Annotated in this window: 53 protein-coding genes (2 of these 53 only partly in view); 28 read left to right on the top strand and 25 right to left on the bottom strand. The window is 69.3% G+C overall.

What is annotated here, in order from left to right; translation table 11 throughout:
- Positions 1-117: the 3' portion of a 50S ribosomal protein L33 gene (gene rpmG / locus JI739_RS11295; RefSeq protein WP_201683995.1), read on the top strand. The gene continues 54 nt to the left of window position 1, outside the view; only the last 117 of its 171 coding nucleotides appear in the window; its start codon lies off the left edge, out of view; it ends in the stop codon at positions 115-117.
- A 112-nt stretch (positions 118-229) separates the two neighbouring features.
- Here rpmG and JI739_RS11290 read toward each other — a convergent pair whose 3' ends face one another.
- The 4 genes from JI739_RS11290 to JI739_RS11275 all read right to left on the bottom strand — a co-directional run bounded on the left by JI739_RS11290 (position 230) and on the right by JI739_RS11275 (position 3,997).
- Positions 230-1,444 (bottom strand): DesA family fatty acid desaturase, encoded by a 1,215-nt coding sequence (locus JI739_RS11290; protein WP_201683994.1) that lies wholly within the window; start codon positions 1,442-1,444, stop codon positions 230-232.
- 101 nt (positions 1,445-1,545) lie between these two features.
- Positions 1,546-2,811, bottom strand: coding sequence for an RsmB/NOP family class I SAM-dependent RNA methyltransferase (locus tag JI739_RS11285; protein WP_201683993.1), 1,266 nt, complete (start codon positions 2,809-2,811; stop codon positions 1,546-1,548).
- 3 nt (positions 2,812-2,814) lie between these two features.
- Positions 2,815-3,396 (bottom strand): phosphoribosylglycinamide formyltransferase, encoded by a 582-nt coding sequence (purN, locus tag JI739_RS11280; RefSeq protein WP_201683992.1) that lies wholly within the window; start codon positions 3,394-3,396, stop codon positions 2,815-2,817.
- A 43-nt stretch (positions 3,397-3,439) separates the two neighbouring features.
- A complete protein-coding gene (locus JI739_RS11275; protein WP_201683991.1) occupies positions 3,440-3,997 on the bottom strand; it encodes an HNH endonuclease in 558 nt (185 codons plus the stop codon).
- 136 nt (positions 3,998-4,133) lie between these two features.
- Between JI739_RS11275 and JI739_RS11270 the strand changes: the two genes are divergently transcribed.
- The 4 genes from JI739_RS11270 (at position 4,134) to JI739_RS11255 (ending at position 10,376) form a co-directional block, all read left to right on the top strand.
- A complete protein-coding gene (locus tag JI739_RS11270; protein WP_201683990.1) occupies positions 4,134-5,132 on the top strand; it encodes a bifunctional riboflavin kinase/FAD synthetase in 999 nt (332 codons plus the stop codon).
- Between the two features lie 117 nt (positions 5,133-5,249).
- Positions 5,250-8,102, top strand: coding sequence for an isoleucine--tRNA ligase (gene ileS, locus JI739_RS11265; RefSeq protein ID WP_201683989.1), 2,853 nt, complete (start codon positions 5,250-5,252; stop codon positions 8,100-8,102).
- Positions 8,102-8,617 carry a signal peptidase II gene (lspA, locus tag JI739_RS11260; protein ID WP_201683988.1) on the top strand — a complete coding sequence of 172 codons (516 nt, stop codon included), beginning with the start codon at positions 8,102-8,104 and terminating at the stop codon, positions 8,615-8,617. Before ileS ends, lspA begins: the two co-directional genes overlap by 1 nt.
- Before the next feature lie 67 nt (positions 8,618-8,684).
- Positions 8,685-10,376 (top strand): Na/Pi cotransporter family protein, encoded by a 1,692-nt coding sequence (locus tag JI739_RS11255; RefSeq protein WP_201683987.1) that lies wholly within the window; start codon positions 8,685-8,687, stop codon positions 10,374-10,376.
- Between the two features lie 132 nt (positions 10,377-10,508).
- On the opposite strand, the gene JI739_RS11250 is transcribed toward JI739_RS11255, so the two are convergent.
- Together JI739_RS11250 and JI739_RS11245 are read right to left on the bottom strand one after the other, a co-directional pair.
- Positions 10,509-10,871: a response regulator gene (locus JI739_RS11250; RefSeq protein WP_201683986.1), complete on the bottom strand. Its 363-nt coding sequence runs from the start codon at positions 10,869-10,871 to the stop codon at positions 10,509-10,511.
- A 202-nt stretch (positions 10,872-11,073) separates the two neighbouring features.
- The gene (locus tag JI739_RS11245) at positions 11,074-12,057 is read right to left on the bottom strand and encodes a quinone oxidoreductase family protein (protein ID WP_201683985.1); all 984 of its coding nucleotides are present in this window, start codon (positions 12,055-12,057) and stop codon (positions 11,074-11,076) included.
- A gap of 95 nt (positions 12,058-12,152) precedes the next feature.
- On the opposite strand from JI739_RS11245, the gene JI739_RS11240 reads away from it, so the two are divergent.
- The 6 genes from JI739_RS11240 to JI739_RS11215 all read left to right on the top strand — a co-directional run bounded on the left by JI739_RS11240 (position 12,153) and on the right by JI739_RS11215 (position 19,262).
- Positions 12,153-13,055: a DMT family transporter gene (locus tag JI739_RS11240; protein WP_201683984.1), complete on the top strand. Its 903-nt coding sequence runs from the start codon at positions 12,153-12,155 to the stop codon at positions 13,053-13,055.
- Between the two features lie 218 nt (positions 13,056-13,273).
- On the top strand, positions 13,274-14,632 hold the full coding sequence (locus JI739_RS11235; protein ID WP_201683983.1) for a glutamine synthetase family protein: 1,359 nt from the start codon (positions 13,274-13,276) through the stop codon (positions 14,630-14,632).
- Positions 14,633-14,645: 13 nt separating this feature from the next.
- Positions 14,646-15,779, top strand: coding sequence for an iron-containing alcohol dehydrogenase (locus JI739_RS11230; RefSeq protein ID WP_201683982.1), 1,134 nt, complete (start codon positions 14,646-14,648; stop codon positions 15,777-15,779).
- The gene (locus JI739_RS11225; RefSeq protein WP_354003712.1) at positions 15,776-16,558 is read left to right on the top strand and encodes a gamma-glutamyl-gamma-aminobutyrate hydrolase family protein; all 783 of its coding nucleotides are present in this window, start codon (positions 15,776-15,778) and stop codon (positions 16,556-16,558) included. Before JI739_RS11230 ends, JI739_RS11225 begins: the two co-directional genes overlap by 4 nt.
- Positions 16,555-17,925, top strand: a complete 1,371-nt coding sequence (locus tag JI739_RS11220; protein WP_201683981.1) for an aldehyde dehydrogenase family protein — start codon at positions 16,555-16,557, stop codon at positions 17,923-17,925. Before JI739_RS11225 ends, JI739_RS11220 begins: the two co-directional genes overlap by 4 nt.
- A gap of 116 nt (positions 17,926-18,041) precedes the next feature.
- Positions 18,042-19,262, top strand: a complete 1,221-nt coding sequence (locus JI739_RS11215) for an ABC transporter substrate-binding protein (RefSeq protein WP_201683980.1) — start codon at positions 18,042-18,044, stop codon at positions 19,260-19,262.
- A gap of 22 nt (positions 19,263-19,284) precedes the next feature.
- Here the strand turns inward: JI739_RS11215 and JI739_RS11210 are convergent, their stop codons facing one another.
- The 5 genes from JI739_RS11210 to JI739_RS11190 form a co-directional block, all read right to left on the bottom strand.
- The gene (locus JI739_RS11210) at positions 19,285-20,082 is read right to left on the bottom strand and encodes an SDR family oxidoreductase (RefSeq protein WP_201683979.1); all 798 of its coding nucleotides are present in this window, start codon (positions 20,080-20,082) and stop codon (positions 19,285-19,287) included.
- A gap of 139 nt (positions 20,083-20,221) precedes the next feature.
- Positions 20,222-21,736 (bottom strand): tripartite tricarboxylate transporter permease, encoded by a 1,515-nt coding sequence (locus JI739_RS11205; protein ID WP_201683978.1) that lies wholly within the window; start codon positions 21,734-21,736, stop codon positions 20,222-20,224.
- Positions 21,737-21,753: 17 nt separating this feature from the next.
- Complete coding sequence (locus JI739_RS11200) at positions 21,754-22,242, bottom strand: tripartite tricarboxylate transporter TctB family protein (protein ID WP_201683977.1); 489 nt, start codon at positions 22,240-22,242, stop codon at positions 21,754-21,756.
- A gap of 120 nt (positions 22,243-22,362) precedes the next feature.
- The gene (locus JI739_RS11195; protein WP_201683976.1) at positions 22,363-23,127 is read right to left on the bottom strand and encodes a class I SAM-dependent methyltransferase; all 765 of its coding nucleotides are present in this window, start codon (positions 23,125-23,127) and stop codon (positions 22,363-22,365) included.
- A gap of 11 nt (positions 23,128-23,138) precedes the next feature.
- Positions 23,139-23,969 carry a TatD family hydrolase gene (locus JI739_RS11190; protein WP_201683975.1) on the bottom strand — a complete coding sequence of 277 codons (831 nt, stop codon included), beginning with the start codon at positions 23,967-23,969 and terminating at the stop codon, positions 23,139-23,141.
- 99 nt (positions 23,970-24,068) lie between these two features.
- On the opposite strand from JI739_RS11190, the gene JI739_RS11185 reads away from it, so the two are divergent.
- The 5 genes from JI739_RS11185 (at position 24,069) to JI739_RS11165 (ending at position 30,165) form a co-directional block, all read left to right on the top strand.
- Positions 24,069-25,073, top strand: coding sequence for a S1C family serine protease (locus JI739_RS11185; RefSeq protein WP_201683974.1), 1,005 nt, complete (start codon positions 24,069-24,071; stop codon positions 25,071-25,073).
- Positions 25,074-25,095: 22 nt separating this feature from the next.
- Positions 25,096-26,115, top strand: coding sequence for an AAA family ATPase (locus JI739_RS11180; RefSeq protein ID WP_201683973.1), 1,020 nt, complete (start codon positions 25,096-25,098; stop codon positions 26,113-26,115).
- 157 nt (positions 26,116-26,272) lie between these two features.
- Positions 26,273-27,178, top strand: a complete 906-nt coding sequence (locus tag JI739_RS11175; protein WP_354003711.1) for a DUF58 domain-containing protein — start codon at positions 26,273-26,275, stop codon at positions 27,176-27,178.
- 16 nt (positions 27,179-27,194) lie between these two features.
- Positions 27,195-28,238, top strand: a complete 1,044-nt coding sequence (locus tag JI739_RS11170; RefSeq protein ID WP_201683971.1) for a VWA domain-containing protein — start codon at positions 27,195-27,197, stop codon at positions 28,236-28,238.
- Between the two features lie 127 nt (positions 28,239-28,365).
- A complete protein-coding gene (locus tag JI739_RS11165; RefSeq protein WP_201683970.1) occupies positions 28,366-30,165 on the top strand; it encodes a thiamine pyrophosphate-requiring protein in 1,800 nt (599 codons plus the stop codon).
- A 7-nt stretch (positions 30,166-30,172) separates the two neighbouring features.
- Here JI739_RS11165 and greB read toward each other — a convergent pair whose 3' ends face one another.
- On the bottom strand, positions 30,173-30,730 hold the full coding sequence (greB, locus tag JI739_RS11160; protein WP_201683969.1) for a transcription elongation factor GreB: 558 nt from the start codon (positions 30,728-30,730) through the stop codon (positions 30,173-30,175).
- Between the two features lie 114 nt (positions 30,731-30,844).
- Here greB and JI739_RS11155 point away from each other — a divergent pair, with 114 nt between their 5' ends.
- Positions 30,845-31,606, top strand: a complete 762-nt coding sequence (locus JI739_RS11155; RefSeq protein ID WP_201683968.1) for a hypothetical protein — start codon at positions 30,845-30,847, stop codon at positions 31,604-31,606.
- Here the strand turns inward: JI739_RS11155 and JI739_RS11150 are convergent.
- The gene (locus JI739_RS11150) at positions 31,601-34,096 is read right to left on the bottom strand and encodes a sensor domain-containing protein (RefSeq protein ID WP_201683967.1); all 2,496 of its coding nucleotides are present in this window, start codon (positions 34,094-34,096) and stop codon (positions 31,601-31,603) included. The genes JI739_RS11155 and JI739_RS11150 overlap by 6 nt on opposite strands.
- Positions 34,097-34,277: 181 nt before the next feature.
- Here JI739_RS11150 and JI739_RS11145 point away from each other — a divergent pair, with 181 nt between their 5' ends.
- Complete coding sequence (locus JI739_RS11145; protein WP_201683966.1) at positions 34,278-34,712, top strand: response regulator; 435 nt, start codon at positions 34,278-34,280, stop codon at positions 34,710-34,712.
- An 89-nt stretch (positions 34,713-34,801) separates the two neighbouring features.
- On the opposite strand, the gene JI739_RS11140 is transcribed toward JI739_RS11145, so the two are convergent.
- The 8 genes from JI739_RS11140 to JI739_RS11105 all read right to left on the bottom strand — a co-directional run bounded on the left by JI739_RS11140 (position 34,802) and on the right by JI739_RS11105 (position 41,421).
- Complete coding sequence (locus JI739_RS11140; protein WP_201683965.1) at positions 34,802-35,020, bottom strand: hypothetical protein; 219 nt, start codon at positions 35,018-35,020, stop codon at positions 34,802-34,804.
- 312 nt (positions 35,021-35,332) lie between these two features.
- Positions 35,333-35,926: an NAD(P)H-dependent oxidoreductase gene (locus JI739_RS11135; RefSeq protein WP_201683964.1), complete on the bottom strand. Its 594-nt coding sequence runs from the start codon at positions 35,924-35,926 to the stop codon at positions 35,333-35,335.
- Positions 35,927-36,385: 459 nt separating this feature from the next.
- The gene (locus tag JI739_RS11130; protein WP_201683963.1) at positions 36,386-37,120 is read right to left on the bottom strand and encodes a lysozyme inhibitor LprI family protein; all 735 of its coding nucleotides are present in this window, start codon (positions 37,118-37,120) and stop codon (positions 36,386-36,388) included.
- A gap of 162 nt (positions 37,121-37,282) precedes the next feature.
- A complete protein-coding gene (locus tag JI739_RS11125; RefSeq protein ID WP_201683962.1) occupies positions 37,283-37,603 on the bottom strand; it encodes a hypothetical protein in 321 nt (106 codons plus the stop codon).
- A gap of 167 nt (positions 37,604-37,770) precedes the next feature.
- On the bottom strand, positions 37,771-38,106 hold the full coding sequence (locus tag JI739_RS11120; protein WP_201683961.1) for a hypothetical protein: 336 nt from the start codon (positions 38,104-38,106) through the stop codon (positions 37,771-37,773).
- Positions 38,093-38,917: a hypothetical protein gene (locus JI739_RS11115; protein WP_236589487.1), complete on the bottom strand. Its 825-nt coding sequence runs from the start codon at positions 38,915-38,917 to the stop codon at positions 38,093-38,095. Before JI739_RS11115 ends, JI739_RS11120 begins: the two co-directional genes overlap by 14 nt.
- Before the next feature lie 116 nt (positions 38,918-39,033).
- Positions 39,034-40,353, bottom strand: a complete 1,320-nt coding sequence (locus tag JI739_RS11110; protein ID WP_201683960.1) for a sulfatase family protein — start codon at positions 40,351-40,353, stop codon at positions 39,034-39,036.
- 78 nt (positions 40,354-40,431) lie between these two features.
- Positions 40,432-41,421, bottom strand: a complete 990-nt coding sequence (locus JI739_RS11105; protein WP_201683959.1) for a Bug family tripartite tricarboxylate transporter substrate binding protein — start codon at positions 41,419-41,421, stop codon at positions 40,432-40,434.
- A gap of 166 nt (positions 41,422-41,587) precedes the next feature.
- Between JI739_RS11105 and JI739_RS11100 the strand changes: the two genes are divergently transcribed.
- The 9 genes from JI739_RS11100 (at position 41,588) to JI739_RS11060 (ending at position 51,034) form a co-directional block, all read left to right on the top strand.
- Positions 41,588-42,526: a LysR substrate-binding domain-containing protein gene (locus tag JI739_RS11100; RefSeq protein WP_201683958.1), complete on the top strand. Its 939-nt coding sequence runs from the start codon at positions 41,588-41,590 to the stop codon at positions 42,524-42,526.
- Between the two features lie 30 nt (positions 42,527-42,556).
- Entirely contained in the window at positions 42,557-43,078 is a 522-nt protein-coding gene (locus JI739_RS11095) for a C40 family peptidase (RefSeq protein ID WP_236589486.1), read from the top strand.
- A gap of 229 nt (positions 43,079-43,307) precedes the next feature.
- Positions 43,308-44,129, top strand: a complete 822-nt coding sequence (locus tag JI739_RS11090) for an ABC transporter ATP-binding protein (protein ID WP_201683957.1) — start codon at positions 43,308-43,310, stop codon at positions 44,127-44,129.
- Positions 44,126-44,911, top strand: a complete 786-nt coding sequence (locus JI739_RS11085; RefSeq protein ID WP_201683956.1) for an ABC transporter permease — start codon at positions 44,126-44,128, stop codon at positions 44,909-44,911. Before JI739_RS11090 ends, JI739_RS11085 begins: the two co-directional genes overlap by 4 nt.
- 181 nt (positions 44,912-45,092) lie before the next feature.
- Positions 45,093-46,049, top strand: a complete 957-nt coding sequence (locus JI739_RS11080; protein ID WP_201683955.1) for an ABC transporter substrate-binding protein — start codon at positions 45,093-45,095, stop codon at positions 46,047-46,049.
- Positions 46,050-46,070: 21 nt separating this feature from the next.
- Positions 46,071-47,120, top strand: a complete 1,050-nt coding sequence (locus JI739_RS11075) for a Rieske 2Fe-2S domain-containing protein (RefSeq protein ID WP_201683954.1) — start codon at positions 46,071-46,073, stop codon at positions 47,118-47,120.
- Positions 47,114-48,163, top strand: a complete 1,050-nt coding sequence (locus JI739_RS11070; RefSeq protein ID WP_201683953.1) for an aromatic ring-hydroxylating dioxygenase subunit alpha — start codon at positions 47,114-47,116, stop codon at positions 48,161-48,163. Before JI739_RS11075 ends, JI739_RS11070 begins: the two co-directional genes overlap by 7 nt.
- Entirely contained in the window at positions 48,160-49,581 is a 1,422-nt protein-coding gene (locus tag JI739_RS11065) for an amidohydrolase family protein (RefSeq protein ID WP_201683952.1), read from the top strand. The genes JI739_RS11070 and JI739_RS11065 overlap by 4 nt, the downstream gene beginning before the upstream one ends.
- Position 49,582: 1 nt before the next feature.
- Entirely contained in the window at positions 49,583-51,034 is a 1,452-nt protein-coding gene (locus JI739_RS11060; RefSeq protein WP_201683951.1) for an FAD-binding oxidoreductase, read from the top strand.
- A gap of 16 nt (positions 51,035-51,050) precedes the next feature.
- On the opposite strand, the gene JI739_RS11055 is transcribed toward JI739_RS11060, so the two are convergent.
- From JI739_RS11055 to JI739_RS11040, 4 genes are all read right to left on the bottom strand, one after another.
- Positions 51,051-51,251 carry a hypothetical protein gene (locus JI739_RS11055; RefSeq protein WP_201683950.1) on the bottom strand — a complete coding sequence of 67 codons (201 nt, stop codon included), beginning with the start codon at positions 51,249-51,251 and terminating at the stop codon, positions 51,051-51,053.
- A gap of 225 nt (positions 51,252-51,476) precedes the next feature.
- Complete coding sequence (locus JI739_RS11050) at positions 51,477-52,937, bottom strand: NAD-dependent succinate-semialdehyde dehydrogenase (protein ID WP_201683949.1); 1,461 nt, start codon at positions 52,935-52,937, stop codon at positions 51,477-51,479.
- Between the two features lie 28 nt (positions 52,938-52,965).
- Positions 52,966-54,195 (bottom strand): iron-containing alcohol dehydrogenase, encoded by a 1,230-nt coding sequence (locus JI739_RS11045; protein WP_201683948.1) that lies wholly within the window; start codon positions 54,193-54,195, stop codon positions 52,966-52,968.
- 12 nt (positions 54,196-54,207) lie between these two features.
- A complete protein-coding gene (locus tag JI739_RS11040) occupies positions 54,208-55,227 on the bottom strand; it encodes an Ldh family oxidoreductase (protein ID WP_354003710.1) in 1,020 nt (339 codons plus the stop codon).
- Between the two features lie 96 nt (positions 55,228-55,323).
- On the opposite strand from JI739_RS11040, the gene JI739_RS11035 reads away from it, so the two are divergent.
- On the top strand, positions 55,324-55,898 hold the 5' portion of the coding sequence (locus JI739_RS11035) for a GntR family transcriptional regulator (protein WP_354003709.1). It continues 190 nt past the right edge of the window; the window shows 575 of its 765 coding nt (coding positions 1-575); its start codon is at positions 55,324-55,326; its stop codon lies off the right edge, out of view.

Below are 55,898 nucleotides of genomic sequence, written 5' to 3'. Positions count from 1 at the left end.
GGCCACTTCTACACCACGGACAAGAACAAGAAGACCATGCCCGAAAAGATGGCCATCATGAAGTTCGACCCGAAGGCCAAGAAGCACGTCGAGTACAAGGAAGTCAAGCTCAAGTAACCGGACTCGACCGCTGACGGCGGCCGAGCCCCATGAAAAAGCCCCGCCATGCGGGGCTTCTTCATTTCTCGACGGCCCCACCCTCGACTGTGGGGCCCCTCACACGACTCGATCAGGCGTGCACCGCGCGCAGGCCTACGGCGAACTGCTGCAGCCGTGCAATGCCGCTTTCCTCGGCGCGGCGGCACCAGGCCTGCAAGTCGGCTGCGAGCTGCTCGCGCGATACCGACGTATTCAGCCACATCTGGCGCAGCTCTTCGCGCATGGTGAGCATCTTGTCGAGCACCGGGTGCGCCTGCCGAGCCTGCGCTAGTTGGGTACGCGCATCGGCGGGCACGCGCTCCGTGTCACGGTGCAGCCAGCGCTTGGCGCTCTTCAGCACAGTGCCATCGGCCCCACGCAACTTCAGCAGGGCCAGCTCGTCCTTGCAGGCGCGACGCAGTTCGCGGCCGTAACGGGCCATGACTTCGTAGCGGTGGTTGATCAGCGCCTCGAGCGTGTTCTCGTCCGCAACCGGCCGCACGGCACCCACGCGCAGTTTGGGCGGCACCTTCTTGACCTTGGCCCAGCCGATCTTTTGCATCAGGCTGATGTAGACCCAGCCGATGTCGAACTCGTACGGCTTGACCGAGAACTTGGCCGCGGTCGGATAGGTGTGGTGGTTGTTGTGCAGCTCTTCGCCACCGATGAGCACGCCCCAGGGCGAGACGTTGGTGCTGGCATCGGGCGCCTCGAAATTGCGATAGCCCCAGTAATGTCCGATGCCGTTGATGATGCCGGCCGCCGTGATGGGGATCCAGAGCATCTGCACCGCCCAGACCGTGAGCCCGATGGCGCCGAACAGCGACAGGTTCAGCAGCAGCATCAGGCCCACGCCTTGCCAGCTGAAGCGCGAGTACAGGTTGCGCTCGATCCAGTCATCAGGCGTGCCGTGGCCGAACTTGGCCAGGGTTTCCTTGTTCTTGGCCTCGGCGCGATACAACTCGGCGCCTTTCCACAGCACGGTCTCGATGCCGCGGGTCTGCGGGCTATGGGGATCGTCTTCCGTCTCGCATTTGGCATGGTGCTTGCGGTGGATGGCCACCCACTCCTTGGTCACCATGCCGGTGCCGATCCAGAGCCAGAAGCGGAAGAAATGAGAGGGAATCTTGCCCAGGTCCATCGCGCGGTGCGCTTGGGTCCGGTGCAGGAAGATGGTGACGCTGGCGATGGTGATATGCGTGGTCACCAGGGTGTACAGGACGATCTGCCACCAGCTCAGGTCCCAGAGGCCATGGGCGAGGAGTTCGAGCGCCGCGTGCAGGGCGGGCCAGTCGGGAAGGAGCATAGAGGTGGCTAGGTCGAAAGGGTGAATAGACGTAGGAGCGATTCTAGGGCCGAGGGTTCAATAACGCGGCCTCATCGGATGTTGCACCCATGAGCCATGGCTCATGAGCGCACCCAGGCCGCGGCGAAGAACCCGTCGGTTTCGTGCCGGTGCGGCCAAAGCCGCAACCAGCGCGCTTCTGGGCCGGCACACAGCGCGCCCGGGTCCGCGAGTTTCAACGGGGCCAGGGCTTCCACCGCCTTCAAGGGCAGGAACCCCGCCTCGGCCTGCTCGAACTGCTCCGCCACCTGCTCGTTTTCCTCGCGCACCAGGCTGCAGGTGGCGTAGACCAGCCGTCCGCCCGGCTTGAGCAGACGGGCTGCGCTGCGCAGGATCGACAACTGTTTGGCCTGCATCTCCTGGATCGATTCGAGCGACTGGCGCCATTTCAGGTCGGGATTGCGCCGCAGCGTTCCGAGACCCGAACAGGGCGCATCGACGATGACCCGGTCGATCTTGCCGGCTAGACGCTTGACGCGCTCATCTCGCTCATGCGCGATCGCCGCCGGGTGCACGTTGGACAGGCCACTGCGGGCAAGCCGTGGCTTGAGGGCGTCCAGCCGGTGGGCCGCCACGTCGAAGGCATACAGCCGGCCGGTATTGCGCATGGCCGCACCCAGGGCCAGGGTCTTGCCGCCGGCGCCGGCGCAGAAATCGACCACCATCTCGCCGCGCTTGGCGTCGACCATCGCGCACAGCAGTTGCGATCCTTCGTCCTGCACTTCGATGGCGCCTCGGGCGAACGCATCGAGCCGGGTGAGCGGAGGCTTGTCGGCCAGCCGCAGACCCCACGGCGAATAGGGGGTGGGCTCACTGGCGATACCGTGGCGCCTGAGCTCCTCGCGCAGTTCATCGCGCCGGCCCTGGAATGTGTTCACGCGCAGATCAAGCGGTGCCGGACGGTTGAGGCTGTCGGCCAGCGCCATGAACTCGCTGCCCACCTGGGCCTTCAGGGCCGTGGCCAGCCACTCCGGCAGGTTGTGCCGGTGGCGCTCCATCAGGTCCTGCGGCTGGACCGCATCGCACGTATCGCGCCAGCGACGCTCGGTCTCCGCCAAGGCGCTCTGGAGGAAGTCTCGCGGCCCCGCGAAGCCGAGGATGGACATGCGCCGCTCGCGTGGTCCGCTGCCGCTGCGCGCGAGGTGCTCGAACAGCAGTTTCTTGCGCAGCACCGTGTAGGCGGTCTCGGCCAGCGTCGCGCGCTCGCGCGGGCCGAGTTGCCGGTGGTCGCGGAAATAACGTGACACGACTGCGTCGGCCGGGTGCTCCAGCCTGAGTACCAGGGCCACCAACTCGGCGCAGGCATCCAGAAGTGCTTTGGGATGCATGTTTCAGCCCTCGCGTAGCAGACGGGCAATGGCCCGGGGATAGATGCGGTGTTCCTGGGTCAGCACGCGCGCAGCCAGCGTGTCGGCCGTGTCGTCTGGCATGACCGGCACCACCGCCTGCTCCAGGATCGGCCCATGATCGAGTTCCGCCGTCACCTGGTGGACCGTCGCGCCGGCCACCCGGCAACCCGCCTCGATGGCGCGCTGGTGCGTGTGCAGGCCGGGGAAGGCCGGCAGCAGCGACGGATGGATGTTCAGCAGCCGCCCCGCGTAGTGCTCGACGAAAGCCGGCGTGAGGATGCGCATGAACCCCGCCAGCACCACCAGTGCCGGGGCGTGCACGTCGACCGCGCGGCGCAACGCGTCCTCGAATGCTTCGCGGCTCGGGAACTCCTTGTGATCCACGACGGCGGTGGCGATGCCGTTCTCGCGTGCGAATGCCAGGCCGCCCGCATCCGGCCGGTTGCTGATCACGGCCGCGACCCGTGCACCGAGCGCGGCGTCCCAGGCACCGCGCTGGGCGGACCGGACGATGGCCGCCATGTTGGAGCCGCCTCCGGAGATAAGGATCACGATGTTCTTCATGGAACCCGGGATTATCCCGAGGTCGGCGCCGGCGCAACGGCCGCTACGAATGCAGCCGGGACGACTTGGGCAGGTGCGCCATCAGGAACTCCATCTGGTCGGCCAGGATGCGCCGGTTGCGCAGGATGAAGTCTTCCCACAAGCTGGGCACGTAAGGTGTGTACAGCAGGGGCATGCGCGCCTGTTCGGGGGTGCGGTTGCTCTTGCGGTGGTTGCACGCGCGGCAGGCCGTGACGACGTTCATCCAGTGGTCACGTCCGTTCTGGGCAAACGGAATGATGTGTTCGCGGGTCAGGAAGCTGTCCTCGAACCGGGCGCCACAGTAGGCGCAGATGTTGCGGTCACGCGCGAACAGCTTGCTGTTGGTGAGGCCCGGGCGCAGGTCGAAGGGATTGATGTTGGGCACGCCCTTGGTGCCGATGATGCTGCTCACGCCGATGATCGACTGCTCGCCCGTCATCGCGTTGTGGCCGCCCCGGAAGATCGCGATCTGCGCGCCCACTTCCCACCGCACTTCGTCCGCCGCGTAGTGCAGCACCGCTTGCTCGAGCGAAATCCAGGACTGGGGCAGCCCCTGGGCGGACAGCTTCAAGACCTTCAAGCAACGCCTCCTTCCGGTTCGGCAAAGCACTGACAGCGATAGCGAGGACAATATAACTCCTTTCAACATCCACGGATGTGATGGCGGGCCCCGCCACACGGGCACGCAGCGCTATCAAAAACATATCGAGCAAGCGATGCAGATCTTCCGCGGCTTCCATCACCCCGGCGTGGCCCCGGCGTGTGCGCTGACCATCGGCAACTTCGATGGCGTGCACCGCGGGCACCAGGCCATGCTGGCCTTGCTGAACAGCGAGGCGCGGCACCGGGGAGTGACCAGCTGCGTGCTCACCTTCGAGCCTCATCCGCGCGACTATTTCGCCGCCGCCCTGCGCAAGCCGGATCTTGCGCCGGCACGCATCGCCACCCTGCGGGACAAGCTCTGCGAGCTGGCTGCCTGCGGCGTCGAGCAGTGCGTGGTGCTGCCGTTCGACGCGCGACTGTCCAGCCTGAGCCCCCAGGCCTTCATCGACCAGGTGCTGGTGCAGGGCCTGGGGGCCCGCTATGTGCTCGTGGGCGACGACTTTCGTTTCGGGTCCAGGCGTGCCGGCGACTATTCCCTGCTCGATGCCTGCGGCGCCGCGCTGGGCTTCGATGTCGCCCGCATGAACAGCTACGAGGTGCACAAGCTGCGCGTCTCCAGTTCGGCTGTCCGCGACGCGCTCTCGCGAGGGGACCTCGACGGGACGGCCGCCTTGCTGGGCCGGTCCTACAGCATCAGCGGCCACGTGGTGCATGGGCGAAAGCTCGGCCGCGAGCTGGGTTTTCGCACGCTGAACCTGCGGTTCTCCCACTGGAAGCCTGCTGCCAGCGGCATTTTCGCGGTGCACGTGCACGGCCTTTCGGCGCAGCCGCTACCGGGGGTGGCCAATCTGGGCATCCGGCCCTCGCTGGACCCGGACGACGTCAACGGCGGACGGGTGCTGCTGGAGACGCACTGCCTCGAGTGGCCGGCGCAGCTCGGCTCCCAGGAGGCCTACGGTAAAATCATCCGGGTGGATCTGCTGCACAAACTGCACGACGAGCTGAAGTACGACGGGCTCGACCAGCTCAAGGCGGGCATCGCGCGCGACTGCGATGACGCACGCGCGTTCTTCGCATCCACGCGCCGCCAGACCACCCGCGACCGAATTTAGGCAAGCGCCCTCGTTCGCCGCCCTTCGACAGGCTCAGGGCGAACGATCCGCCGCACATCCCGCCCGCCTCCCCCTCCCGGGCTGAGCTTGTCGAAGCCTTGCCACGCCTGCCCTGCCATGTCCGAATCCAAGACTGATTACCGCGCCACGCTCAACCTGCCCGACACCCCCTTCCCCATGCGCGGCGACCTGCCCAAGCGCGAGCCCGGTTGGGTGGCCGAGTGGGAGGACAAGGGCCTGTACAAGCGCCTGCGCGAGGCGCGCTGCGGCCGCGAGAAGTTCGTGCTGCACGACGGCCCGCCCTATGCCAATGGACAGATCCACATGGGGCACGCGGTCAACAAGATCCTCAAGGACATGATCGTCAAGTCGCGCCAGCTCAAGGGCCTCGACGCCGCCTACATCCCGGGCTGGGACTGCCACGGGCTGCCCATCGAGAACGCCATCGAGAAAAAGCATGGCCGCAACCTGCCGCGCGACGAGATGCAGGCCAGGAGCCGCGCATTCGCCAGCGAGCAGATCCAGCTGCAGATGGCCGACTTCAAGCGCCTGGGCGTCCTGGGCGACTGGGATCACCCGTACCGAACCATGGACCCGGTGAACGAGGCGGACGAAATCCGCGCGTTCAAGCGGGTGATCGAGCGCGGCTTCGTCTACCGCGGCTTGAAGCCGGTCTACTGGTGCTTCGACTGCGGCTCCTCCCTGGCCGAATTCGAGATCGAGTACGCCGACAAGAAGTCGCAGACGCTGGACGTGGCCTTCGAGGCCGACCAGCCGGCGCGGGTGCTCGATGCCTTCGGCCTGTCCGGTGATGCGGCTGGCAGCGGGCCGGTCTTCATGCTGATCTGGACCACCACGGCCTGGACCATCCCTGCCAACCAGGCGCTGAACCTCAACCCCGAGATCGTCTACGCGCTGGTCGAAACCCCGCGCGGCCGCCTGGTCGTGGCCGAGTCGCTGGTCGAGAAGTGCCTGGCGCGCTACCAGCTCGAAGGCCGCGTGCTGGCGACCGTGCCCGGCGAGAAGCTGGCGGGCCTGGAGTTCCGCCATCCCTTGTACGACGTGGATCCCGGCTATCGCCGCCTGGCCCCGGTGTACCTGGCCGACTACGCCACCGCCGAAGACGGCACCGGCATCGTCCATGCCGCTCCGGCCTACGGCGTGGACGACTTCAACAGCTGCGTGGCGCACGGCCTGCCGTACGACGGCATCCTCAACCCGGTGCAAGGCAACGGCAGCTACGCACCGGACTTCCCCCTCTTCGGCGGCCAGAACATCTGGAAGGCCGTGCCCGTGATCATCGAGCAGTTGCGCCAGGCCGGGCGGCTCTTCGCCACGGAGGGCATCACCCACAGCTACCCGAACTGCTGGCGCCACAAGACCCCCGTCATCTACCGTGCGGCGGCGCAGTGGTTCATCCGGATGGACGAAGGCGAAGGCGTCTTCACCCGCGACAAGGCGCCCGAGCCGCTGCGCCAGACCGCGCTCGCGGCGATCGAGCAGACCCGCTTCTTCCCCGAGAACGGCAAGGCCCGCCTGCGCGACATGATCGCCAACCGGCCCGACTGGTGCATCTCGCGCCAGCGCAGCTGGGGCGTGCCCATTCCGTTCCTGCTGCACAGGGACAGCGGTGAGCTGCATCCGCTCACGCTGGAAATCCTGGACCTGGCCGCCGAGATGGTCCAGGCCGGCGGCATCGAGGCCTGGAGCAAGGCCGGCGCCGAGGAGATCCTCTCGCGGGTGGGCGCCGGCGCCGATGCGCCCGACTACACCAAGAGCACCGACATCCTCGAAGTCTGGTTCGATTCCGGCACCACCCACACCACGGTGCTGCGCGGCTCGCATGCCGGGGCCGGCCACGCCAACGGCCCCGAGGCCGACCTTTACCTCGAAGGTCACGACCAGCACCGCGGCTGGTTCCACTCGTCCCTGCTCACCGCCTGCGCCATGTATGGGCGAGCCCCGTACCGCGGCCTGCTCACGCACGGCTTCACCGTCGACAGCCAGGGCCGCAAGATGAGCAAGTCGCTGGGCAACGGGGTCGATCCGCAGGAGACCAGCAAGAAGCTCGGCGCCGAGATCATCCGGCTGTGGGTGGCGGCGTCCGACTACTCCGGCGACATCGCCGGCGACGACAAGATCCTGGCCCGGGTGGTGGACGGTTATCGCCGCATCCGCAACACGCTTCGATTCCTGCTGGCCAATGTGAGCGACTTCGATCCGGCGCGCGATGCCGTGCCGCTGGCCGAGATGCTGGAGATCGACCGCTACGCCATGAGCCGGGCGGCGCGGTTCCAGCTCGACGTGCTCTCGCACTACGAGCTGTACGAGTTCCACCCCGTCGTGGCCAAGCTGCAGGTGTACTGCTCGGAAGACCTGGGTGCGTTCTACCTCGACGTGCTCAAGGACCGGCTCTACACCACCGCGCCCAAGTCGCACGCTCGCCGCAGTGCACAAACCGCCCTGTGGAACATCACGCACGCCATGCTGCGCTGGATGGCCCCCTTCCTCAGCTTCACCGCCGAGGAGGCCTGGAAGCTGTTCGGCAACTCCGACTCCATCTTCTTCGAGACCTACGCCGAGATCGGCGCCCCCGACGATGCCCTGCTGGCCCGCTGGGAACGGTTGCGCGGGATCCGCGACGTCGCCAACAAGGAGGTCGAGGCGTTGCGCGAACAAGGCGCGGTCGGCTCCTCGCTGCAGGCGCGGCTCGTGATCACCGCCGGCCCCGACGACCATGCGCTGCTGGCCAGCCTGGGCGATGACCTGAAGTTCATCTTCATCACCTCGGCGGTGGAGCTGCGCGCCGGCGACGCGCTGGCGGTGCGGGCCGAAGCATCGCCCGACACCAAGTGCGAACGCTGCTGGCACTGGCGCCCCGACGTCGGCCGCGATGCCGCCCACCCCACCCTGTGCGGCCGCTGCGTCAGCAACCTGTTCGGCGCCGGTGAAGACCGGAGGCACGCCTGATGGCCGGCAAGACCATGAAGCTGGGCGCGAGCTCCCACGCCGGCTCCAGCATGCTGCCCTGGCTGGGACTGGCCGTGCTGCTGTTCATCGCCGACCAGCTGACCAAGGCGCTGATCCTCGGCTCCTACCGCCTGGGCGACTCCACCACCATCACCTCGTTCTTCAACATCGTGCGGGTGCACAACACCGGCGCCGCCTTCTCCTTCCTGGCCTCGGCCTCGGGCTGGCAGCGCTGGTTCTTCACCGGCCTCGGGCTGGCGGCAGCGGTGTTCATCATCTGGTTGCTGCGCTCGCACAGCGGACAGCGCCTGTTCTCGTTCTCGCTGGCCTGCCTGCTGGGGGGCGCCATCGGCAACGTGGTCGACCGGCTGGTGCACGGCTACGTGGTCGACTTCGTGCAGTTGCACTATGGCGGGTGGTACTTCCCGGCCTTCAACATCGCCGACGCGGCCATCACCGCCGGCGCCATCGGCCTGATCCTCGACGAGCTGTTGCGGGTTCGACGCAGCCGCTGAAGCAGGCCCCCTTCCGGGGCCGCACGGGCCCCATGGCAGCTCAGCGCGGCGTATCATGTTTTCGAACATGAAGCATTTGCTGAACCTGCTGGCAGCGGTGGCATTGCTGGTCTGGGGCACCTACCTGGTTCGCACCGGCATCCTTCGCGTCTTCGGCGCCAACATCCGCCGTGTGCTGGCCCGCAGCATGGGCTCGCGGCCCACGGCGGCCCTGGCGGGCACCGGCGTCACCGCCCTGGTGCAGTCCAGCACCGCCACGGGTCTGATCGTCGCTTCGTTCGTTGGCCAGGGCCTGGTCACCCTGCCCAACGCCCTGGCCGTGATGCTGGGCGCCGACGTCGGCAGCAGCCTGGTGGCCGTGCTGTTCTCGCTGGACCTGTCGTGGCTGTCGCCGCTCCTGATCTTCGTCGGCGTGGTGCTGTTCCTGCCGCGCCAGGACTCCCAGGCGGGGCGCATCGGGCGGGTGCTGATCGGACTGGGCTTGATGCTGCTGGCCCTGCGCCTGGTGGCCGAGTCAACCGCCGTCATGGTGCAGTCGGAAGCCGTACGCACGCTACTGGGCTCGCTCTCCAGCGACATCCTGCTCGAGATCACCGTGGGCGCCCTGCTGGCGATCGCCGCCTATTCCAGCCTGGCCATCGTCCTGCTCACCGCCACGCTCGCGGCCAGCGGCGTGATCCCGGTGGATGTCGCGCTGGGCCTGGTCCTCGGCGCCAACATCGGCAGCGGCCTGCTGGGCGTGCTGGTCATGGCCCGCTCGTCATTCGAGGTGCGCCACGTGCCGGTCGGCAACCTGGCGTTCAAGACCCTGGGCGCGCTCCTCGCCATTCCGTTCGTCGGGTTGTGGCTGCGCTGGGTGCAGCCGCACCTGGATGGCGCTGCCACCGTGGTGCTGTTCCACCTGGCCTTCAACCTGGCCATGGCCATCGTGTTCATGGGCTTCACGCCGGCCCTCGCCCGGCGCATCGAAGCCTGGATGCCCAAGCCCGATCCCAGCCTCATCGCCGGGCGGCCCTACCACCTCGACCCCACGGCATTGAGCACGCCCTCGCTGGCCATCTCCTGCGCGGCGCGCGAGGCGCTGCACCAGGCCGACGTGGTCGAGACGATGATGCGCGGCATGCTGCGGGTCATCGAGACCAACGACCTGCGGCTGGCCGGCGAGTTGCGCCGGATGGACGACACGGTGGACCAGCTCTACTCGGCCATCAAGTACTACCTGACCCAGATCTCGCGCGAGGCGCTGGGCGATGCGGAGAGCCGGCGCTGGACCGACATCATCAGCTTCACCATCAACATGGAGCAGATCGGCGACATCATCGAGCGCGTCCTCATCGACGTGGAGGATCGCAAGATCAAGCAGGGCCGCAGCTTCTCGGACGCCGGCGTGGGCGAGATCCGCGAATTGCATGCGCGGCTGGTCGACAACCTGCGCCTGGGCATGAGCGTGTTCCTCAACGGCTCCGTGCGTGACGCGCAGAAGCTGCTGGAGGAAAAAGCCCGCTTCCGCGACCTGGAGCGCGCCTACGCCTCCACCCACCTGGGGCGGCTGACCGAGAAGACCATGCAGAGCATCGAAACCAGCTCGCTGCACCTGGACCTGATCAGCGACATGAAGCGGATCAATTCGCACATCTGCTCCATCGCCTACCCCATCCTCGACTCGGTCGGCGCCCTCGCACCCAGCCGCCTGAAACCCGTCCCCCCGCAAGAGTCCAAGCCGACGCTCACCGAGCGCACAGCCCAACAAAACCCGTAAGCACACCGCAGCAGGCGAACCTCCTGGCCACCGCGCAGCGGTAGGCGGTCCCAGTGCCACCGCCGAACCGGCTCTGCCGGGCCGCTGGTGGCGCCTCCCGGGGGGAGGCGGCCGACCGGCCGCGTCGGGGGGCTAATGCTTCAAGCAATAGTCCACCAGCGCATCGATCTCGGTGGACTTGTCGAAAACGGCGTCGGCACCGAGTTGCGCACAACGCTGCCGGATGTCTCGCGTCGCATGGTTGCTCAGCACCACCAGCTTCTGGTCGGCCCGGCGCTCCCGGCAGGCAGCGACGATGTTCAGCCCATTGCCCTGGCGCAGGAACAGGTCGACGATCGCCACGTCCCAACTCTCGTGCTCGGTCAGCCACTCACGTCCGTCGCGCTCGCTGTCGGCCACCCCGACGGGCTCCACATAGGCCAGTTCCTGCAGAGTCTCGATCAAGTTGTCGCGGATCGTCGGGCTGTCTTCGACGATGAAGGCGCGCAAGCCCATGCGTTCTCCTTCGCTGCTGCCTTGCGGCAGCCGCGGCTGTTTGCTCTCGTTTTCGTGTTGCTCTGGCTTGCTACGGTAGGGCAGGACGGCCGCGCCGGATGCAAGCCATCCTAGCGGGCGCCTGTAGGAGGATGAGCAGCAATCGTCGGCATGCATCTCCGACGGCGCGTGAGCCCGACCAGGCCGGAAGCCCTGTGCGGGCTCAGGGCAGCAGGATGGTCGACCCGGTGGTCCTGCGCGCTTCCAGTTCGCGGTGGGCCTGCTGCACCTCGGCCAGGGCGAAGCGCTGGTCGATGCGGATCTTCACCTGGCCACTGCCGACCACTTCGAACAGCTCATCGGCCATCGCCTGCGTGCTTTCGCGGGTGGCGATGTGGGTGAAGATGGTCTGGCGGGTGAGGTAGAGCGAGCCCTTGGCGCCCAGCAGGGCTGGGGCCATGGGCGGGACCGGCCCGGACGAATTGCCGAAGCAGGCCATGAGTCCGAACGGCCGCAGGCATTCGAGCGACCGCTCCCAGGTGTCCTTGCCGACCGAGTCGTACACCACCTTGACTCCCTGGCCGCCGGTGATCTCGCGTACCCGGGCCGCGAAGTCCTCACGCTTGTAGTTGATGGTGTGGGCCGCGCCCATGGAGCGGGCCAGCTCGCACTTCTCGTCACTGCCGGCCGTGCCGATCAGCTGAAGCCCCAGCAGCCGGGCCCACTGCGCCGCGATCAGGCCGACCCCGCCGGCGATCGCATGGAACAAAACGAAGTCCCCCGGCTGCAGCCCCCCCTGGGGCAGCGTGCGCCGCAGCAGGTACTGCGCCGTGAGCCCCTTGAGCATCATGGCCGCCCCGGTCTCGAAATCGATGGCGTCGGGGAGGCGACAGACGCAGCGTGCCGGCATCACCCGTTGCTCGCAGTAGGCCCCCGGCGGCTGGCCCGCATAGGCGGCGCGGTCTCCGGGCCGCAGGTGCGTGACGCCCTCGCCCACCGCTTCCACCACGCCGGCACCTTCCATGCCCAGGCCGCCCGGCAGGTCCTGCGGGTACAGGCCGGTGCGGTAGTACACGTCGATGTAGTTCAGCCCGATGGCCGCGTGCCGGATGCGGATCTCGCCCGGCCCAGGCTCGCCCACCGGCACGTCGTCCATCACCATCTGCTCGGGCCCGCCGGTTTGGTGGATGCGAACCGCCTTGCTCATCTGCTCTCCTGGTCGTTGTCGGCACGCGCCGGCGCCGGATGTTGCCACGGAAGCGCCCAGGTCCGCTCCGACCCCTCGGCTACAGTTCGCCTCCCATGAATGCCGCCCTGACCCCCACCAACATCGTCGTGATGTCCCTGCCTGCGCTGCTGTGGGCCGGCAACGCCGTGGTGGGCCGCATGGTGGCCCCGCTGGTGCCACCGCTCACCCTGAACATGCTGCGCTGGGCGCTGTCGCTGCTGGTGCTGCTGCCCATGGCCTCCTGGGTGCTGCGCCGCGACAGCAGCATCTGGACGCGCTGGCGCCGCTATGCGCTGCTGGGACTGCTGAGTGTCGGGCTCTACAACTCGATGCAGTACCTGGCCCTGCACACCTCGACGCCAATCAACGTCACCCTGGTCGGCTCGAGCATGCCCATCTTCACGGTCGCGGTCGGCGCGCTGTTCTTCAAGCACCACCCGACGCGCAAGCAGCTGGTGGGGGCCGCGCTCTCGACGCTGGGTGTGCTGCTGGTGCTGTCCCACGGTGACCTGCGCCGCCTGGCCGAGGTGCGCTTCGTGCCCGGCGACCTCTACATGTTGCTGGCCACGGCCGCCTTTGCCCTTTACAGCTGGATGCTGACCCGCACCGACCAGGACGATCCGGCGCTGCGCAAGGACTGGGCCGCCTTCCTGCTGGTGCAGGTGATGGCGGGCTCGGTGTGGTCGCTGCTGTTGACGGTGGGTGAATGGACGCTGGGCTCGCCCGCGCCCATCCAATGGGGCTGGCCCCTCGCCATGGCGCTGGTGTTCATCGTGCTCGGCCCCTCGGTGCTGGCTTATCGGCTGTGGGGATTGGGGGTGCAGCGGGTCGGGCCGAACATCGCGAGCCTCTTCATCAACCTCACGCCCGTGTTCGCGGCCCTCATGTCGGCGGCTTTCCTGGGCGAACTGCCCCGCCTGCACCACGCGCTGGCCTTCCTGCTGATGGCCTCGGGCATCCTCATCGCGTCGCGGTGATTCCCCCCCCGAAGCGCCTGCGGCGCCTCCCCCCTGGAAGGGGGCGGCATCAGCGGCCCGTCCAAGCCGGTTCCGCGATGGCCCTGGAACGGCCTGCCGCTGCGCGGACGGCCTTGGAAACACTTTGCTTGGCGGTGGATTGTCGAGCTCGCGGACCAGTGCCCCACCTCGGCGCCATGCCGCGCTAGGATGCGTCGACCAGCCACGGGAGGACGTTCTTGGACACGACACCGCATCCCGCTCTCGCGGACCTTCGCCAGTCCGGCGCCGGCAAGGTCAAGGTCGCGGTCAGCGACATCGACGGCATCCTGCGCGGCAAGTACCTGCATATCGACAAGTTCGAATCCGCCCTGGACGGCGGCTTCGGTTTCTGCGACGTGGTGTTCGGCTGGGACAGCCAGGACCAGTGCTACGACAACACGCAGGTCACCGGCTGGCACCAGGGCTATCCCGACGCGCTGGTCCGCATCGATCCGGCCACCGCCCGGCGCGTGCCCTGGGATGCCGACGTGCCCTTCTTCCTCGGCGAGTTCGTGCAGCCCGACGGCGGCCCTTCGCCGCTGTGCCCGCGGCAGGTGCTCAAGCGGGTGCTCGCGCGAGCCGAGAAGCTGGGCTTCCAGGTCATGACCGGCTTCGAGTTCGAGTGGTTCAACTTCCGCGAGACGCCGCACACCTGGGCCGCCAAGAAGGGCGTGGACCCCGAGCCCATCACGCCGGGCATGTTCGGCTACTCGGTGCTGCGCATGGCCGACAACCCCGGCTTCTTCCACGCGTTGTTCGACGAGATGGCGCGCTTCGGCGTCCCCATCGAGGGCCTGCACACCGAAACCGGGCCGGGCGTGCTGGAGGTCGCGATCGCGTTTTCGGCGGCGCTGGAGCAGGCCGACCGCGCCATCCTGTTCAAGACCGGCGCGCGCGAGATCGGCAAGCGCTTCGGCGTGATGCCCAGCTTCATGGCCAAGTGGAACGCTCAGTATCCCGGCTGCAGCGGCCACATCCACCAGAGCCTGTCCGACGGGCACCGCAACCTGTTCCACGACCCCGGCGGCGCCCGGCGCATGAGTCCCCTTTTTGAAAGCTACCTGGCCGGCCAGGTCGCCTGCATGATGGATTTCGGTCCCCTGCTGTGGCCCACCATCAACAGCTACAAACGCCTGGTCGACGGCTTCTGGGCACCCGTCAAGCCGACCTGGGGGATCGACAACCGGACGGCCAGCTTCCGCGTGCTGGCCGGCTCGCCCAAGTCGACCCGCCTGGAAACCCGCTGCCCCGGCTCCGACGTGAACCCCTACCTGGCCATGGCCGCCGTGGTCGCGGCCGGGCTGCACGGGGTCGAGCAGGGGCTCAAGCTCACCACGGCGCCGATCACCGGCACCAACCAGGGCGCCGAGAACGTGCCGCGTGCCCCGCGTACGTTGATCGAGACCACGCGGGTCTTCCGGCAAAGCGAGGTCGCCCGCTCCTTCCTGGGCGACACCTTCGTCGACCACTTCGCCGCCACCCGCGAATGGGAGTGGCGCCAGTGGCAGGACGCGGTGACCGACTGGGAGCGCCAGCGTTATTTCGAGATCATCTGACCCAGGCAGCGACATGGCCCTCGCCCAGTTCTCCTTTCCCACCGCGATCACCTTCGGCCCCGGCGCCCGCGCCGAGGTGGCCGCGCACTTGAGCCAGCGGGGGCTGCGGCGTCCGCTGCTGGTGACCGACCGTGCGCTGTCGGCGCTGCCCGTGCTCGGCGAGTTCAGGGACCGCCTGCGGGGGCTGGAGGTGGCCCTCTTCGCCGGCGTCGCCGGCAACCCCACGGCCTCGCAGGTGATGGAAGGCGCCCGCGCTTTCCAGGCGCACGGAGCCGACTGCGTGATCGGCTTCGGCGGCGGCGCCACGCTCGATGTCGCCAAGGTGGTGGCCCTGCCGGCGACTCGCGGCGGCCACATCCTCGAATACGCCTGGGACCATCCGGGCGCCCGCCCCATCGAGGGCGAACTGCCCTGGTTCGTGGCCCTGCCCACCACCGCCGGCACCGGCTCGGAGGTCGGCCGCTCCTCGGTGGTCAGCGAGGACGAGAGCCGCCTCAAGCGCATCGTCTTCAGCCCCGCCCTGCTGGCGCGGCACGTGTTCGCCGACCCCGAGCTGACCCTGGGCCTGCCGGCGGCCGTTACGGCCGCGACCGGCATGGACGCGCTCACCCACAACATCGAAAGCTACCTCTCGCCGGCCTACCACCCGCTGTGCGACGGCATCGCCCTGGAGGGCACCCGCATCGCGGCACGCGCGCTGGAGCGCGCGGTCCTGCAGCCGAGGGACTTGTCGGCCCGGGCCGACATGATGATGGCGTCGATGATGGGCGCGATCGCCTTCCAGAAGGACCTGGGCGCGGTCCATGCCTGTGCCCACGCGCTCGGCGCGGTGTGCGACCTGCACCACGGACTGGCCAACGCGCTGATGATCGACACCGTGCTGGCCTGGAACCACGAAGCCGCCGCGCCGAAGTTCGACGAGCTGGCCCACGCCTGCGGCCTGCCAGGCGGTGGCGCCGCGCTGGTCCCCTGGCTGCGCGAACTCAAGCAGCGCATCGGGCTGGGCGGCACACTGGGCTCGCACGGCGTGCAGGCCGCGCAGGTGCCCAGGCTGGTGGAGGTGGCGCTGGCAGACATCTGCCACCAGACCAACCCGCGGCCCTGCTCGGCCGCCGATTTCGACCACCTCTTCCGGGCTGCCTTGTGACCTCCCCTCGCCTCAAGATCGGGATCAGCGCCTGCCTGTTCCACCCGGACCCGCAGCGCACCGCCGCGCCTTCCAAGACGCTGAACTGGATCGAACAGTCGACGGCCCACTGGCTCATGCGTGGTGGCGCGCTGCCGGTGATGATTCCGCCGCCACCCGATGCGACGCCCCTTGCGGACGACACCCCGGTCGGCACGCACGACTACGCCAGCTGGCTTGATGGCCTGGTGCTGCACGGCGGTGCCGACGTCTGGCCCGGCCACTATGGCGAGGAGCCGCTGCAACCGCAGTGGAACGGCGACCGCCTGCGCGACCTGTACGAGATGGCGCTGCTGCGCGCCTTCGTCGATGCCGGCAAGCCGGTGTTCGGCATCTGCCGCGGCCTGCAGCTGCTGAACGTCTCCTATGGCGGCAGCCTGTTCCAGGACCTCTCGCTCCAGCACGAAGGCGCGCGCGTCCACCGCGAGGCCCAGAGCTACGACCTGCACCTGCACGAGGTGGAGGTGCTGCCCGGCACCCGGCTCGCCCGGCTGCTGGGCCCCGGTCGGCACCGCATCAACAGCATCCACCACCAGGGCATCCGCCGGCTCGCGCCAGGCTTCGAAGCGGAAGCAATCTCGCCGGAAGACGGCCTGATCGAGGCGATCCGGCACACGGGCTCCGCCTGGCTCGGCGCGGTGCAATGGCACCCCGAGTTCCACCGGCGCGACCTGCCGGTGATGGATGACACCCCGCTGCTGCAAGACTTCCTGGAGGCGGCTCGCGCCGCGCGGCCATGAACACGCTCACCATCCTCAACCCCGCCGACGGCGACCTCATCGCCTCGCTGCCCACCGACGACGCCGAACGGGTCGCCCGCAAGGCCGCGGCCGCCCGCGCCGCCCAGCCGGCCTGGGCCTCGCTGCCGCTGTCCGAACGCATCGTCTGCATCGAGCGCTTCCGCGCCGCGATCGTGCGCGACGAAAACTCCCTCGCGCGCACCCTGACCCGCGAGGTCGGCAAGCCCATCACCCAGGCGCGCAACGAACTGCGCGGGCTGCAGCCCCGCATCGACTTCTTCCTGGCGCGCATCGGCCAGGCCCTGGCGAGCGAGATCGTGTTCGATGAAGGCGGCATGCGCGAGGAGATCGAGCGCCTGCCGCTGGGCGTGGTGGCCAACATCTCGGCCTGGAACTACCCCTGGTTCGTGGGCTGCAACGTCATCCTGCCGGCCCTGCTGGCCGGCAACGCAGTGCTGTACAAGCCCTCCGAACACGCCAGCCTCACCGGCCAGGCCCTCACGCGCTTGCTGCACGAGGCCGGCGTGCCGCCCGACGTGATGGCCTGCGTGCTCGGCGCCGGTGAAACCGGGCGTGCCCTGCTGGCGCAGCCGGTGGACGCGGTGTGCTTCACCGGCTCGCATGCGACCGGGCTGGCTGTGGCCCACGCCGCGCGCGACCGCCTGGTGCACCTGCAGCTCGAACTCGGAGGCAAGGACCCTGGCTACGTCTGCGACGACGCGCCCATCGACCTGGCCGCGGCCTCGCTGGCCGAGGGAGCCATGTACAACGCCGGCCAGTCCTGCTGCGCCATCGAGCGCATCTACGTGCACGAGCGCGTGCACGATGCCTTCGTCGAGCGCTTCGTGGACGTGGTGCGCAAGCTGCGGGTGGGCGACCCGCTCGATGAAGCCACCGAGGTCGGCCCGCTCGCCCGGGCCGCACAACTGCAGGTGCTGCAGGGCCAGGTGGCCGATGCCCTGGCGCGCGGCGCCACCCTGCGGCTGGGCGGCGGCTCGGGCCCGGGGCCTGGCCACTGGTTCCAGCCCACGGTGCTCACCGACGTGACGCACGAGATGGAGGTCATGCGAGAGGAAAGCTTCGGTCCGGTGATCGGCATCCAGCGCGTGGCCGACGACGACGAAGCCGTGCGCCTGATGAACGACACCCGGTATGGCCTCACCGCGAGCGTCTACACACCCGATGGCCAGCGGGCACGGCGCCTGCTGTCGCGCATGGCCGTCGGCACGGTGTACTGGAACTGCTGCGACCGCGTGAGCCCGCGCCTGCCCTGGAGCGGGATGGGCGACTCCGGCCTGGGCCTGACCCTCTCGCTCGACGGCCTGCGGGCCTTCAGCCGCCCGCGCGCCTGGCACCTGCGCGGCTGAACGCGCATTCCTTCACGCCGGCGGCTGTTTCGACGACGCCGGCGGAGGCAAGCCCCATTGCCTACCCCCTGCATGAAACCTACTATTTTTGGGTTCTTACAGCAGAAGGGTTCTCCATGATTGCCAGGCTTTGGTTCACCGTTTTCTGCTTGCTGGCAGCCGGCACGGCGATCGCCCAGGAAACGCCAGCCGCCCCGCCTCCACCGGCCGGGATGGCCGCCCTGCGTGTCGGGGTGATCGGTCCCTTCAGCGGTCCGTCGGCCGATTTCGGCGTTCCGATGCTCAATGGCGTGCGCCTCGCGGTCGACGAGATCAACGCCGTCGGCGGCTACCTGGGGCGGCGCATCGAACTGGTGGTCAAGGACGACGAGGCCACCCCGCCGGTAGGTCTCGCCCGTTCGCAGGAACTGGCCAAAGAAGGCGTGGTGGCCACCATCGGCTTTTGCAACACCGGGGTGGCCATGGCCTCGCTCGACGTCTTCCAGAGCCACAAGATCCCGCTCATCGTGCCCTGCGCCGCCGGCAGCCCGGTCACCGCCAAGTTTCCGCCGGACGAGAGCTATGTGTTCCGCGTGGCGGCGCGTGACGGCATTCAGGCGGCCTTCGTCGTGGACGACCTGGTCAAGCGGGGATGGACGCGGGTGGCGGTGTTCGCCGACACCACGGCTTATGGCGAATCCGGCCTGGCGGATGTGCGCGCGGCCCTTTCCGCCCGCAAGCTGGAACCCGCCTACGTGGCTCGCTTCCCGCTGGGCGTCACCGACCTGTCCGCACCCCTGAAGGCAGCGCGCGCCGCGGGTGCCCAGGTGATCTTCAGCTACACCGTCGGCAAGGAGAACGCCGTCATCGCCCTGAGCCGCGACACCCTTCGATGGAACGTGCCCCTGGTCGGCGGCTGGCCGCTATCGTTCCCGTTCTTCATCCAGGGCGCCGGCGCCTCGGCCGAGGGCGCGCTGATGGCGCAGACCTTCATCGCCGAACCAAGCAACGAGCGGCGCTCGTCCTTCCTGGCCGCCTATGCCCGCAAGTTCAACACCCGCCGCATCCCCGTGCCCATGGCCGCGGCACAGGCCTACGACGCGGTGTACATCCTGCTGTATTCGCTCTTTGCCATTCGCACCGGCGAAGTCACCGGGCCCGTCCTCAAGGCGGCCCTGGAAGACCTGCCCCGCACCTACTACGGCGTGGTGGCCACCTACGAGCGCCCCTTCAGCCCCTCCGAAAAGGATGCGATCACGCCCTCGATGATGGTGCTGGGGCAGGTGCGCAAAGGCGCCGTCACCTTCGCCTACCCCGAAGATGCCCGGCGCAACCTCTTCGTCCAGCGCAAGAAGTAGCGGCGGGTCATTGCGCCAATGACTAGAACGTCCCGGGGTACGCGCCGCCGTCGATCAGGAAGTTCTGGCCGGTGACATACCCGGCCTGGGCGCTGCACAGATAAGCGCAAGCCGCACCGAACTCGTCCGGGGTGCCGAAGCGGCGGGACGGCACCGTCTTGCGACGCGCCTCGGCGACGGCGTCCAGGGTCTGGCCGGTCTTCTTCACGGTGCCTTCCATGGTGGCCCGCAGCCGATCGGTGTCGAACGCCCCAGGCAGCAGGTTGTTGATGGTCACGTTGGCCGACGCGATGCGCTCGCTGCGCGCAAGCCCGGCCACGAAACCGGTCAGGCCGGTACGCGCCCCGTTCGACAGGCCCAGGATATCGATGGGCGCCTTCACGGCCGACGAGGTGATGTTCACGATGCGGCCGAAGCCCCGCGCGGCCATGCCGTCCACCGTGGCCTTGATCAGCTCGATGGGCGTGAGCATGTTCGCCTCCAGGGCCTTGATCCAGGCGTCGCGGTCCCATTCGCGGAAGTCGCCCGGCGGCGGGCCGCCGGCATTCGTCACCACGATGTCGTAGGCGGGTTGCGCGGCCAGGGCCGCGGCGCGGCCCTCGGGCTGCGTGATGTCGGCCGCGACGCCCAGCACCTGGGTGCCGGCCGGCAGACCGGGCTCGGCCTTGAGCCGCTCGACGGCCTGGGCCAGGGCCTCGGCCCCCCGCGCCACCAGCACCACGTGCGCGCCTTCCAGGGCCAGCGCCCTCGCGCAGCCGAACCCGAGGCCCTTGCTCGCCCCGCAGACGAGGGCCCAGCGGCCCTTGATTCCGTAGTCCATCCTGAGATCGCTCCTTGTGTGGGCCGGCAGGCTTTGCCGGCGATGCCCCTGACTATAGGGGCGGCTTGCAAACGAAAACGGCGCCCGCAGGCGCCGCCGAGATGCGCCCACCGCAAAGGTGGGCAGCGGGGAAAGGAGATCACTCCTCGTCCTGGAACGCTTCCTCGCGCTTGCGCTTGACCGAGGGCAGCGCCACGATGATCACCATCAAGGCCGCCAGCGCCAGCAGCGTGGCCGACAGCGGACGGGTCACCAGCACGCTCCAGTCGCCGCGCGACAGCAGCAGCGCGCGGCGCAGGTTCTCTTCCATCATCGGCCCCAGGATCAGCCCGAGCAGCAGTGGCGCGGGTTCGGCCCCCAGCTTGATGAAGGTGTAGCCGACGACACCGAAGATCGCCACCATCCAGATGTCCCAGGTGTTGTTGTTCGTGGAGTACACGCCGATGGCGCAGAACAGCACGATGGATGGGAACAGCCAGCGGTAGGGGATGGTCAGCAGCTTGATCCACAGGCCGATCAGCGGCAGGTTCAGGATGATCAGCATCGCGTTGCCGATCCACATGGAGGCGATCAGGCCCCAGAACAGCTGCGGGTTGCTGGTCATCACCTGCGGGCCCGGCTGGATGTTGTGGATGGTCATGGCGCCGACCATCAGCGCCATCACGGCGTTGGGCGGGATGCCCAGCGTCAGCAGCGGGATGAACGAGGTCTGCGAACCGGCGTTATTGGCCGACTCGGGGCCAGCCACGCCGCGGATGTTGCCCTTGCCGAACGGGATCTCACCGGCCTTGAGCTTGATCTTCTTCTCGATGGTGTACGAGGCGAAAGCCGACAGCAGTGCCCCGCCGCCGGGCAGGATGCCCAGCCCCGCGCCGATGGCGGTGCCGCGCAGCACGGCCGGGGTCATGTCCTTGAAGTCTTGGCGAGTGGGCATCAAGCCCGTCACCTTGCTGGTGAACACCTCACGCTCGCTCTCGTGCTTGCTGAGGTTCATGATGATCTCGCCGTAGCCGAACACGCCCATGGCGATCACGATGAAGCCGATGCCGTCGGTCAGTTCCGGAATGTCGAACGAGTAGCGGGCCACGCCGGAGTTCACGTCGGTGCCCACCAGGCCCAGCAACAGGCCCAGCAGGATCATGCCGATCGCCTTGAGCAGCGAGCCGGAAGCCAGCACCACGGCGCCGATCAGGCCCAGCACCATCAGCGAGAAGTACTCGGCCGGGCCGAACTTGAAGGCCACCTCGGTCAGCGGCGCGGCGAAGGCCGCCAGGATCAGGGTGCCGACGCAGCCGGCGAAGAAGGAGCCCAGGCCGGCGGAGGCGAGCGCAGGGCCGGCCCGGCCCTGCCGCGCCATCTGGTAGCCCTCGATGATCGTCACCACCGATGACGCCTCGCCTGGAAGGTTGACCAGAATGGCGGTGGTCGAACCGCCGTACTGCGCGCCGTAATAGATGCCGGCCAGCATGATCAGCGCCGACACGGGCGGCAGTGCGTAGGTGGCGGGCAGCAGCATGGCGATGGTCGCCACGGGGCCCACGCCGGGAAGCACGCCGATCAGCGTGCCCAAGAGGCAGCCGATGAAGGCGTAGAGCAGGTTGATCGGCGTGAACGCGACGTCGAAGCCGAGCGCCAGGTTGCTAAACAGTTCCATGATGTTCTCTTTGTGGATCAGCGCACGATGAAGCTAGGCCACACCGGGAACTGCAGGTTCAGCATGTAGACGAAGGTGAAGTAGCTGCCGAGGGCCAGCACCGTGGCCAGGATCAGCACTTCCTTCCAGCGGAACTGGTCACCGGCCATCGCGGCCACGATGGTGAGTGCGTAGATGCCCACGATCAGGCCCATGGCGGGCAGGCCGATCGATGGCAGGCCGCCGATCATCAAGCCGAAGACCAGGTTGGACAGGATGATGAAGACGAGGGGCTTCCAGCCGATCGAGCCGATCTTGCCGCCATCCTCGGTCTCGACCACCAGGCCCTCGAAGGCCACGATCAGGCCCAGGATGGTCAGGAGGACCCCCACGAGCATCGGGAAGTATCCCGGCCCCATGCGGGCGGCGTCGCCCACGTTGTAGTTGGTGGCACCCCACGCGAACCCCGCGCCCACGACTGTGAACATGAGGCCCGAGACGAAGTCCCGCTGGTTCTTGATTCGCACGGACGTATCTCCTCAAATCTGTTGGACGCGCGGATTGTGGTGGCGGTCACCTTCTGTTGCGATGTGGGTTCCACCTACTTGGCCACAGCCGCCGGGGCTGCCGCCGACCCCGCTCGAAGGTCAGTCGATCGACCTGAGTACTTTGGTCCACTTGATGGCGGGCAATCCCCACCGCTGCTGCACCCATTCAGCGCGCGCCACCAGGTCGGCACGGCTCGGGTGCGCCGGCTCACGCAGGGCCAGCACCACGGCGTTGCCTTCGCGCGTGGGGCGGAAGGCCCAGACGGCCTGCGAGCCGAAGGCCGCCACGATTTTCTGCAGGCTTCGCTCGTAGCTCGACGAGCGCCCGAACAGGTTCACGCTCATGCAGCCGTCGGGCGTGAGCAGGCTGCGGCAATGGGCGTAGAAGTCCTCGCTGTCCAGCACCGGGGCGGCGGCCTCTTCGTCGTAGAGGTCCACCTGCAGCGCGTCGATGCAGCCGCGCCAATGGGGATGCGCCACCACCTCGGCCGCGTCGCCCAGGATGACCGACAGCCGCTCGTCGTCGGGCGGCAGCTTGAACCACAGGCGGCAGGCCGCGATCACGCGCGGATTGAGCTCGATGGCGGTGGTGGTCATGCGCAGGCGGCGCCGGCAGAACTTGGTGAGCGCCGCCGCACCCAGGCCGAGCTGCATCGCATGGCGCTGCGCGATGGTGTCGGGATCGACGAACAGCAGCCAGCCCATCATGCGTTGCACGTATTCGAGGTCGATCTCGTCGGGCGCGCTGATGCGCATCGACCCCTGCACCCATTCACTGCCGAAGTGCAGGTATCGCACGCCCCCGGCTTCGGAGAAGTTCACTTCGGGCAGTTCGCCGCCGGCATGGGGATCGTGCTTGCTCAAGATGCGGCGGATTATCCGGCCGGCGCGAGGGCCGCCAGCCGGGGTAGCGCCGCCTGCGCGTTGAGGGCGGTGGCCTGCGCGAGTTCATCGGGTGCCAGGCCGCGCAGTTGGGCCAGCACGCCGCCGATCGCGGGCAACTCGGCGGGTTCGTTGCAACCCTGCGCCGCTCCGTCAGCGCGTTCGCTGGCCGTGCGGTACAGCCACCTCGGCGGAATGTCCGGCGCGTCGGTCTCGAGCACCAGCGACGACAGCGGCAGCTCGCGCGCCAGCTGCCTGATGCGCAGCGAGCGCTCGTAGGTCACGGTGCCACCGAAGCCGAGCTTGAAACCCAGCTCGATGAAGGCGCCGGCCTGCTGCCGGCTGCCATTGAAGGCGTGCGCGATGCCGCCCGCGACCGGGATGCGCCGCAACTCGCGAAGCAGGACGTCGGCGGACCTGCGCACATGCAGGATCACCGGCAGCCCGAACCGCTGGGCCAGGCGCAGCTGGGCGCGCAGGAAGTGAAGCTGCCGATCGGCATCGAGCCCCTGCACGAAGAAGTCGAGGCCGATCTCGCCCACCGCCACCAGGCGAGGATCGTCGGCGTTCGCTTCGAGCGCCCGGTCCAGCGCGTGGACGTCATCCTCGGCCGCCGAGCCGGTGCACAAGGGATGGATGCCCAGCGCGTAGGCGTCCCCGCCCGCGTGTGCCAGTTGCCGCAGCCGGTCGAAGCCGGCCACCGCCACCGCGGGCAGCACGCATCGCGCCACCCCGGCCAGGCCCGCGCGCCGCCTCACCTCGGTCCAGCGACCATCGAACTCCGAGGCGTCCGCGTGGCAATGGGTATCGATCCAGACTGCCATCGAACGATGATGCCCGAGACCCCCGCGCGCCTCTTCGATCCGTGATACCGTGCGCATTCGGGATTGCACTTAGACCCTCTGCTTCACTCGAGGTGACGGATGCGCAGGACAGGCCTCTACAGTTCCAGCCGCCCCTCCGGCCGATCGGCCGAGGCTGGCGCCACCGGCAGCCACGCGGCGCCCCAGGCCGCAGCGCCGCCCCCGGACGCACCCACCCCCGCCTTCACGCGCACCCGCCGCATCCGGCGCCCCTCCTCGCAGGAGTTGTTGTGGGTCATGGTGCTGGTGCTGGCCACGCTGCTGGCCTACAGCCTCAGCCAGCGCACCGAGCATCGCCGCATCACGCAGGACGACATCAACGCGGCCGTCCTCAAGACCCTCGAAACCCAGCCGATTCCTTCCGAGTACGCCCGCGCCTACGAGACCATCCGCCCGTCGGTCGTGCGCGTGGTGAGCTACGTGGGCAAGGACAAGCTGGGAGGCCCGCTGGCGGCCGAGCTGCGCAAGCGCACCGACAAGCCCAAGCCGCTGGGTCCGGCGCCGGCCGACGGCAATGCGGACGAGATCGAGGCCGGCGTGGGCACCGGCGTGGTGATCATCGACAAGGGCGTCATCCTCACCAACCTGCACGTGGTCTCGGGTGCCGACCGGATCAAGGTGACCTTCCATGACGGCATGGAGTCCACCGCCACCATCACCGGCGTGCAGCCCGAGAACGACCTCGCGGTGCTGCAGGCACAGAAGATCCCCGACGACATGATCGCGGCCACCATGCGCTCCACCGCCGACCTGTTGCCGGGCGACAAGGTGGTGGCCGTGGGTTTCCCCTTCGGCATCGGGCCCTCCGGCTCGGCCGGGGTGGTGTCCGGCCTCAAGCGGGTGTTCAAGTCGCCCGAGTCGAACACCGAGATGCGCAACCTGATCCAGTTCGACGCCGCCGCCAACCCCGGCAATTCGGGCGGGCCGCTGGTGACCATGGACGGCCACCTGGTGGGCATCGTCACCGCCATCCTCAACCCCACGTCGGCACGGACCTTCCTGGGCATCGGCTTCGCGGTGCCCATCGAGAACGCCGCCACGGCCGCCGGCCTGCCGCCCTTCTGACCCATCTCCAACGACGCCGCACATGGAAGACAACGCACCCCAGAACACGCGCCAGGACGCCGCCACCGCCAAGCTCATGGAGCAGATCCTGTACGAGGTCAAGCGCATCGTGGTCGGACAGGACGCCTTCCTCGAACGCGTGATGGTGGCCATGCTCGCGCAGGGCCACCTGCTGGTCGAAGGCGTGCCGGGGCTGGCCAAGACGCTCACCGTGAAGACACTGGCCAGCACCATCCGCGGACACTTCAAGCGCATCCAGTTCACGCCCGACCTGGTGCCGGCCGACCTGGTGGGCACGCGCATCTACAACCAGAAGAGCGGCGACTTCAGCACCTCGCTGGGCCCGGTCTTCACCAACCTGCTGCTGGCCGACGAGATCAACCGGGCCCCGGCCAAGGTGCAAAGCGCCCTGCTCGAAGTCATGCAGGAGCGGCAGGTCACCATCGCCGGCGAGACCCACCACGTGCCGCGGCCTTTCCTGGTGATGGCCACCCAGAACCCCATCGAGACCGAGGGCACCTATCCCTTGCCCGAGGCGCAGGTGGACCGCTTCATGATGAAGGTGCTGGTCAGCTACCCCACCGACGAAGAGGAATACGTCATCGTCGAGCGCGTCACGGGCGCGCCGGTCGACGTCTCTCCGGTGGCCAGCACCGAGCAGCTGGCCGCCCTGCAGGCCGAATGCCGGCGCGTCTATGTCGATCCCTCGCTGGTGCAGTACGCCGTGCGCCTGGTCTCGGCCACGCGTGATCCGTCCCGGCATGGCCTGAAGGACATGAGCCGCTTCATCACCTTCGGCGCCAGCCCGCGCGCCACCATCAACCTGGTGGAAGGCGCCCGCGCCCTGGCCATGCTGCGGGGCCGCACCTACGCCCTGCCCGAGGACATGAGCGACCTCGTGCCCGACGTGCTGCGCCACCGCCTCGTGCTGTCGTACGAAGCCCTGTCCGAGGGGCTCAGTGCCGACGCATTGATCGAGCGCATCAGCTCCAAGATTCCCGCGCCGCCCCGTCCGCTTGAACATGAGAAGCTGGTGGCGTAAAGCCCTCCCCCGAAGCGGCTCCGCCGCTGAATCCCCCCCAGGGGGGCAGCACCAGCGGCCCGGCCAAGCCGGATCCGCGGTGCCGCCGGAGGGTGGCGGCGGCTCCGCCGCGCCTCCGGCTGGCGCGACTCGGGACAGGTCCTCGTCGGCCGAGCACGTGCTCAAGCGCCTGGAGTGGACAACCATCCGCCGCCTCGACGGCCTGCTGCAGGGGGACTACCGCACCTTGCTGCGCGGCGCGGGGCTCGACCTGGCCGACCTGCGCGAGTACCAGCACCATGACGACGTCCGGCACATCGACTGGAACGTGACCGCCCGGCAGGGCACGCCGCACGTGCGCGTGTTCACCGAGGACCGCGAGATGGCCGCCTGGTTCCTGCTCGACCTGAGCCCGTCGGTCGATTTCGGCTCGGGTGAGCAGCGCAAGCGCCATGTCTCGGCCGAGTTCGTGGCGGTGCTGGCGCGGCTGCTCACGCGGCACGGCAACCGGGTCGGGGCCATGCTGTACGGCAGCGGGGTCGACACGGTGATCCCCACGCGCGGCGGACGGCGCCACGTGCTGCACCTGCTCGATGCCATCCAGACCCGTCCGGCCGCCGCCGCCAGCCAGACCACCCGCCTGCGCGACCTGCTCGACGCGGCGGCTTCGCTGCTCAAGCGCCGCTCCACCGTATTCGTGGTCTCCGACTTCATCAGCGAGCCCGGCTGGGAACGCTCCCTCGCCCTGCTGTCGCAGCGCCACGAGGTGGTGGCGGTGCGACTGCTCGATCCGCTCGAGCTCCAGTTGCCCGACCTGGGCCTGCTCACGCTGCGCGATGCGGAGAGCGGCGAGCAGGTGCTGGTGGACACCCACGACCCGGGCTTTCGCAAACGCTTCGCCCGCATCGCCGCGCAGCGCGAATCCGAGCTGCGGCAGGCCCTGGCCACCGCCGGCATCGATGCGCTCGAGCTGTCCACCGATGGCGACCTGGTCGATGCCCTGGTTCGATTCGTCGAGATGCGCAAGCGCCGACTGCGCCTGGCCGCCGGCAGCCTGCCCGCGCACCTGAAGCGAGTCGCTTGACGGAAAGACGACCCCTATGCAATTCCTCTGGCCCCAATACCTCTGGCTGCTGCTGGCCCTGCCGCTGCTCGTGCTGCTGTACGTCTTCGTTCTGCGCCGGAAGAAGAAGCTGGCCCTGCGCTATGCCTCGCTGAGCATGGTCAAGGAGGCGATGGGCGCGGGCCAGTCGATGCGCAGGCACCTGCCGCCCCTCATGTTCCTGCTGGCCCTGGCCGCCATGCTGATGGCCGCCGCGCGGCCCGTGGCCGTGATCGCGCTGCCCTCGGCCCAACAAACCATCATCCTGGCCATCGATGTCTCGGGCAGCATGCGCGCCACCGACGTCGAACCCAACCGGCTGGTGGCGGCGCAGAACGCCGCCAAGAGCTTCATCGCCGACCTGCCACGCCACGTGAAGGTCGGCATCGTGGCGTTCGCCGGCTCGGCCCAGGTGGCGCAGCTGCCCACCATGAACCGCGAGGACCTGGTCACCGCCATCGACCGCTTCCAGTTGCAGCGCGCCACCGCCACCGGCAACGCCATCGTGATCTCGCTGGCCACGCTGTTCCCCGACCATGGCATCGACCTCAATGCCATGCAGGGCGGCCGCGAACGCATGCGCGGCTTCGCCATCGACGCGGAACGGCGGCCCGAGAAAAAGGAATTCACGCCCGTGCCGCCGGGCTCGTTCACGTCGGCGGCGATCATCATGCTCACGGACGGGCAGCGCACCACCGGGGTCGATCCGCTCGAAGCCGCCAAGATGGCGGCTGAACGGGGCGTGCGGGTCTACACCGTGGGCGTGGGCACCATCGACGGCGAAACCATCGGCTTCGAAGGCTGGTCCATGCGGGTGCGGCTCGACGAGGAGACGCTCAAGGCCATCGCCAACCGCACCGCGGCCGATTACTTCTATGCCGGCACCGCGCAGGACTTGAAGAAGGTCTACCAGTCGCTCAGCTCGAAGCTCACGGTGGAGAAGAAGGAAACCGAGATCTCCGGGCTGTTCGCCCTCGCCGCGGCGCTGCTGTCGCTGCTGGCCGGTGGGCTGTCCATGCTGTGGTTCAACCGCATCCTCTGACCGGCCGGCGAGCGCCCGGACGGGCTTGGCGCGGCGTGTAAGTTTCGACAACTCCATTTGCACGATCCCTTGGCGGCCACACGGCGGCCTTCGTCGTCCGGACAATGATCCGGACAAGGAGGCCCCCATGAGCATGACCACGAGCGACCAGATCCTGCAGCGCCTGCACGAATGGGGTGTCCGCCGCATCTTCGGCTACCCGGGGGACGGCATCAACGGGCTGCTCGGGGCGCTCGATCGCATGCAGGACCGGATGGAGTTCGTGCAGGCGCGGCACGAGGAACTCGCCGCCTTCATGGCCTGCAGCCACGCCAAGTTCACCGGGGAAGTCGGCGTCTGCCTGGCCACTTCGGGGCCCGGCGCCATCCACCTGCTCAACGGCCTTTACGACGCCAAGGCCGACCACCAGCCGGTGGTGGCCATCGTCGGCCAGGCGGCGCGGGCGGCCATGGGCGGGGACTACCAGCAGGAAGTCGACCTGCAGTCCTTGTTCAAGGACGTGGCGCACGAGTACGTGCAGACCGCCATGGTGCCCGAGCAGATCCGCCACCTGATCGACCGCGCCATGCGCATCGCGCACGACCAGCGCACCGTCACCTGCATCATCGTGCCGCACGACCTGCAGGAGCTGCCAGCCGTGTTGGAGCCGCCGCGCGCGCACAGCACCATCCACAGCGGCATCGGCATGACCGGCAAGCACGTGGTGCCGGCCGCCGATGACCTGCGCGCCGCGGCCGAGGTGCTCAACGCCGGCAAGAAGGTGGCCATCCTGGCCGGCGCCGGAGCGCTGGGTGCCACCGACGAACTGATCGAGGTGGCCGAGCGGCTGGGCGCCGGCATCGCCAAGGCGCTGCTGGGCAAGGCCGCGGTGCCGGATGACTTGCCCTTCGTCACGGGCAGCATTGGCCTGCTCGGCACCCAGCCCAGCTGGGAGATGATGAGCCAGTGCGACACGCTGCTGATGGTCGGCTCGAGCTTCCCGTACTCGGAGTACCTGCCCGAGGAAGGGCAGGCACGCGGCGTGCAGATCGACATCGACGGGCGCAAGCTGAGCATCCGCTATCCCATGGAAGTGAATCTGGTGGGCGACAGCCGGCTCACGCTGCAGGCCCTGCTGCCGCTGCTGCAGCGCAAGGAGGACCGCGGCTGGCGCGAGCAGATCGAGCAGCAGGTGCGCGACTGGTGGGGCGTGCTGGAGGCGCGGGCCCGCAACAGCGCCGATCCCATCAATCCGCAGCTGCCCTTCTGGGAACTCTCGCCCCGCCTGCCGGAGGACTGCATCCTCACCTGCGACAGCGGCAGCACGGCGGCCTGGTACGCCCGCGACCTGAAGTTCCGCAGGGGCATGATGGGTTCGCTCTCCGGCGGCCTGGCCACCATGGGCCCGGCCATACCCTATGCACTGGCCGCCAAGTTGGCGTACCCGCACCGGCCCGTGGTGGCGATCAGCGGCGATGGCGCGATGCAGATGATCGGCATCAACGGACTGGTCACCATCGCACACCGCTACAAGGATTGGGCCGATCCGCGGCTGGTGGTCCTGGTGCTGGACAACGGCGACCTCAACATGGTCACCTGGGAGCAGCGGATCATGGGCGGCGACCGCAAGTTCGAGGGCTCCCAGGTGCTGCCCGCCTTCCCCTTCGCCGATTACGCGCGATCGCTGGGCCTGGTCGGCATCCTGGTGGAGCGGCCCGAGGCGGTCGCAACCGCCCTCGATGAAGCCCTTCGGGCCGACCGGCCGGCCCTGCTGCAGATCAAGTCCGATCCCAAGGTGCCGCCGCTGCCCCCGCATGTCACGGCCCAGCAGGCCAAGTCGTACGTCAAGGCATTGATGCAGCGCGACCCCGAGGCGATCGGCACCGTCAAGGCCAGCGCGAAGGAATGGTGGGACGGCCTCTTCGGCGGCCGCGGCCGCCGTTCGTGAGACCCGGCTACCCCGGCGCGGGGTAGCTCACGTCCAGCACCTCGATCTCCTGCGGGCCGGCCGGGGTCTGCAGCCGCACGACATCGCCTTCCCGGGCCTTGAGCAGCGCTCGCGCGATGGGCGAGATCCAGCTCACCTGGCCCTGGCTGCTGTCCGCTTCGTCGATGCCCAGGATGGTGACGCAGCGCTCCTGGCCCTGCGGGTCGGCGTAGCGCACGGTGGCGCCGAAGAACACCTGGTCACGGCCGTGGTGCACGCTGGGGTCGGTCACCTCGGCCACCTCCAGCCGCTTGGTCAGGAAGCGGATGCGGCGATCGATCTCGCGCAGGCGCTTCTTGCCGTAGAGGTAATCGCCGTTCTCGGACCGGTCGCCGTTGCTGGCGGCCCAGTGCACCACCTCCACCACGCGCGGGCGCTCCTCGTCGATCAGCTGCATCAACTCGGCCCGTAGCCGGGCGTACCCGGCGGGGGTCATGTAATTGCGGGTGCCGGTGGGCAGCGCGGCCGGGGCCAGCTCTTCCTCGTCGGCGTCGCTGGTGTCTTCACGGGTGAACGCCTTGCTCATGCCCCAAAGGATAGCCCGGTCGCCACGGGACGCGCGGCGGCTATCTCCGGTCCTACACACGAGCCGGACAGGGGACGACAAACGGTCCGGCGAACGCTCCGACACAATGATGCGATGCAACCAGACAAGCAGGCTGCCAGCTCGCGCCGGATGAACGAACCGTCGCCCGGGATCGCCCACTCCCCGGAGGGGCGGCCGCAGCCGAGTGCGCCCACCGCCTCGGAGGCGGCGCGCTATGGCGTGCTGCGGCGGCTCGGCCCTGCCCTGAAGCACGACATGGTGGTCAACCTGCAGGCCGTGGCCATGATGAGCGAGGTGCTGGGCGCCAAACTCGAACGCGGACTTCCCAGCCAGACCGAGCTGCAGAACAGCGTGGCGCGCATCCACCGCATGGCGCGCGAGGCCGTGGCCAACTGCCTGAAGGTGGTCGGCTGGATCGAGCCGGCCGAGGACGAGGGCATCAGCCTGCGCGAGGGCGTCGAGGAGAGCCTCGCCCTGGTGCGCAGCAACTTCAATTTCCGCGGCTTCACGCTGGCTACCGAGCTGCCCGCCAACGACCTGGAGGTCTCGCGCGTGCTGCTGCGGCACCTGCTGCTGGCGTCCCTGATCCACCTGACCGACCGCGCCAGCGGGCCGGGCGCGCTGCTCGTGAGCGGCGAGATCTCGGGAGGCTCGGTGCTGCTCACGGTGTCCTTCGAGTCCGATCCCGAGGGCGAGGCCACGCCCTTCGAGGCGGGTTACCGCCAGCTGGAGTGGGCCGATGTCGAGGCATTGGCCGCGGCCGAGTCCATCCAGCTGCAGCAGGAGAAAGACCGGGTGCGCATCCGCCTGCCGCGCATGGTGGCCACCACGCCCTTGCAGATCGCGCCGCTATGACAGTTTCAGTGGACTTAGTTGGACCAGGTTGGCCTCGATGAATTCTTCCAGCCTCTCGATGGACATCGGTCGGCAGAACAAGTAGCCCTGGAAGCCATCGCAGCCGTGCTGCGCGAGGAACTCGCGCTGCTCCTCGGTCTCGACGCCTTCGGCCACCACCTGCAGGTGCAGGCTCTGGGCCAGGCCGATGATGGTGCGCGCGATGGCGGCGTCATTCGCGTCGGTCAGCACGTCCTTGACGAACTCGCGGTCGATCTTCAGCTGGTCGAGCGGCAGGCGCTTGAGGTAGGCCAGCGACGAGTAGCCCTTGCCGAAGTCGTCCAGCGAGAGCGCCACGCCCATGCGCTTGAGGCTGCCCATCTTGTTGACGGTGATATCGAAGCCGTCGGCCAGCAGCGACTCGGTCAATTCCAGTTTCAGCTTGTTCGGCGCCACCCCGGAACGGGCGATGGCGTCCATCACCTCGTCGACGAACTCGGGATGGCGGAACTGGCGCGCACTCACGTTGACCGAGATGCTCAGGTGCGATCGATCGGAGCGCCTGGACCACGCGGCCAGCTGCTCGCAGGCGCGGTCGAGCACCCAGCGGCCGATGGTGAGGATGAGCGTGGTCTCCTCGGCGGTGGGGATGAACTGATCGGGCGGCACCCGACCGCGCTGGGGGTGCTGCCAGCGCAGCAGGGCTTCAGCGCCCGTCATGCGCCCGTTCACATCCACCTGCGGCTGGTAGTCCAGCTCGAACTGCTGGTGGCGCCAGGCCAGGCGCAGGTCGGCCGCCAGCGCCGCGTTGGCGCTGGCCACCGCCTGCATCTGCGGATCGAAGAAACACACCGTGTTGCGACCGGCACGCTTGGCCTGGTACATGGCCAGGTCGGCCTGCTTGAGCAATTCGCTCACGGTGCTGGGGCTGCGTCCGAACACCGTCACGCCGATGCTGCAGGTGCTGTGGTGCAGGTAGCCCGGCAGCACGTAGGGCTCGCCCAGCGCGGCCAGGATGCGGTCGGCCACCGCCGACGCGGCGGCTTCGGCCTCGCCCGGGGCGCCGCGCCGCGGCTGCAGCAGCACCACGAACTCGTCGCCGCCCAACCGGGCCACGGTGTCGGTGGACGCCACGCTCGCGCGCAACCGCTCGGCCACCTGCTGCAGCAGCAGGTCGCCCTTCTGGTGGCCCAGCGTGTCGTTGAGCACCTTGAAGTTGTCCAGGTCGATGAACATCAGCGCGCCCTCGCCGATCGCTTCGCGGTGCGCGAGCAGCGCATTGAGCCGGTCCAGCAGCAGCTGGCGGTTGGGCAGGCGGGTCAGCCCGTCATAGAAGGCCAGGTACTGGATCTTCTCCTCGTTGGCCTTGCGCTCGGTCACGTCACGGCCCACCGCCACCCAGTGCGTGAGCTTGCGCGACTTGTCCCAGACCGGCGAGATGTCCAGGTCGACCCAGAACGGCTCGCCCTCCTTGCGGTAGTTGATCAGGTCCACCCGCACCGGGCGCCAGTGCTCCAGCGCGCTGCGGATCAAGTCGAGCCGGTCGCGCTGCGTCTGCGGCCCCTGCAGGAACCGCGGCGAGCGCCCGAGCACCTCGTCGCGGTTGTAGCCGGTGCGGACCTCGAACGCTTCGTTGACGAACACGATGCGCGGGCCGGGTTCGTTGAACGGACCGGCCTCGGTGATGATGACGATGTCGTTCAGCCGCGCGATGCTGCCCTCGAGCAGGCGCAGCTGCTCCTGCGACTTGCGGCGGGCGGTCACGTTGCGCAGGTGCAGCGCCAGCCCGGCGCCGAAGGGGTGGCCCTGCACCTCCAGCCAGTCGTTCTGCGGCGCATCCAGTTCTTCCAGCTCCAGCAGGCGGTGCTGTTCCAGCGCCTCGCGCACCCGCTCCTCCACCCGCAACCGCACTGTTTTCTGGAACACCCCCCACAGGCCCCGGCCCAGCAACCGGTTGGCAGGCTGGCCGAGCAGGCGCTCCGCGGCCTCGTTCAGGTAAGTGAATCGCCCTTCGCGATCGACCGTCGCGAAGGCCTCGCCGCCCGCTCCGCCCAGTCCCCACCCGGCGGTGTGCCGCAGCAGGCCGCCCGGCCCCGCGCGCGGGCTCAGCTCCTGCACCGCGCCTTCGACGCGCACGACCTGCCCTCGACTGTCTCGCACCGCATGGCCCAGCAGGCGAATCCAGGCGCGGCGCTGCCCATAGGTCAGCACCTGCACCTCGCGGTCGAAGGGTTCGCCGGTGTGGATGCAGCGGCGCACGAGAAACTCCACTTCCTCGCGCCAGTCCGGCGCCACGAACTCGAAGCCCTGCTCCGCGCCGGGCGTGTAGCCCTGCGGCGCCTCCAGCAGCTCGGCCAGGCGCTCGGACCAGCTCACCTGCCCCGTGGCCGCATCCAGGCTCCACAGGCCGGCCGCGCTCGCCTGCTCCAGCAGCTGCACGAAGCTGGATTCCGGTTGAAGGCGCGTGGGATCGGGGGGCAGGTCGGACACGGCAATGGGAGTGGACAGCATCAAGCCTCGACGGCGCTGCATGTTAAGCCGGCCGCGTGCCCCCCGGAGCGGATCGGATGTGTCCTACAGGACAAGACGGCACCGTCCGTACCGGCTGAGCAAGAGAGCCGTTAGAGTCGGTTACGAACCCCTCAGCTCAGCCCCCCGCAGCTGCCTTCACGCCCACACCCATAGCCCGCGCATGCCTGCCGCCCATGTCAACGCTTTCGTCGTCGAGGACAACCCGACGATCCGCGAGAACCTGGTGGGCACGCTGGAGGAACTCACCTGCGTGAAGGTCATCGGCACCAGCGGCACCGAGGACGAAGCGCTGGCCTGGGTCGAGGCCAACGGCGCGCGCTGGGAGTTGCTGATCGTCGATCTGTTCCTGCAGCGCGGCAGCGGCATCCACCTGGTGCAGAAGCTGGCGTCGAGGCGGCCCGGGCAGAAGGTGGTGATCTTCAGCAACTACGTGAATGCCAGCGTGCGCAAGCGCTGCGCGCAGCTGGGCGTGGATGCGGTCTTCGACAAATCCACCGAGATCGACTCCCTGGTGGACTACTGCGTCCGGCAGTGCTACCTCAAGGATGCGGCGGGCGAGCACGCGCAGGCCGCAGAGGTGAAGCACCCGGGCTGAGCCGCGCCCCTGGGGCAGGCGCGCGGGGCCGCGCGAACACGCGGCCCCTGGCACGGCGGGCCTGCGCCCACCGCTCTCGATGGGTTTTCCTAGCGGCTGGCACCACCCGCTGCGCCCGCGCCGGCGGCACCACCCCCCGTGCCGGTGCCTGCCGCGGTGCCGCTGGGCGTCACCGTGCCAGGGCCGCTGCGAGGCGCGACGTCACTGGCTCGGGTGCCAGCCCCCATGCGGCTCTCGCTCCAGGAAGAACAGCCGGCGGCCAGCGAGGCGCCAAGGGCCATCGCCAGGATGGCTGCGGTACGGGTCATGGACGTTTTCATACGCTCGAATCTCCAAAGTGGGTGGGCCATGAAGGCAGGGTCAGGCAATGGGCTCGCCTGCTTGGGCGGGCGAGTGGTCATGCATGGGGTTCGAGTTTGCGCAGGCAGGGTGTCGGCGGACGTGACAAGCGCTAAGGCGCGTTGCCAGAAGTAGGTTCCCGCAAGGCACGACGGGCTGTTGCCGCTCATGTCGAGGTCCTCCGTGCACGAGCATTCCGCCTCTGCGGGCCCCCAGGGCGATCGGATGGCGCAAGCTCCACTGGAGCGCGGCTGGCGTCGGGAAAACTGTTACCCCACCCTTCAGGCAGAGCGCCCGCCCAGCCTGCGCAGCCGGGCCACTTCTTTTGCGGCCGAGAAGCCCTCGCTGCCGACGCCCCCGATCAAGGTCTCATGCACCGGGCCGATGCCGACGAACCCCAGGATGTTGCGCTCGAGCGAACGCACGCTGTGCGCGCGGAAGTACCAGCGGTACACCGCGGCGGGCATCCCCATGGTCACCACCACCCGAGCCGAACGGCCCGACAGCCCCTTGTGCGTGAACGCCGTGCGGGGCCCGTCGGCGCCGAAGGCGAACCCGGGCCGCATCACCTGCTCCAGGAAGCCCTTGAGCAAGGCCGGCATGTCCCCCAGCCACAGCGGAAAGAACAGCACCAGGTGGCCGGCCCAGGCGATGTCGGCCTGGGCCTGCGCCAGCCCCGGCGGCAGGGTGCCGTGCTCCCAGTCTCGTTGGCTGCGCAGCAGCGGAAAGTCCAGCGCCGCCACCTCCAGGTGCCGCACGTCATGCCCCGCTTCGCGCGCACCCTCCGCGTAGCCGTTGGCCAATGCATGGGCCAGGTGCTGCTGCGAGTCGTCGGGATGCCCCTGGATGATGAGGATGCGGGTAGGCGTGGTCATGGGAGTGCATTGACGCACGCGCGTCGCCGCTGCCCATTGACACGGCTCAAGCCGCGCCGACGCCGCCCGTCCGCTCGACGGCTGCGCCTGCAGCGACGGCGTGCCAGCGCACCAGAAAAAACCCCCGCAGCGGTATCGCTGCGGGGGCATCAATGGCCGGGTGGAGAAACTTGCAAAAACAGCCCCGGCCAGGTCTTCCCAAGGAGCGGCGGGAACCCTGAAACTGCCGGAGATCCGGGCCTTGCGACCCGCGATCCCGTCACCACAGGTTGCTCCCGCGGCCGCAGCTTGGTTGTAGGAACACACTGATAGTTACTGCTCGTTTCCACTAGTCAGAAAGAGCTTTCATCCGGGCGTGCGTCGACGCAAGATGCCAGGTTTGCGAGCAGCCACGCCGACGTGCCACCGGCCCACGAGGGCAAAGGCATGGGATCGAGGCTCGCCGCGAGCCGGCCGCGGCTACCCCGCTCGCCCGCGCGCGATGGCCTGGGTCAGTTGCTGCCGGCGTTGCGCGTACCACTCGTGCAGGCATTCGCGGGTCCTGCAACGGCGCTCGCGGAGTTGCCACTCGTCCTGGGTCTGGCGACGAAAGGCTGGCGAATCGCCGGTGGCGGTCTTGGCGCGTGCATACAGGCGTGCCAGTTCCCGGTCCTGGCGCGCCAGGTCGCGATCGGAGCAGATCAGCACTTCGGCGGCGGACCGGGCAAGCCGGCAGTCGAAGCTGGGACGGGCATCGCCCGGAGCCTGGGCGCGCGGCGACGCCGGCAGCGGCTCGCGCGCCGGCTGCGGTGGCGCGCCCCGGGACCGGTCCGCAGCCGGCTCGACGGTAGGCGCGGCCTCGCGCATCGGCGCCGCTGCCGTTGGGGCCGGCTGTTGCGATGGCGATGGCGATGGCGATGGCGATGGCGATGGCGATGGCACGGGCGATGCGAGTTCCTGCGGTGGCAGTGTCGCGGCGATTTCGCGCCGGCTGCGGGGCGCTTCGGGCCGGGCGGCAGGCAAGGCCTCCAGCGGCGTGCCGGCGGGGCTCGCTCCCATGCGCGCGGTGGGATCGTCCGCGCCGCGCGGCTGCAGGTCGTCCCAGAACAGCACCGCGCCCAGCACCAGGTGCACCGTGAATGCGAGCACCACCGCGACCCAGACAGGTGGGATGCGGCGCTCGGGTCGCGGAGAACGGACGGCACGCGTGGACATGGGATCAGCTGAACGGCCAGGCAAACCATAGCGCCCGGACCGCAGCCCTGCCGATCCGGTTCACACTTTGCGTCGGTCGTGACACTCTGAGCGCCTCGTGTTTCGAAAGGAAAAAGGGGACCCGCGGGCCCCCTCTGGTCGTACCGGTCGCGAGACGCGAACTCAGTTGCGGTCGGCGCGCATGCGCTCGCCGGCGGTGGTGCCAGCCGCGCCGGCACCGGCACGACGGGTGTCGTTGTCACCCATCTGGTTGCGGGTGTTGCGGACATCGACATCCACGCCCGGCACGCCGGCGCGAGCGCCACGGTCGCGGGTGTTGACGTCCATGTCCACGCCCGGCACGCCACGGCGCACTTCCGCGTCGCTGCTCACGGAACCGGTGCCGCTGGGGCTGGTGGGGTTGTTCTGGGCCACGGCATAGCCGGAAACCGCCAGGGCGGCCACGGCGAAGGCGGGGGCGAGGATGGAACGGATGTGTTGCATGGTTGACTCCTGTTTCGTTGAAGTGGGCGCATCGTCGCCTGCCACCCCCACGCTAGGCGGTGGGAGAGTGGAGTCAGACCCTGTGGGACACCCCCGCACGGAGGAGGCACTCCGCAGCACGCCGCGTTGTCGGACGCGCCGCCATGCTCTTCCGACGTGTCCGACCTTCAATCGGACCCGCGCGCCCGGATGCGGCGCAGACGCTCGGCGGGATCGAACAACAGCACGAGCTCGGGTCCGTCGGCCCCACGCGCCGCCTCCGGGCCGCGATACACCCACACTTCCCAGCCGCTGGCGAAGGCCAGGCGCTCGGCGGGCCCCAGCCTTTCTTCCACCGACCGCTTGTCGCTGCCCACGGCAAGGGCACGCGCGGCGCCCTCCACCGTCAGTCCGGGCTCACGGAACACCGGTGCCCGAGGCGGTGCCGAATCCGGCGGGCCAAGGCCGGCGCAGCCGGCCAGCAGGACGAGCACCGGCAGCAGGCAGGCGCTACGGCTTCGCATCCCTCTCCTCCATGTACTCGAAGGTCACGCGCGTGTCGTCGGGCCAGCTGCGGTCGCCCAGCGGCAGGAAATAGGCGCGATCGAGCAGCACCTCGCAGTCGCAGAAGGGCAGCACCTGCGGCAGCGTCGCATCGCCCATGGCGCCGGCCCAGAGGCGCCGCACGGGCAGCACGTGGCGGCGGTCGCCGTCGTGCAGCGTCACGCCGAAGACCGGCCGGTTGGCGAAGAAGATGTAGCGGTTGTCCGGCGTGTCGCAATAACCGGGGCCATCGGTCACGACCGATGCCAGCCGCCCCAGCAGCGAGGGCTGCTCGGACACCAGGCCCGCTTCCATGCCCACCTCGCACTCGAGCCGCAGGTCGCCCAGGCGCAGGCTGCCGGCCGGCCAGCCCGGGGTGCGCACCCGGGCGCGCCAGGTCATGCTGCGGGCCACGCGGTCGGGCGTGACCACGGCGTTTTCAGCCAAAGCCCGGGGATGGCGAGGCAAGGTGAAGCTGCGGTCCGGGGCCACGGCGATGGGCACGGCCACCGTGCGCCCCAGCAATTGCAGGTCCACGTCGTCCACGCTCACCCCGGGCTTGCGGGGCAGCAACTGGAAGCGCAGCGTGGCCTCGGGCGCGAGCTCACCCTTGCGGCGCTCGAACAACTCCATGGCCCGCCACATGCGGCGATACGACTTCTCCACCGCCGGCGGGCTCTGCGAAGCCGACACCGTGACCGGCGGCAAGCTGGGCTCCTGTCCGATGGCCTGCAAGGCCGCGCCGGCCAGCAGGAGACCGCAGGTGGCGAGAAGGCTGCAGGAGATACGCATGGCTGGCCGGGCGGCTGGCGGATGCCGCTGCGGCAAGCCTCGGTTCGATGTGCATCGCCGCGCGTGCGTACAGGGCGCGAACCGATGTAGGCCCGGTCAGGCGCCCCGGCCGACGTTTACCGCGACGGCATGTCCTTGGCCCCATAACCCAGGTGCACCGCCGCGTCGGGCGGGATGGCCGGCATGCTGTCGTTCCAGGCCTCCCACTGCGACCTCATGCGAGCCAGGCGGTCGGGGTCGCGGCCGCCCTGGTTGGCGCGCTCGCGCTCGTCCTGCGACAGGTCGAACAGATAGTCGTTGTCGTCCACCCGCAGGTACTTCCAGTCACCCTCGCGCAGCGCGCGTTGGCTGCGGTGCTTCATGCGCCAGTACATCGGCCGGTCGAAGCGCTGCGACGGATCGCTCAGCACCGGCAGCAGCGAGACACCGTCGAGTGGATGGGACGGTTGCGGCTGCGCGCCGGCCGCGGCGATCACGGTGGCCGACCAGTCCATCGTCATGCAGTGCTGGGCCGACACGCTGCCGGCCGGGATCAGGGCCGGCCAATGCGCCACCCAGGGCACCCGGATGCCGCCTTCGGTGAGGTCCATCTTGCCGCCCACCAGCGGCCAGTTGTCCGAGAAACGCTCGCCGCCGTTGTCGCTGGTGACGATGACCAGCGTGTCACGCTCCAGGCCGTGTCGACGCAAGGCCTCCATGATCCAGCCGATGCCCTCGTCCATGTGATGGATCATGCGGCGGTAGGTGTCCACGTTGCCGCCGTGCAGGTGGAACAGCTTGCCGCCCACCTCGTCGGCCACCTCGGGCCGATCACGCGTTTCCCAGGGCCAATGCGGCGCCGTGTAGTGCAGGCTCAGCAGAAAGGGCTGGTCGCCGGCGGCCATGCGGTCGACGTAGTCCACCGCGCGGCGCGAGAGCAGGTCGGTGAGGTAGCCCTCTTCCGCCTTCTCCTCTTCGCCGAACCACAGGTCGTGCTCGCCGGTGCTGCTGCAATGCGTCCAGTAGTCGACGCCGCCGGCCATCGGCCCGAAGAACTCCTCGTAGCCCGAACGCAGCGGTCCGAAGTTCGGCGGGTAGCCCAGGTGCCACTTGCCGATCAGCGCGGTGCGGTAGCCCGCCTGCCGCAGCAGCGAGGCGATGGTCGGCTCCGAGGGCGGCAGTCCCAGCACCGGGCTGCCGCGCGCGACCGCGCTTCCGATCGGCTCGTCGGCCGCGCCGCGCAGGCGGTACTGGTAGCGGGCCGTGGCCAGCGCGAAGCGCGTGGGCGAGCACACCGGTGAATTGGCATAGCCCTGCGTGAAGCGGATGCCGCCGGCGGCCAGGCCGTCGATCACCGGCGAGACCGCGCCGAAGGACGCCGGCCGGCCGCCGTAGCAGCCGAGATCGGCATAGCCGAGGTCGTCGGCCACGATGAAGATGATGTTGGGTCGTGTCATGCCGGGCATTTTCCGTTCTCGACGATGCGGCGATCACTCCGGTTCGGAAGGCGCGTCGGGGATCCGTGTGAACAGACCCTAGTCGACGGCGCGAAACCCGGTGGCCTTGACGATGCCGGCCCAGCGCACCGTCTCCTCGGCCATCGATTTTCCGAACGCCGCACCGGCCTCGGCCGGCACGCTGAAATTCTGGGCCTGCAGCTTGGCGCGCACGCCGGGGTCGGCGTGGGCCTTGACCATGGCCTGCAGGATCGCCTCCTTCACGGGCGCTGGCGCGGCGGCGGGCGCCAGCACGCCGAACCACACCGCCGTGCTCAGCTCGCCCAGGCCCAGCTCGGCCAGCGTGGGCACCTGCGGCAGCGCCGGGTCGCGCTCGGGGCCGGTCACCGCCAGGGCGTTGAGCTTGCCGGCCTTGATGTGCGCAACGGCCACGGCCAGCTGCGTGAAGCCCAGCGGCACCTGGCCGCCCAGGATGTCGTTCACCTGCGGGGCCGAACCCTTGTAGGCCACGTGGACCATGTCGGCCTTGAGCCGCTCGTTCAGCTGGTAGCCCAGGAAATGCGAAGGCGTGCCCGCGCTGAACGAGGCGTAGGCCAGCTTGCCCTTCTGCGTCGGGATCCACTCGCGCAGCTCGCCGAAGTTGCGCGCCGGCACCGACGGGTGCGTGACCAGCACCATCGGCGAAGCCACGCCCTTGATGATCGGCGTGAGGTCGCTGGGCTTCCAGCGCAACTGCGAATAGGCCGAGGGGTTGATGGTCAGGATCGACTGCGTCCCCAGGAACAGCAGGCTCCCGTCATCGGGACCGCGCAGCACGTATTCGATGGCCACGTTGCCGTTGGCGCCGACGCGGTTCTCCACGATGAAGGTGCCCCCGGTCTGGCGCCCGAGCTGCTCGGCCAGCACGCGGGCGTAGATGTCCGGGGCGCTGCCGGCCGAGGTGGGCACCACCAGGGTCACGGTGCGGGTCGGCCAGGCCGCCTGGGCCGAGGCGGCCAGCGGGAAGGCGGCGGCCGCGGCCAGGGCGGCCGCGCAGAGGCAGGCTTGGCGCCTGTGGATCGAATGCATCGAAATCTCTCCTGGAACTCGCGGCTGGACGGCCATCGGGCCACGCCGCCATCACGAAACCGGCAGGTTATCGGCTGCGCCGCACCGGATCAAATGACGTTTCGCGCAAGCAGGTATTCCAGGCCGTCATACCGGGCATACTGCGCCGGTCCATGGAACACGAGCGATGAACACCAGCCGCATCAAGATGCGTCACCTGCACTGCCTGGTCGTGGTCGCCCAGGAGCGCAGCATGCTCAAGGCCGCCGAGGTGCTGGCGCTGACCCAGCCCGCGGTCTCCAAGACCATCGCCGAACTCGAAGCGCTGGTTGGCCGCGAGCTGTTGCATCGGCACCCGCGCGGGGTCGACCTCACGCCCGCCGGCAGCGTGCTGGCCGAGCATGCCGGCGCCAGCCTGCGCAACCTGCGCGAGGGCCTGGACGCTGCCGCCGGGCAGCCGCTGGTGCAGCAACCGAGCGTATCGCTCGGCGCGCTGCCCAACGTCTCGGTCACGCTGCTGCCCCTGGCGTTGCAGTCGCTGCGCAAGCGCCATCCGCGGCTGCTGGTGCGGGTGGCCAGCGGCACCAACGCCCAGCTCATGAGCCGCCTGCGCCAGGGCGAACTCGACTTCGTGTTCGGCCGCCTGGCGGAACCGGCCGACATGATGAACCTGCACTTCGAGCACCTGTTCTCCGAGCCGCTGGTGGCGGTGGTTCGTCCAGGCCACGCGCTGGCCCGGCAGCGACGGCTGCGGCCCCAGGCACTGGACGGCCAGGACGTGATCCTGCCGACGGTGGGCACCGTCATCCGCCGCACGCTCGATGCCTGGCTGGTCACTCGAGGCGTCACCTTGTCCGGCTGCGTGCTCGAAACCGTGGACACCACCTTCGCTGCGCAGCACCTGCAGCGCAGCGACGCGGTGTGGTTCGTCCCCTCCAGCCTGGCCCAGGGGCTGCACGATGTGCCCGTGCGCGCGCTCGATCTGGACATGGCGGACACCGAGGGCCCGGTGGGCATCACCTACCGGCGTGACCAGGAACTGGCCGGCGCCGCCGCCTTGATGGCCGAAGCCCTGCGCCTGCAGGTTGCGCGCCGCAAGCCTGGGGGCCGCCCGACACGCGGCTGACCCACCGGGCCACAATCGCCGCTACCCCGCATGGACCACGCCCCGATGTTGTACCGCCGCACCTTCCTGTCCCTGGGACCCATCGCCATCGCCGGCCTCGCCGGTTGCGCGACCCGGCCGCGGGACGCATCACCCGGCCTGGCCGAGACGCCCGCGCCTTCGGCCATGACCGACGAACAGGCGCTCGAGGCGAGCCTGCAGGCCATGGCCCTGGTGGGCACGCCCTATCGCTACGGCGGCAACACACCCCAGGGCGGCTTCGACTGCAGCGGCCTGATCGTCTATGTGTACCGGCGCGTGGCGGGCATCGCGCCGCCGCGCACGGTGCGCGCGATCAGCGAGTGGGGCCAGCCCATTGCGGCCTCGCACCTGCGTTCAGGCGACCTGGTGATCTTCGGCGGCGGCGGCGTGGCCACGCACGCCGGCATCCACATCGGCCAGTCGCGCTTCGTGCATGCCCCCAGCACCGGCGGCACCGTGCGCCTGAACTCGGTGCACGAGCGGTATTGGGCCGCCCGCCTGATCGGGTACCGGCGGCCGCTGAACGCCTGAGTCCGGGCGGACGCCAAAGGGGCGGGCCTGGTGCACCGCGTGCCAACGCAGGGCACGCGCACCAGGTTGGAATTGGGTGGCTGCGCCGACCGTGCGGACGGGCTCCCGGGCCCACAACTTGCATCGAGCCGCTCGTTCCACCGACAGAGGCCTGCATGAATCCCACCCCCCATCGCACATTGCCGCCTTGCCGGCCGGCACGGCCCGGCCATCCGACGGAGGGCCGGCCATGAAACGGGAGTCGCCCGTCGTCCTGGCCGAAGTGCCGGCGGCCATCGAGGTGCTCTCGGCGCACAAGACCTATCCCAACGGCACCGTAGCCTTGAAGCCGGTCGACCTGAAGATCGCCGAAGGCGAGTTTGTCACGCTGCTCGGTCCCTCCGGCTGCGGCAAGAGCACGCTGCTGAAGATGGTGGCGGGCCTGCTGGCACCGACCGACGGCCGGCTGCTGCTGTGGCGCAAGCCGGTGGACCGTCTCGACGAGACGGGCAAGCGGCTGGCCTTCGTGTTCCAGTCGCCCACGTTGATGCCCTGGGCCAGCGTCCAGGCCAACGTGCGGCTGCCGCTCGACCTGGCCGGCGTGCCTCGAGCCGAGGCCGACGCCCGGGTGGCCGAGGCGCTGGTGCTGGTCGGCCTGGCGCGCTTCGCCAAGGCGCTGCCGCGCAACCTGTCGGGGGGCATGCAGATGCGCGCGTCCATCGCCCGGAGCCTGGTGGTGCAGCCCCAGCTGCTGCTCATGGACGAGCCCTTCGGCGCCCTGGACGAGATCACCCGCCACAAGCTGGACAGCGAGCTGCTGCAGCTGTGGCGGCAGAAGAAGCTCACCGTGGTCTTCGTCACCCATTCGATCCATGAGGCGGTGTACCTGTCCAACCGCGTGATCATGATGGCGGCCCGCCCTGGCCGCGTGGTCGAGGAGGTGCGCATCGACGAGCCCTACCCGCGCAGCCCCGACTTCATGGTGACCCCGCGTTTCGCGGCTTATGCGCGCCAGTTGCAGGACAGCCTCCTGCGTGCCAGCCAGGACGGCGATGAGGAGCCCGCACGATGATCCGCACCCACTACGCACGCGTCCTGTATCCCGCCCTGGTGGCCGTGGTGCTGCTGGGCCTGTGGCAGGGCCTGGTCACCGGCTTCGAATTGCCGGCCTACCTGGTGCCCTCGCCGGTGCTCATGCTGCAGACGCTGGTGGCCGACTGGCAGACGCTGGGCGCCTCGCTGCTGTTCACGATGAAGATCACCCTGCTGTCCTTCCTGTGCGCGGTGGTGCTGGGGGTGCTGATCTCGTTCGTGTTCGTGCAGAGCCGGCGCATCGAAACCGCCCTCTTCCCCTACGCCGTGCTGCTGCAGGTCACGCCCATCGTGGCCGTGGCGCCGCTGATCATCATCTGGGTCAAAAACCCCACGGCTTCGCTGGTGGTGTGTGCGACCTTGGTGGCGCTGTTCCCCATCATCTCCAACACCACGCTGGGCCTGCGCAGCATCGACCCCGACCTGCAAAGCTATTTCGCGATGAACCGCGCCAACCGGCTGCAGACGCTGTGGCGCCTGCGCATTCCCAGCGCCCTGCCGTACTTCTTCGGCGGCCTGCGCATCTCGAGCGGGCTGGCGCTGATCGGCGCCGTGGTCGCCGAGTTCGTGGCCGGCACGGGCGGCAGCAGCACCGGGCTGGCCTACCAGATCCTGTTCGCCGGCTTCCAGTTGAACATCCCGCGCATGTTCGCCGCCCTGCTGCTGATCTCGCTGGCCGGCGTGGCGCTGTTCGCCGCCATGGCCTGGCTGTCGAAGCTGGCCCTGGGCTCGTGGCACGCGAGCGAGTTGTCGCGCGATTGAGGTGCGCACACGGCTGGTGCGCCACGCACCGGCCGTGCCCGCCGAAAGCCGCGCAGGGCGCGCGAGCCGTCTGGCACGGTCCCTGCATCGGATTCCACGCAGAGTAGAAGCAGGCAGCGGCCGCCTCAGCGCCGCGGGTCATTGCTCTGGTTTTTCGTCAACCCGAAACCGGAGAATCTCCATGAAATCCACCCTCACCGCCATTGCCCTCGCCACCGCCGCCCTCGCCGCGCAGGCCCAGGACAAGGTCACCTTCCTCACCTCCTGGTATGCCCAGGCCGAACACGGCGGCTACTACCAGGCCGTCGCCAACGGCATCTACAAGAAACACGGCCTGGACGTCACCGTCAAGATGGGCGGGCCGCAGGTCAACGGCGTGCAACTGCTCGCCGCCGGGCAGGCCGATTTCCTCATGGGCAAGGACTTCCAGACCTTGAACGGCATCCAGTCCGGCATCCCGCTGGTCACCGTGGCCGCGGTGTTCCAGTTCGAGCCGCAGGGCATGGTCACGCACCCCGACGTGAAGAGCCTGGCCGACCTGAAGGGCAAGACCATCCTGATGGCGACCAGCGCCCGCACCTCCTGGTACCCGTGGCTGAAGGCCAAGTACGGGCTGACCGACGAACAGACCCGGCCCTACACCTTCAACATGCAGCCGTTCTTCGCCGACAAGAACACGGTGCAGCAGGGATACCCCGGTTCGGAGCCGTATACCGCGCAGCAGGCCGGCCAGCCGGTCAAGTTCTTCCTGTTCGCCGACGAGGGCTACCCGCCCTACGGCAACACCATCGTCGCCATGCAGAAGATCGTGAAGGACAAGCCCGACGTGGTGCGGCGCTTCGTCACGGCCACGCTGGAAGGCTGGAAGAGCTACCTGCAGGACCCGGCGCCCGGCAATGCCCTGATCAAGAAGGACAACCCCAAGATGGACGACGGAACGCTCGCCTACAGCCACAAGGTGATGAAGGACATGAAGTTCTTCGACGGCGGCGACGCGGCCAGGATGGGGCCGGGAACGATGACCGACGCGCGCTGGCAGAAGACCTACGAGCTGATGGTGCAGGGCGAACTGCTCAAGCCGATGGCCAACTGGAAGGACGCCTACACGCTGCAGTTCGTCAAGGCCGCCAAGCCCTGACCCGCGCACGAGGACCCACCCATGCTCGTGACGCGACAACCGGTGTTGCGGCGGTTCTGGTACGCCGTGACGCCGATGGACCAACTCGCCTCGGGCCCGCGGCCGTTCAGGCTGCTGGGCGAGGACATCGTGCTGTGGAAGCGGGCCGACGGCAGCCCCGCGGCCCTGCGCGACCGCTGCTGCCACCGCACCGCCCGCCTCTCCAAGGGATTCGTCGAGGGCGACCACCTCGTCTGCGGCTACCACGGCTGGCATTACGACGCCCGCGGCGCCTGCGTGCGCATTCCGCAGGCGCCGTCGGCCGCCGTGCCACCCGGTGCGCAGGTGCCGGGCTACCGCTGCCAGGAGCGCTTCGGCTATGCCTGGGTGGCGCTGGACGACCCGCTGATGCCGCTGCCCGAACCCGAAGAGGAAAGCCTGGGCCACCGGCGCATCCACCAGTTCGACGAGACCTGGCGCACCGGCGCGCTGCGCATGATGGAGAACTCCTTCGACACCGCGCACTTCGCCTTCGTGCACGTCGGCACCTTCGGCCAGGGCGACCAGCCGAAGCCGAAGCACTTCGCGCTGGAGGAAACGACCTACGGCTTCGAGGCCCGGGTGGTGCTGGAGATCAACAATCCGCCGGTGTCGCACCGCATCACCGGCAGCACCGAGCCCACCACCACGCGCACCTTCTCCAACCAGTGGCACCTGCCCTTCCTGCGCAAGCTGGGGCTGGCCTACCCGAGCGGCGTGCGCCACACCATCTACACCTGTGCCACGCCCATCGACGACGGGCAGGTCCGACTGATCCAGTGGCTGTACCGCAACGACACCGAAGCCGATTGCCCCGCGGCCCTGCTCAATGAGTGGGACACCCGCGTGGTGCTGGAGGACCAGGTGATCCTGGAGTCGGTCGATCCCGACGCGCCGGTGGACATCGGCCGCCGCGACGAGCAGAACATGGCCAGCGACCGTCCCGGGATGATCATGCGCCGACGCCTGCTGGAGCTGCTGCGCGAGCACGGCGAACACGAGTCGCATGGATGGCCCGCGCCCCAGTCGCTTGCGGAGGCCGCCACATGCTGACCACCCGCCAACGCGTGCTGCGCCGCTTCTGGTACGCGCTCATGCCCATGTCAGCGCTCGACGACGGACCCAAGCCCTTTCGCCTGATGGGCGAAGACCTGGTGCTGTGGAAGCAGGCCGACGGCACGCCCGCCGCCCTGCGTGACCGTTGCTGCCACCGCACCGCACGGCTCTCGCGCGGCTTCGTGCAGGACGGCCAGATCGTCTGCGGCTACCACGGCTGGACCTACGACTGCACCGGTGCCTGCGTGAAGATCCCCCAGGCGGCGGATGCTTCCGTTCCGCCACAGGCGCGCGTCCCCGCCTACCGTGCGCAGGAGAAGTACGGCTACGTCTGGGTGGCGCTGGACGATCCGCTGCGCCCGATCCCGCTGTTCCCCGAGGACGGCCAGCCGGGCTTTCGCCGCATTTTCCAGTTCTACGAGGAGTGGAAGACCAGCCCGCTGCGGATGATGGAGAACTCGTTCGACAACTCGCACTTCTCGTACGTGCACAAGGCCAACTTCGGCATCCTCGAGAACCCCGAACCCGCGCCCTACCGCTTCACCGAAACCGACTACGGCTTCGAGGCCGAGACCACGGTGCCGATCCGCAACCCGGTGCAAAGCCACCGCGTCACCGGCACCACCGAGCCGATCACGCACCGGCACCTGGTCAACCGGTACTACCTGCCCTTCTCGCGGCGCTTCGGCTGCAGCTATCCCGCCAGCGGCACCCAGCACGTCATCTACAACTGCGCCACGCCCATCGACGACGACCGCATGATGCTGGTCCAGTGGCTGTACCGGAACGACCGCGAGGACCAGTGCAGCACGCAGGAGCTGATCGACTGGGATGCGGCCATTACCGCCGAGGACCGGGACATCCTGGAGGCAACCGATGCCGACGCCTGCGTCGACACCACCCGCAAAGTCGAGTTCCACATGCCCTCCGACAAGCCGGGCCTGATCATCCGACGCCAGCTGATGGACCTGCTCAGGGCCCACGGCGAAGAGGAAGTGCACCGCGGCACGCCTCGCGCACAAGGCGAGGTGGTGCGATGAGCGATATGCTGATCCGGCATGCCAGCGCCGTCCTCACCGGGCTTTCCGGCACCGCGGCCCGAGCCGAGGGCAGCGACCTGCGGGTGCGCAAGGGACGCATCGTCGAGATGGGCAGCTTGCGGCCCGAGCCCGGCGAGCAACAGGTCGATGCCAGCGGCTGCGTGGTGTATCCGGCCTGGGTCAACACCCATCACCACCTGTTCCAGTCGCTGCTCAAAGGCGATCCAGCGGGCCTGAACGCCACGCTCTCGCCCTGGCTGCTGGCCACCCCGATGCGGCTGCGTCCCCGCATGAGCGAGCACGATTTCCGCCTGGCGGCGCGCATCGGCCTGGTCGAACTCGCGCTCTCGGGCTGCGGCACGGTGGCCGACCACAACTACCACTACTTCCCGGGCATGCCCTACGACAGCTCCGCGATCCTGTTCGAGGAAGCCGCGCGCCTGGGCCTTCGCTTCGTGCTGTGCCGGGGCGGCGGCACGCTGGCGCGCCAGCCTGGCGACGAACTGCCGCCGGCGGCCCGGCCCGAGACGCTGGACGCCTTCCTGCAGGACGTCGGCCGCCTGGTGCGCGAGTTCCACGACCCGGCCGCCGATTCCATGCAGCGCGTGGTGATGGCACCGACGACGCCGCCGCACTCGATGCGCCCTGAGGAGATGCGCGAGGCGGCCCGGGTCGGTCGCGCGCTCGGGCTGCGCCTGCACTCGCACCTGTCGGAGACGGTGCACTACCAGGACACCGTGCAGCGCCAGCACGGCCTGCGGCCGGTGGAGCTGTGCGAGCGCATCGGCTGGCTCGGGCCCGACGTCTGGTTCGCGCACCTGGTCAAGCTCGACCCGGAGGAGATCGCCCTGCTCGGGCGCACCGGCACCGGCATCGCGCACTGCCCCCAGAGCAACGGCCGCCTGGGCAGCGGCATCGCGCCGGTGCGGGCGCTGGAGGCCGCCGGCTCGCCGGTGTCCATCGGCGTGGACGGCGCGGCATCGAACGAGGCCGCCGACATGATCTCGGAGATCCACGCGGCCTGGCTGATGGCACGGGCTCGCGACGGCCAGGATGCCGTCGCCCAGGTGCGCGGCGGCGCCGGTGAAGGCGACAGCGCCGCCACCACGGTGGAGGACGTGGTCCGGTGGGGCACGGCCGGCGGCGCCCGCGTGCTGGGCCTGGGTGCGGTAGGCACCCTGGCGCCGGGCCAGGCCGCCGACATCGCCATCTATGGCCTGGACCGGGACCCGCGCTACTTCGGCCTGCACGACCCGGCCATCGCCCCGGTCGCAAGTGGCGGCCGGGCCGACCTGCGCCACCTCTTCGTCGCCGGGCGCGAAATCGTGCGCGACGGCGCCATGCCCGGCATGGACCTGATCGAACTCGGACGGCAGAGCCGCGACGCCGTGCGCGCGCTGCTGCAAAGGAACGCATGACATGAAGCGTGACATCACGCCCTTTCTCGCGCTGCTCGGCGACGTGCCGGTGGTCACCGATCCCGAACAGGTGCGCCGCCGCAGCCGCGACATGACGGCGCACTTCAGCCCGGTGATGAAGCAGGACGCCCTGGAGCATGTCGCCGACCTGGTCGTGCGGCCGCGCGACAAGGCCGACGTGCTGCGGGTGGCCGCGGCGGCGGCCAGCGCCCGCATGCCGCTGCTGATGCGCGGTGCCGGCACCTGCAACTTCGGCCAGGGCATCCCGCTGCACGGCGGAGCGCTGGTCGACATGACGGCACTGAAGCGCGTGCTGTGGACACGGCCCGGCGCCGTGCGCGCGGAAGCCGGTGCGCGGCTGCAGGCCATCGACGAGGTGACCGGGCCACAGGGTGGGGAGCTGCGCATGCACGCCTCCACCCGGCGCGTGGCCACCATCGGCGGCTATATCGGCGGCGGCCATGCCGGCGTCGGCAGCTGCACCTGGGGCATCCTGCGCGACCGCGGCAACATCCTCGGCATGGAAGTGGTGAGCATCGAGGAGCAGCCACGCACCGTGCAGCTCACCGGCGACTGCGTGAATCTGGTGCACCACGCCTATGGCAGCAACGGGATCGTCACGGAGGTGGAGATGCCGCTGGCGCCGGCATGGCCCTGGCGCGAGCACCTGGTGGTGTTCCCCGCCTTCGAGGCCGCGCTGCGCTTCGCCCAGGCCCTGGCCAGCTCGGCGGGGCTGCCGACCAAGCTGATCTCGGTGATGAACGCACGCACCATCAGGCTGCTGCAGGGGTTGCGCCCCTTCGGCGACGAGGGCTGCGACGGCACCGTGCTCACCATGGTGGCGGAACCGTTCGCCGCCTCTTTCGCAGCCCTGGTCGCCGAGTTCGGCGGGCGCATCTCGGCCCAGGCCGCTGAAGGCCGCGGCCCCTGGAACAGCCCGCTCTACGAGTTCTCGTGGGGCCATGCACGACAGCAGGCCGAGCGTTCGCAGCCGGGCCTGGTGACCACGATCGGCCTCTACCTGGAGCCGGACGCGATCGGCGCGATGCTGCGCACCCACCGCCGGTTGGGCCAGGACGCCGGCATGCACTTCGAGGTGAAGCGATTCGACGGCCAGCTGGGCTTCCAGGGCATGCCGCTGTTCGCCTACCGAGACGCCGCGCACTTGGCGGGTGTGATGCGCGGCATGGCCGACGACGGCGCGCAGGTGGCCAACAACCACACCTTCGGCGTCCGCGAAGGCGGCATGAAACCGATCGATGCGCAAGACGCTGCGTTCAAGCAGGCGATGGATCCGTACGGCCTGATGAACCCCGGCAAGCTGGGCGTGCGGGCGGACGCGGACGCCGCCGCAGTGGCCGCTGGCGCCGACCTGCCGACGGCGGGCTGGCGCTTCCGCGCTGGCCAGGGCCCCGTCGTGGCCGATGCAGGGGCTTCAGGCGCCAGCCATTGACCCGCAGCGCCGCGCCTCAGGCGCTGACCTGCGCCCAGCAGCCGGAGCGGCGGTTGTGGCGGGCGTAGAAGACCTGCCCAGCCGTGGGCAGGGGCAGCCCGGCGCTGCGGTACACGAGCGTGCCGCAGCTGGTGTGGATGCAGGAACCCCGCACGGCGGTGCACCGGAAAGGTTGCGCGCGAAATGGTGTTGCCTGGGCCGATTCACGTGATGTCATGACCTGCTCCCTTTCTTGGCGATCGGGGACGTCTCCTTCCCCGGAACATGTGCCCATGCTCGGGTGTGTCGCTCTGCTGGGCCGTAGGACTTACCCGCAGCTGGGCGGTTGTTACATCGACAGCGCATGTCGGCGCCCACGCCGGCGGCTGTCCGGTTTCTCGGCGGGCGCGCCGCGCATGGCGGCCGCCGGCAGCCCGAATGCCCGGGCTACTGCCGCACGGCCTCACCACTGCGTGGCGATGTACTTGGTCTCGGTGAACTCGAGGATGCCGTGGTGGCCGCCTTCGCGGCCGATGCCGCTTTGCTTGACGCCGCCGAAGGGCGCCGCCGGGTCGGACACCAGGCCGCGGTTCAGGGCCACCATGCCGGCTTCCAGCCGCTCGCTGACCCGCAGGCCGCGCGCCAGGTCCCCCGTGTAGACATACGCGACCAGGCCGTACTCGGTGGCATTGGCCTGGGCGATCGCGTCGTCTTCCTCGTCGAACGCGACCAGGGGCGCGACGGGGCCGAAGATCTCCTCGTGCAGCAGGCGCGACTCGCGCGGCACATCGGCCAGCACGGTGGGCAGGTAGAAGTGCCCGACGCGATCAGGCCGCTGGCCGCCCACCAGCACGCGCGCGCCGCGCTGCGTCGCGTCCTCGACCAGTTCGTGCACCTTGGCCACGGCCGACGCATTGACCAGCGGACCACAACCGGTACCGCGGTCGGCGCCCTCGCCCACCTTCACCGCCGCCATGCGCTCGGCCAGCTTCTGCGCGAAACGCTCATAGATGCCGCGCTGCACGTAGAAGCGATTGGCGGCGGTGCAGGCTTCGCCGCCGTTGCGCATCTTGGCGACCATGGCGCCTTCGATCGCGGCGTCGAGGTCGGCGTCATCGAACACGAGGAAAGGCGCATTGCCACCCAGCTCCATCGAGCAGTTCACCACGCCGTTGGCGGCGCTGCGCAGGAGCACGCGGCCGACCTCGGTGGACCCGGTGAACGAGAGCTTGCGCACCCGCGCATCGGCCAGCATGGCGTCGACGACCTTGCCGGCGGTGGACGTGGTGAGCACGTTCACCACGCCGTCGGGCACGCCCGCCTCCTGCAGCAGCGCGGCGATGGCGTAGGCCGTGAGCGGCGTCTCGGTGGCCGGTTTGAGTACGCAGGTGCAGCCGGCCGCCAGCGCGGGAGCGATCTTGCGGGTGGCCATGGCGGCCGGGAAATTCCAGGGCGTGACCAGCACGCACACGCCGATGGGCGCGTGCTGCACCAGGATGCGGTTGGCGCCCGAGGGCGCGAGCGCCAGCTGGCCATCCAGCCGCACCGCCTCTTCGGCGAACCAGCGGAAGAACTCGGCTGCATAGGCGACCTCGCCTTGCGCGTCGTGCAGGGCCTTGCCGTTCTCGCGCGAGATGAGCTCGGCCAATCGGTCCTTGTCACGGATCATCAGCTCGAAGCAGCGGCGCAGGATCTCGCCCCGCTCGCGCGGAGGCTTGCGGGCAAAGGCGGCGCCGGCCGCGGCCGCCGCGTCCACCGCCGCCTGCGCGTCCTGCAGCGTGGCGTCGGCCACGCTCGCAATGGCGGATTCGGTGGAAGGGTCGATCACCTCGATGCGGCGGCCGCTGGAGGACGGACGCCAGCGGCCGCCGATGAACAGGTCGGTGGGCAGGTCGCGGATGGGGAAGTCGGGGGCGATGGACATGGCGTGGCTAGTAATCAGGGGCTAGGAGTCAGGGTGGAGACAGGGCTTGGCGCTCGCCGCCGAGTGCGGCCTGGACGATTCGCGCCATGGCGGCCTCATCGAGTGGGCGCGGGTTGTTGGTCACCAGGCGCGCAGCCAGCATCGACTGTTCGGCCACCCAGGCGGCACGCTGCGGATCGAGCCCGAGTTCGGCCAGGGTGGACGGGATGCCGATGCGCTGCAGCAAACCGGCCACGGCCTCGATGGCGGCGTCGGCGGCGGCGGCTTCCGAGGCGGCGTGCACGCCCATGGCCGCGGCGATCTGGGCGAACGATGCCGTGCAGGCCGGCCGGTTGAAGGCCATCACGTAGGGCATCAGCACCGCCACCCCCACGGCATGGGCGGTGTGGGTGATGGCGCCCACCGGGTACTGGATCGCGTGGGCGGCCGCGGTGCCCGCGGTGCCGAAGGCCAGGCCCGCCTGCAGGGCGCCGAACATCACGCCGGCGCGCGCGGCCAGGTCGCTGCCGTCCTGCACCGCGCGAGGCAGGTGGCGCGACAGCGCGGAGATGGCCGCCAGCGCGCAGGCGTCGCTGAGCAGGTTCTTGCCGACGAAAACCCGCTCCAGGCCCAGCTCGGGCGTGGGCTCGCGCCGGGTGGCGGTGAAGGCCTCGATGGCGTGGGTCAGGGCGTCCGCGCCGGCCCAGGCCGTCAGGCGGGGCGGACAGCTGAGCGTGAGCTCGGGATCGCAGATGGCGGTGTGCGGGATCAGGTGCGGACTGGACACGCCCACCTTCAGGTCGCGCCGCTGGTCGGCCACGACGGCCACCGGCGTCACCTCGGAGCCGGTCCCGGCGGTGGTGGGCATGGCGATCACCGGCAGCACCGGGCCGGGGACCTTGAACTCGCCATAGCAGTCGTCCAGCGTCGTGCCGGGATGGGCGAGCAGCAGGCTCACCAGCTTGGCCATGTCCATGCAGCTGCCGCCGCCGATGCCCAGTACCAGCTCAGGCGCGAAGGGCCGCGCCAGGGCGACGCACTCGAGCACGCCGTCCATCGGCAGCTCCGGCTGCGTGCCGTCGTACACCAGCACCTCGGCGCCGGCATCGAGCAGCGACTGCCGCAAGGCGGCGAATTGCGGGTCGGTCGACAGCCGCTGGTCGGTGCAGACCAGGGCGCGCCGGCCGAGGGCGCGGGCGACGCGGCCGACCGCGTGGCGCTGGCCGGGCCCGAACAGGATGGCTTGCGGCGAGCGCATCAGCCCGAAAGTGCTTTGCATGCAGTGGTTTCCTCAGGAAGGGGTGTGGTCGGCCTGCGCCTGGATCTCCCGCCACAGCGTCGCGGGCAACTCGATCCCCTGGGCGAGGCGCCGCTCGCGGCGCTCGCGGGCACGGTCGCCGGGCACCAGCACCGGCCGGTCCGGGTGCGCCGGCGGGCAGGAGCGGATCTCGTCCAGGTAGGCCGACAGCGAGGCGGCGGCCGACGAGTCGGGCTGCATGACCAGGAACAGGTCGCCCTTGTTGCACGGCTCGGTGGCGTCCAGCGTGCCCTTGACGGCACGCCCGATCGCCGCGCCCGTCAGCGCGGTGACCAGCAACTCGAATGCGAGGCCGAGCGCATAACCCTTGGCGCCGCCGAAGGGCGCGATGGCGCCCTCGCGCGCCGCGACCGGGTCGGTGGTGGAATCACCGGCGGCGTCCAGCGCCCAGTCGCCGGGGATGGCCTGGCCGCGTTGCGCACGGTCGTGGATCTCGCCCATGGACACGCGGCTGGTGGCCATGTCGAGCACGAAGGGATGGGGTGCGACCGGCACGCCGATGGCGATCGGATTGGTGCCGACCAGGGCCTGCCGGCCACCCCAGGGATGGACCAGCGCCTCGCTGGTGGACAGGGCCAGCAGGACCTGGCCCGCGCGTGCCACCCGCTCGGCGTACCAGCCCAGCATGCCCAGGTGGTTGTTGCGGCGAATGGCCGCGAGCGCCACGCCCGTCTCGCGCGCCCGCGGCTGGATCGCATCGAGCGCGGCGTTGGCCACCACGGGCCCGAGGCCGTTCTGGCCATCGACTTCGAGGTAGCTGCCGCCGCGCCACTGGCCAGCGCCCCGAGCCGCGGGATCGCAGGCGCCGCTGCGCACCCGCTGCAGGACGCGCGGCAGGCGCATCAGGCCGTGGGAGGGGCGTTCGCACAGCTCGGCTTCCACCAACAGCTCGGCCTGGGTGCGGGCCGCATCGGCGGGAACGCCGCAGGCCTGCAAGGCCTGCACCGCGGTCGCGAACGCCAGGCCGGAGTCGACGAGGACCTGGGCTGTCACTGAAAAGATCCGATCGGATATTGCATATCGGCCATTGTCTGAGTAGCATCCGCCGCACGTCAAGCCGAACTTCCCGCGACCTTCGTGAACCGCCCCGTGACCCCCTTCGATGCCAGCGAGCACGACGCCGCCGCGCTGCTGGCGCGGCGCTCCTCCGTGGGGGACGACGTCTATGAGGTGCTGCTGTCGCGGCTCATCTCGCTGAAGATCCCGCCGGGCGCGCGCATCGGGGTGGACCAGCTGGCGCGCGAACTCGGCGTGTCGCAGACACCGATCCGCGCCGCGCTGATCCGCCTGGAAACCGAAGGGCTGGTGAACAAGACGCACCTGGTCGGCTTCAGTGCCGCCCCCCTGCCCTCGCGCCAGCGCTTCGAGGAGATCTACCAACTGCGCCTGCTGCTCGAACCCTATGCGGCCGAGCGGGCGGCCACCGCCCTCACGGCCGCAGGGCGCGCCGAGCTGGCCGCGCTGGCCGAGGCCATGGCCCGCCCATCGGCCGAGGAGGCGCAGCTGGCCTACGGCAAGTTCGCCAATGCCGATGCACGCTTTCACGCGCTGATTGCCCGGGTCGGCGGCGGCGAGCTGATGGCCGAGACCCTGGCGCGGCTGCACACCCATATGCACCTGTTCCGCGTGCTGTTCCACTCGCGCGTGACCGAGGAAGCCATTGC

It is taken from the genome of Ramlibacter aurantiacus, assembly GCF_016722895.1.
Classification (GTDB): Bacteria; Pseudomonadota; Gammaproteobacteria; order Burkholderiales; family Burkholderiaceae_C; genus Ramlibacter; species Ramlibacter aurantiacus.
Note: the sequence above shows the minus strand (reverse complement) of the source record. Positions and strands in the feature narration are given on the sequence as shown.

Excerpts from the sequence above, each read along its gene's own strand:
- JI739_RS11290 (WP_201683994.1), bottom strand. The coding sequence starts at position 1,444 with ATGCTCCTTCCCGACTGGCCCGCCCTGCACGCGGCGCTCGAACTCCTC.
- JI739_RS11285 (WP_201683993.1), bottom strand. The coding sequence starts at position 2,811 with ATGCATCCCAAAGCACTTCTGGATGCCTGCGCCGAGTTGGTGGCCCTG.
- purN (WP_201683992.1), bottom strand. The coding sequence starts at position 3,396 with ATGAAGAACATCGTGATCCTTATCTCCGGAGGCGGCTCCAACATGGCG.
- JI739_RS11270 (WP_201683990.1), top strand. The coding sequence starts at position 4,134 with ATGCAGATCTTCCGCGGCTTCCATCACCCCGGCGTGGCCCCGGCGTGT.
- ileS (WP_201683989.1), top strand. The coding sequence starts at position 5,250 with ATGTCCGAATCCAAGACTGATTACCGCGCCACGCTCAACCTGCCCGAC.
- lspA (WP_201683988.1), top strand. The coding sequence starts at position 8,102 with ATGGCCGGCAAGACCATGAAGCTGGGCGCGAGCTCCCACGCCGGCTCC.
- JI739_RS11255 (WP_201683987.1), top strand. The coding sequence starts at position 8,685 with ATGAAGCATTTGCTGAACCTGCTGGCAGCGGTGGCATTGCTGGTCTGG.
- JI739_RS11250 (WP_201683986.1), bottom strand. The coding sequence starts at position 10,871 with ATGGGCTTGCGCGCCTTCATCGTCGAAGACAGCCCGACGATCCGCGAC.
- JI739_RS11245 (WP_201683985.1), bottom strand. The coding sequence starts at position 12,057 with ATGAGCAAGGCGGTTCGCATCCACCAAACCGGCGGGCCCGAGCAGATG.
- JI739_RS11240 (WP_201683984.1), top strand. The coding sequence starts at position 12,153 with ATGAATGCCGCCCTGACCCCCACCAACATCGTCGTGATGTCCCTGCCT.
- JI739_RS11230 (WP_201683982.1), top strand. The coding sequence starts at position 14,646 with ATGGCCCTCGCCCAGTTCTCCTTTCCCACCGCGATCACCTTCGGCCCC.
- JI739_RS11220 (WP_201683981.1), top strand. The coding sequence starts at position 16,555 with ATGAACACGCTCACCATCCTCAACCCCGCCGACGGCGACCTCATCGCC.
- JI739_RS11215 (WP_201683980.1), top strand. The coding sequence starts at position 18,042 with ATGATTGCCAGGCTTTGGTTCACCGTTTTCTGCTTGCTGGCAGCCGGC.
- JI739_RS11210 (WP_201683979.1), bottom strand. The coding sequence starts at position 20,082 with ATGGACTACGGAATCAAGGGCCGCTGGGCCCTCGTCTGCGGGGCGAGC.
- JI739_RS11205 (WP_201683978.1), bottom strand. The coding sequence starts at position 21,736 with ATGGAACTGTTTAGCAACCTGGCGCTCGGCTTCGACGTCGCGTTCACG.
- JI739_RS11190 (WP_201683975.1), bottom strand. The coding sequence starts at position 23,969 with ATGGCAGTCTGGATCGATACCCATTGCCACGCGGACGCCTCGGAGTTC.
- JI739_RS11185 (WP_201683974.1), top strand. The coding sequence starts at position 24,069 with ATGCGCAGGACAGGCCTCTACAGTTCCAGCCGCCCCTCCGGCCGATCG.
- JI739_RS11180 (WP_201683973.1), top strand. The coding sequence starts at position 25,096 with ATGGAAGACAACGCACCCCAGAACACGCGCCAGGACGCCGCCACCGCC.
- JI739_RS11170 (WP_201683971.1), top strand. The coding sequence starts at position 27,195 with ATGCAATTCCTCTGGCCCCAATACCTCTGGCTGCTGCTGGCCCTGCCG.
- JI739_RS11165 (WP_201683970.1), top strand. The coding sequence starts at position 28,366 with ATGAGCATGACCACGAGCGACCAGATCCTGCAGCGCCTGCACGAATGG.
- greB (WP_201683969.1), bottom strand. The coding sequence starts at position 30,730 with ATGAGCAAGGCGTTCACCCGTGAAGACACCAGCGACGCCGACGAGGAA.
- JI739_RS11155 (WP_201683968.1), top strand. The coding sequence starts at position 30,845 with ATGCAACCAGACAAGCAGGCTGCCAGCTCGCGCCGGATGAACGAACCG.
- JI739_RS11150 (WP_201683967.1), bottom strand. The coding sequence starts at position 34,096 with ATGCTGTCCACTCCCATTGCCGTGTCCGACCTGCCCCCCGATCCCACG.
- JI739_RS11145 (WP_201683966.1), top strand. The coding sequence starts at position 34,278 with ATGCCTGCCGCCCATGTCAACGCTTTCGTCGTCGAGGACAACCCGACG.
- JI739_RS11140 (WP_201683965.1), bottom strand. The coding sequence starts at position 35,020 with ATGACCCGTACCGCAGCCATCCTGGCGATGGCCCTTGGCGCCTCGCTG.
- JI739_RS11135 (WP_201683964.1), bottom strand. The coding sequence starts at position 35,926 with ATGACCACGCCTACCCGCATCCTCATCATCCAGGGGCATCCCGACGAC.
- JI739_RS11130 (WP_201683963.1), bottom strand. The coding sequence starts at position 37,120 with ATGTCCACGCGTGCCGTCCGTTCTCCGCGACCCGAGCGCCGCATCCCA.
- JI739_RS11125 (WP_201683962.1), bottom strand. The coding sequence starts at position 37,603 with ATGCAACACATCCGTTCCATCCTCGCCCCCGCCTTCGCCGTGGCCGCC.
- JI739_RS11120 (WP_201683961.1), bottom strand. The coding sequence starts at position 38,106 with ATGCGAAGCCGTAGCGCCTGCCTGCTGCCGGTGCTCGTCCTGCTGGCC.
- JI739_RS11115 (WP_236589487.1), bottom strand. The coding sequence starts at position 38,917 with ATGCGTATCTCCTGCAGCCTTCTCGCCACCTGCGGTCTCCTGCTGGCC.
- JI739_RS11110 (WP_201683960.1), bottom strand. The coding sequence starts at position 40,353 with ATGACACGACCCAACATCATCTTCATCGTGGCCGACGACCTCGGCTAT.
- JI739_RS11105 (WP_201683959.1), bottom strand. The coding sequence starts at position 41,421 with ATGCATTCGATCCACAGGCGCCAAGCCTGCCTCTGCGCGGCCGCCCTG.
- JI739_RS11100 (WP_201683958.1), top strand. The coding sequence starts at position 41,588 with ATGAACACCAGCCGCATCAAGATGCGTCACCTGCACTGCCTGGTCGTG.
- JI739_RS11095 (WP_236589486.1), top strand. The coding sequence starts at position 42,557 with ATGGACCACGCCCCGATGTTGTACCGCCGCACCTTCCTGTCCCTGGGA.
- JI739_RS11090 (WP_201683957.1), top strand. The coding sequence starts at position 43,308 with ATGAAACGGGAGTCGCCCGTCGTCCTGGCCGAAGTGCCGGCGGCCATC.
- JI739_RS11085 (WP_201683956.1), top strand. The coding sequence starts at position 44,126 with ATGATCCGCACCCACTACGCACGCGTCCTGTATCCCGCCCTGGTGGCC.
- JI739_RS11080 (WP_201683955.1), top strand. The coding sequence starts at position 45,093 with ATGAAATCCACCCTCACCGCCATTGCCCTCGCCACCGCCGCCCTCGCC.
- JI739_RS11075 (WP_201683954.1), top strand. The coding sequence starts at position 46,071 with ATGCTCGTGACGCGACAACCGGTGTTGCGGCGGTTCTGGTACGCCGTG.
- JI739_RS11070 (WP_201683953.1), top strand. The coding sequence starts at position 47,114 with ATGCTGACCACCCGCCAACGCGTGCTGCGCCGCTTCTGGTACGCGCTC.
- JI739_RS11065 (WP_201683952.1), top strand. The coding sequence starts at position 48,160 with ATGAGCGATATGCTGATCCGGCATGCCAGCGCCGTCCTCACCGGGCTT.
- JI739_RS11060 (WP_201683951.1), top strand. The coding sequence starts at position 49,583 with ATGAAGCGTGACATCACGCCCTTTCTCGCGCTGCTCGGCGACGTGCCG.
- JI739_RS11055 (WP_201683950.1), bottom strand. The coding sequence starts at position 51,251 with ATGACATCACGTGAATCGGCCCAGGCAACACCATTTCGCGCGCAACCT.
- JI739_RS11050 (WP_201683949.1), bottom strand. The coding sequence starts at position 52,937 with ATGTCCATCGCCCCCGACTTCCCCATCCGCGACCTGCCCACCGACCTG.
- JI739_RS11045 (WP_201683948.1), bottom strand. The coding sequence starts at position 54,195 with ATGCAAAGCACTTTCGGGCTGATGCGCTCGCCGCAAGCCATCCTGTTC.